Below are 54653 nucleotides of genomic sequence, written 5' to 3'. Positions count from 1 at the left end.
CGAACTGGTCGATGTCATCGATCCCGACTGGGCGACGGCGGTAGAAGCCGTGCTGGCGCCGTATCGCCACCTGGTGCTGCTGGAACACCCAAAGGATGCGCGCGAAGCCTGGCGTCTCGGCGAGCAACTGCAGTACCGCCACTTCGTCGTCGCCGATCGCGCGCCCGTGGAGAAGGCGACCCGAGGTTCGTTGCTGGAGGTCGTGCGGTTCTCCGACGATCCGCCGGCGTGGCTGCCGCGCCACCTGGATCGCATCCAGCGCGTCGCCGATGTCGAAGCGGGCCATCGCCTGCCGAAGGGCCAGGACTGGATCACCGCCAAGGGTTACCTGCGCGAACAGCGTGGCGGTCGCCACATCGGTGGCGGCGCGCATCACTTCGGCGCGGGTGCGCGCCAGGCGCAACTGGTGTCGTTGCGTTCGGAGCACGCGATGCTGCAGGACCGCGCCCAGGAACGCGAAGATGCGCTGGCGAGCCTGCGCAAGCAGCTCGATGCGGCGCAGTCGCGCCTGCTGGGCCTGGATGCGGGCCAGGAACTGGTCACGCGCGCGGCCGAGTTCGCCGATGCCGCCGAGCGCCTGCCCGCATTGGCCGATGCCGCCGCGCAGGCCGCCACGGAGCTGGCGGAAGCGCGCCAACGGCTGGATGGACTGGAGGCACTCGACAAGGCCGAGGGCATCGCCACGGCGAGCCGGGCTGGCGAGATCAAGGCGCTCGCCGGCGAACTGCACGAACGCGGCCAGCAGATCGGCCAGGAGCACATGGCGCTGGCGCAGCGGATCCTCGACTTCCGCCGTCGCCGCGCGCAGATGCCGTTGGCGTGGCGTAGTGCATCCGTGCTGCGCGCCGCACGCGAGGAGTACGAAAGCGCGAGCGCGGTGCGCCGCGAGCTCGAGCGGATCGACGAACGCGTCGCCCGAGGTGGCTATGTCGAGGACGACGGCTGCGTTGCGCTGCGCGACAAGTTCGCGGCGGATCACGCGGGACTGGAAGCGGCTATCGGCAAGCGCGAGACGCACCTGCATCGTGCCCGTCGCCTGACCGAGGAAGCGCGCGGCGCCTACATCAACGTGCTGCGTGCCACCGTACGCCGCTACAAGCGCAACCTGGCCGCGCTCGGCGAGCTGGCCGGCATCGGCGTGGACGCCGAACTGCCCGAACTGGTGAACGAGGACACGGCGCTGGCGCAGGCCGGTCTGACCGTGCGCTTCGATTTCGACCGCAAGGGCTGGATCGGCCTGGACGACGGTGAAGCCTCCGGCGGCCAGCAGGTGATGAAGTCGCTGCTGCTGCTGGTCGCGCTGCTGCGCGACGAGGAGCAGCCGGGTGGTTTCGTCTTCATCGACGAACCGTTCGCGCACCTTGACGTGGCCAATATCGAGAAGGTCGGCCGCTTCCTGCGTTCGACCGATGCGCAGTACATCCTGACCACGCCGATCACGCACAACGTCAACGTGTTCGAGCCGTCCGACCTGGTGCTGGCGACGAGCAAGCGTCGCGCCGCCAGTACCTGGGCCGAACCGGTCGCGGTGCTGAAGCGCGACCGCTCTGGAGATGCAGCGGCGGCCTGATCGAAGTTGATGCTGTGGGAGCGACGTAAGTCGCGAAGGGCGCGAGGAGATCGACGCTCCTCCTCCCTTTCGATCGCGACTTACGTCGCTCCCACAGCCAAGACTCGATTACCAGCCGGCGAGCACCAGCTTGCCGATGGTCGTGCCCGACTCCAGCCGGCGATGCGCTTCACGCAGGCTCGCCGCATTGATCGGCGACAAGGTATCGGTGAGCGTGCCGCGCAGCTTGCCGGCATCGATCAGGTCGGCGACGCGGTCCAGCAGTGCCCCCTGTTCGCCCATGTCGGCGGTGCGGAAGCGCGGACGGGCGAACATCATTTCCCAGTGGATGCCGATGCTCTTGGCCTTGTACGGGTCGCCGATGCGCAGCTCGCCGCGCGGCTCGACGATCAGGCCGACATGGCCGAGCGGTGCGAGCAGTTCGCCCAGCTCGGTCCAGTAGCGGTCGGTATCCGCCAGGTTCAGCGCGGCGTCGATCGTGTCGAAGCCCAACGCCTTCAGCTGCGGGCCGAGCGGCTCGCGGTGGTTGATGACGTGGTCGGCGCCCATCGCCGTGCTCCATGCGATCGTGTCTTGGCGCGACGCGGTGGCGATGACGGTGAAGCCGGCATGCTTGGCCAGCTGGATCGCGATGGAGCCCACGCCGCCGGCGCCGGCGATCACCAGCAGCGACTTGCCGTTCCCGCCGCCGTCGAGCGCATACGGCATGCGGTCGAACAGCAGCTCCCATGCGGTGATCGTGGTCAGCGGCAGCGCGGCCGCCTGCGCGAAGTCGAGCGATGCGGGCTTCCGGCCCGCAATGCGCTCGTCGACCAGCTGGAACTGCGCGTTGCTGCCGGGGCGAGTGATGTCGCCCGCGTAGTAGACCGTGTCGCCGGGCTTGAAGCGCGTCACCGCCTCACCGACGGCCTCGACCACGCCGGCGGCGTCGTAACCCAACACCTTCGGCTGCGCTTCGACCTGCGGCTTGGGCGAACGCACCTTGGTGTCGACGGGATTCACCGATACGGCTTCCACGCGAACGAGGATGTCGTGGCCGGTGGCGGTAGGCGTGTCGAGTTCGACATCGACCAGCGATTGCGGATCGTCGATGGGCAGGTAACGGGTCAGGGCGACGGCTTTCATGGTGGATCCTCGTGGGGGAATCAGGACGCGTGCCGCGATGATGCGGCGCGCGGGGGAAAGAGGCGATGCGACGAAGGGCGGATCAGGCGCACTCCGCTTCCGCCACCAGCGGGAAACGCTGACGGCGTTCCAGCGCCAGCGCCCACAGGGCGACGGCGAACGCCGAGGCGGGCACCAACGCGGCGACCCACGGCAGGGCCGACAGGCCCAGACCCTGCGAGATCACCACGCCACCCAGCCACGCGCCCAGCGCATTGCCGAGGTTGAAGGCGCCGATGTTGAGGCTGGACGCGAGACTCTGTGCGTCGCTGGCCTTCTGCAGCACCCAGAGCTGCAGCGGCGACACCGTGGCGAACGCCGCGGCGCCGAGTAGGCCGGTGAACGCGATCATCGCCCACTGGCTGTGCAGCACGAAGGTCATCGCGCCCATCACCAGCGCCAGCAAGGCGAGCGTCCCCAGCAGCGCGGGTGCCAGGCGGCGGTCGGCGAAGCGGCCTCCGAGCAGGTTGCCGACGATCATGCCGACGCCGAACACCAGCAGGATCGGCGAGACCGCCGCATCGGCGAAGCCCGTCACCTGCGTCAGCAGCGGCTGGATATAGGTATACACGGTGAACATGCCGCCGAAGCCCAGCACGGTCATCAGCAGGCCGAGCAGCACCTGCGGGCGCGCGACCACGCGCAGCTCGTCGCGGAACGGCAGCGGCGACGGCGCACTGCGGTCGGCCGGCACTAGCGTCGCGATGATGAGTGTCGCCAGCACGCCGATCGCAGTGACCGCCCAGAACGTGGCGCGCCAGCCGAACTGCAGGCCCAGCCACGCGCCGGCCGGCACACCGAGCAGCGTGGCCACGGTCAGGCCGGTGAACATGATGGAGATGGCGGATGCCTTGCGGTCTTCGCTGACCATGCCGGTGGCGACCACGGCGCCCACGCCGAAGAAGGTGCCGTGCGCCAGCGAGGTGACCACGCGCGCGGCCATCAGCAGTTCGTAGTTCGGTGCCAGTGCACAGGCCAGGTTGCCCAGCGTGAACACGATCATCAGCGCGACCAGCACCGCCTTGCGCGGCATCCGGCTGGTGGCGGCCGTCAGCAGCGGTGCGCCGACGAAGACACCGAGCGCGTAGCCGGAGATCAGCAGGCCGGCCGCGGCGATGGAGACCTGCAGGTCGGCGGCAACCTGCATCAGCAGGCCCATGATGACGAACTCGGTGGTGCCGATGCCGAAGGCGCCGGCGGTCAGGGCGTACAGACCCAGCGGCATGCGCGGGGCGGGGGAGGCAGTGGGAGACATGGGGAGAAGGGCATTCGGGAAGGCGTGCAGGGTGCCGCTTCCTTCGTCGGCGAAAAACCGAGAAGATGGCGAATCACTTTCAATGGATTATTGAAAATGGATCGTGTCGGCGACCTCGCCCTATTCCTGCGCGTGCTCGACCTGGGCTCCATCACCGCGGCTGCCCATAGCCTGGACCTGTCGGTGGCCGTGGCCAGCCAGCGTCTGAAGCGACTGGAGAAGGAACTGGGCGTGCGCCTGCTGCATCGGACGACCCGCCGTCTGCACCCCACGCCCGAAGGCTTGGCCCTGGCGCAGCAGGGGCGGGTGCTGGTCGAGGAGCTGGAATCGCTCGGCAGTGGCCTTCGTGAGGCGGCCAGCGAGGTCGCAGGCACGCTGCGGGTGACGATGTCGGCCTCGTTCGGACGCCAGTATGTATCGCCGCTGCTGCCGTCCTTCCTCGCGCGCCATCCCAAGGTGCGGTTGAGCGTCCATCTCAGCGACAACGTGGTGGATCTGGTCAGCGAGGGCTTCGACCTGGCCATCCGCATCGGGGCGCTGGACGACTCGCGCCTGGTCGCCAGGCGTATCGCCCCCAACCGTCGCGTGCTGTGCGCCTCGCCGGATTACCTGCGCCGGCGCGGCGCCCCGCGGACGCCCGCTCAACTCGCCGACCACGATTGCCTGCTGCTGTTCGGCAGCGGCGGTCGCCAGGACGTCTGGCGGCTGGGTACGCCGGAGGGCGGCGAGGTGGCGGTGCGCGTGCACGGGCGCTTCGAGAGCAACTTCGGCGAGGTGCTGCGCGATGCTTCGCTGGCGGGGGAGGGCATCGTGGTGCACTCGCTGTGGCATGTCGCCGACGACCTGCGGGCGGGAAGGCTGCAGGTCGTGCTGCCGGACTTCCCGTTGGCGACGACCGCGATCAGTGCGGTCATGCCGCAGCGCCGGCTGGTGCCGCCGCGGGTGCGCGCGTTCGTGGATTTCCTGGCCGACCAGTTCGGCGACGATCCGTCGTGGGAGCGCGGACTGGCGGTGTAGTCAGGACGCGTCGAACGCGAAGGCGTCCAGTGCCAGTCCGCCCATTTCCACGTCGCGATGGAGCAGTCGTCCCTTCGCGCCTTCGCCGCCTGCACCGAGCGCCACGTAGAGCGGATAGAGGTGTTCGGTGGTGGGATGGTTCTGGGCTGCATGCGGCAGCGCGGTCCAGTCGAGCGCGGCGGCCGCGTTGCCGTCCAGCAGCGCAGCGCGCAACGGATCGGTGAACGCCGTCACCCACGGGTACGCGTTTGCCTGCGTGTGGTGCCAGTCCAGTGCGCGCAGATTGTGGGAAAAGCCGCCGGAGCCGACCACCAGGATGCCCTCGTCCCGCAACGGTGCAAGTGCCTGGCCCAGCCGGTAGTGCCACCCGGCGCTTTGGGAGGGGTTTACCGACAACGCCACCACCGGGATGTCCGACGCTGGATACATCCGCCTCAACGGTACCCAGACGCCATGATCCAGCCCATGGTGGTCGTCTTCGTGCGCTTCGAACCCGGCGGCGTTCAGGCGCCCTGCGATGTCGCGCGCGAGTGCGGGCGCGCCGGCGCTCGGATACTGGATTTGGTAAAGCGGTGCCGGGAACCCGCCGAAGTCGTGGATCGTCTCCGGCGCGGGCGCGGCAGTGAGCGTCGGATGCGCATGGGTGAAATGCGCGGAGGCCACCAGGATGGCGCGAGGTCGGGGTAACAGCCCGCCCAGGCGATCGAGGAACCGGCCGGTCGGCGAGTCCTCGATCGCCAGCATGGGGGAGCCATGCGACAGGAACAGGCTGGGGAGACGATGTACGGCAGGAGCGGGCAGGTTCATGATGAGAGCATCGGCCCTCGCGGGAGACTTACCAAGGGTCGTACGTGGACCGGTGTGTTGCCGGGGTCGGACTTGCCCGTGCGGCCCCAGATCTCTGGCGTGCACGGCGCCCGTGGCGGACTGGATCTGCACGTGTTCTCTTACAGAGTGTTAACCTTGGCCAACTTGTTATGGTACCGTTAACACAGTCTTCACATACCCCCGCATAATCTGTTCAGCAAGGCGACGGAAGCCTGTCGCCTCGAATAACAACTAGAAACGCCGTAAGCGAAGCACTTCGGTTTCTCTACTACTGAACTTTTACAAGGAAAGGAGCTGCAAATGAACAAGAAGATTCTCTGCGCCGCGCTGCTGGGCGGCCTGAGCCTCGCCAACCACGCGATGGCGCAGGAGTTTGATGATCGCTGGTACCTGACGGGCTCGGCTGGCTTCAACCTCCAGGACAAAGACCGCACCACGAACAACGCCCCGTTCCTGGCTCTTGGCCTTGGCAAGTTCATCAGCCCCAGCTGGTCGCTCGATGGTGAGCTGAACTATCAGAACCCGAACTTTGAAAGCAACCAGGATGCCCTGTGGAGCCAGTACGGCGTCTCGCTGGACCTGCGCCGCCACTTCATCCATGAAGGTCGTGGTTGGAATCCGTACATCGTCGCGGGCCTGGGCATGCAGCGTTCGGAAGAAGAGTCGCTGATCAATGCGTCGAACCAGCGCCGTGACAACAACCTCGCCGCCAAGCTGGGCGTCGGCCTGCAGACCACGTTCGACAAGCGCGTTGCCGTGCGTGCCGAGCTGGCCTACCGCGCTGACTTCGACGATCAGAGCGCTGCTGCTCCGAGTGAAGACTGGTTCGGCGACGTGCTGGCCTCGGTCGGCGTCGTGATCCCGCTGGGCCCGAAGGCTGAAGCCGCTGCCCCGCCGGCTCCGCCGGCTGCGCCGAGCTGCGCCGATCTCGACGACGACGGCGACGGCGTCAACAACTGCGACGACAAGTGCCCGGGTTCGCAGGCTGGCCAGACCATCGGTCCGGACGGCTGCCCGGTGCAGGTCTCGATCGACCTGAAGGGCGTGAACTTCGACTTCGACAAGTCGACCCTGCGCCCGGACGCGATCTCGATCCTGAGCGAAGCCGCCGAGATCCTGAAGCGTTACCCTGACCTGCGCGTCGAAGTTGCCGGCCACACCGATCTGTGCGGTGCCGACGCCTACAACCAGTCGCTGTCGCAGCGTCGTTCGCAGACCGTGTACGACTACCTGACGAACAACGGCGTCAGCGCGTCGCGTCTGGTGGGTCCGATCGGTTACGGCGAAAGCCGTCCGCTGGAGCCGACCGCGCAGACGCTGCCGGGTTGCAAGAGCGAGCGCAACCGCCGTACGGAACTGAACGTCCAGAACTGATCGGACGCTCTTCCTGCACCACCCGAAGCCCGGCCTTGTGCCGGGCTTCTTTTTTTCCGCCGCGGTGCGCGGGATTTGCGTGACCGCGCTTCCGTCTTCGTGCATCGATGCACCACGGGGCGGGCAATTTCTTGCCATGCCATGAGGCGCTGCCTACACTCCGGGCACGTCCAGCAAGAAACATCCAGGAGTTGTGCCGATGCGCCGTCATGTCCTCGCCAGTGTGCTTTGCATCGTCGCGATTCCCGCCGCCCACGCTGCGCCGGACTGCACGGGTAGTCTCGTGTCGCCGCCGCTCAAGGCGCCGGCAACCGTGATCGCGCCGGTGGCACCGGAATTCACGGCCGCCGCCACGCAGCTGGGCGCACCCTCGGGAGTGCTGGCGTCGCACGCTTTCGACGAGTCGCAATCGGTGGACCGCGTGCTCATGCGCTTACGCATTGAAGGCTGTCGCAATGTAGCCAGGGCCATGCCTGCTGCGACGGCGCCCACGGCCGCTGCTGCCGCCACGAGTTCGGCGGCATACCAGCCGAAGACCGCGCACGACAATTCGCCGTGGCGCTTCGACATGAGTCAGAACGGCAAGCGCATGACCGCCGACGAGTTCGATGCGTGGATGAAGTCGCGTGGCGTGCGTGTGGTGAAGGCGCCGGGTGCTCCGGCGGCGGCCCCCGCACCGGTACCTGCCGAACCCGCCAAGAAGAACTGATCCACGAACGGCCGGTCTCCCGGCCGTTTTCCTGCCGGTCCCCGATGAGTACGCGCCGACCTCCTTTTCGCGAAACCTCGCGTGCCGCGCCCTCCCGTGCGCCGCTCAGGCAGGGAGTCCGTCATGGGCTGGCCCGCGTGCTGTCCAAGCAAGGTGTGTGTTCGCGCAGCGAAGCCGCGCGCTGGATCGTCGAGGGGCGGGTGTCCGTCGATGGCCGCGTCGTGCGAGATCCCGAGTTTCCGGTGGTCGCCGGACGGGCCGTGATCCATGTGGATGGCCTGGCGAGCGCTGCGCCGGAGCGCTGCTACCTGATGCTCAACAAACCGCGAGGGCTGGTGACCACGGCACGCGACGAACAGGGACGCGACACGGTGTACCGGTGCCTGGATGGCGGGGAACTGCCGTGGGTCGCGCCGGTGGGCAGGCTCGACAAGGCCAGCGAAGGCTTGCTGTTGTTTACCAACGATCCGGAGTGGGCGGCCCGCATCACCGATCCCTCGACGGGTCCGGACAAGACTTACCACGTACAGGTCGATAGCTTGCCGGATGACGCCTTGCTCCGGGGATTGAAGGCGGGCGTCGACGTCGACGGCGAACGCTTGTCCGCGCGTGACGCTCGCGTCCTTCGGTGCGGGGAGCGCAATGCGTGGCTTGAGATCGTACTGGAGGAAGGACGCAACCGGCAGATCCGCCGGCTTCTGGCTGCGTTCGACATCGGCGTGCTGCGGCTGGTGCGCGTCGCTATCGGACCACTGGCGCTGGGAGATCTGGGCAAGGGCGCATGGCGCATGCTCGAACCGCATGAGCGCGGTGCACTCGCGGCGACGCCCGGCGTCTGATTGCGCGACGGCGGTCCGGGTTCGTGGCGAGGGGGCTGCCTACACTCGTCCGCGCTTACCTTGGGGACATCACCATGCACCGTTCGATCCCGCGCCTGCCGCTGTGCTGCGCCGTGCTGCTCGCCGTTGGCCTGTCGACAGGCTGCGCTACGAAATCCCCATCCGCTGCGGCGAAGCAGGCCGCGCCGGAGGAGATCGTCACCGTGAAGGTGGGTCCGCACGGACACCGTTTCGACATGCAGCAGAACGGTCGCAGCATGACGGCCGAGGAATTCGATGCGTGGATGAAGGCCCGTGGCATCCGCGTGGCCAAGGGCGCGCCGGCGAAGCCGAAGACCGCCAGTAGCGCCAAGCGCGCCCGCTGACGCGCGGGCACGCCGGGGTATCGATCAGGCCTTTATCACGCCCAGTTCGCGACCGATGCGGATGAAGGCGTCGATGGCGCGGCCCAGGTGTTCGCGCGTGTGCGCGGCGCTGATCTGCGTGCGGATGCGCGCCTGTTCCTTGGGCACCACCGGGAAGAAGAAGCCGATCGCGTAGATGCCTTCCTCCAGCAGGCGCTCGGCGAAGCGCTGCGCCAGCGGTGCGTCGTACAGCATCACCGGGCTGATGGGGTGCACGCCCGGTTTGATGTCGAAACCGGCGGCGGTCATCTTCTCGCGGAAGTAGCGCGTGTTCTCCTGCAACTGCTCGCGCAGGTCGCCGGCGGACGACAACATCTCGAACGCCTTGATGCCGGCGGCCACCACGTGCGGCGGCAGCGAGTTGGAGAACAGGTAAGGGCGCGAGCGCTGGCGGAGCAGTTCGATCACTTCCCTGCGTGCGGTGGTAAAGCCGCCCAGCGCACCGCCCATTGCCTTGCCCAGCGTGCCGGTGATGATATCGATGCGGTCCAGCACGCCCTTCACTTCGGCCGAGCCGCGGCCAGTGGCGCCGAGGAAGCCGGTGGCGTGGCATTCGTCGATGTGCACCAGTGCGTTGTACTTCTTCGCCAGTGCGGTGATCTCGTCCAGTGGCGCGATGAAGCCATCCATCGAGAACACGCCGTCGGTGGTGATCAGCTTGGTCTTGCAGCCAGCGGCATCGGCCGCCTGCAGCTGCTTTTCCAGATCGGCCATGTCGCAGTTGGCGTAGCGGAAGCGCTTGGCCTTGCACAGGCGCACGCCGTCGATGATCGAGGCGTGGTTGAGGGCGTCGGAGATGATGGCGTCGTCTTCGCCCAGCAAGGGCTCGAACAGGCCGCCGTTGGCGTCGAAGCAGGCGGCGTAGAGGATGGTGTCCTCGGTGCCGAAGAAATCGGCGATCGTCTGCTCCAGCTGCTTGTGCAGGTCCTGCGTACCGCAGATGAAGCGCACAGAAGCCATGCCGAAGCCGTGCGTATCCAGCGCGTCCTTCGCTGCCTGGATGACATCCGGGTGGTCGGCCAGGCCCAGGTAGTTGTTGGCGCAGAAGTTCAGCACTGTGCGGCCGTCGGCCAGGGTGATCTCCGCCGACTGCGGGCTGGTGATGATCCGTTCGGACTTGAACAGGCCCTGGGCACGGATCTCGTCGAGGGTGGCGGCGTAGTGGGCAGTCAGCGGGTTGGCCATGGCACGGGCATGAGCGGGAAAGTCGCCATTCTACCCGTCGCCTGAGAAGCGCCCCGCCACGTCATGCGCATACGGCATAAGCGACCCCCGTTTCGTCATTTCCCTGCCCGGATGTGCGCACGCAGCATCGCGTCTCCGGCCCGTCACGGGTCTCCATGCGGGGAAAAGCGGTCATGCGGACACACTCGGGACCACGCAGGCGGAAAGGCAGCGGCGTCGCCATCCTGGGCGCGCTGGCCTGTTCGCTCGCGCTCCCTGTGTCCGCACAGAGCCGACCGACCGTGCAGGACCTGCTGCAGCGACTGGAAGCCCTGGAGCGCCGGGTAGGGGACGCGCCGGTGGCGGCGACCGCCGAGGGTGAATCCGCGCCGGCCTCGCTGGGCGATCTGGACCAGCGCCTGCGCATCCTGGAGCGTCGTCTCGAACTGCAGCAGGAGGAAACCGCGGCCAAGGCGAAGGATGCTCCGGTGGTTGCGGTCAACGACAAGGGCGCATCGCTCAAGTCGGCCAATGGCGAGTTCGAATTCAAGCTGCGCGGGCTGGTGCAGGGCGACGCGCGCTTCTTCCTCGATGACGATGCCCTGCCGCAGAACGACACCTTCCTGTTCCGGCGCATCCGTCCGACCATCGAGGGCTCGCTGGGCAAACTGGTGTCGTTCCGCCTGACGCCGGAGTTCGCCGGCGACAGTGCGACGATCGTGGACGCCTATGTGGACGTGAAGCTCGATCCTGCCTTCACGCTTCGCGCGGGCAAGGTCAAGGGGCCGATCGGTCTGGAGCGATTGCAGTCCGGCAGCGCGATCGGGCTGATCGAGCGCAGTTTTCCCACCGAACTGGCGCCCAATCGCGACCTGGGTATCCAGGCGCAGGGCGAGTTCGCGGAGGGGCGCGTCAGCTACGTGGCGGGCGTGTACAACGGCGCGCCGGACGGCCGCGATGCCGCGACCACCAATCCGGACAACGAGTTCGAGTACGCCGGCCGCATCTTCTTCGAGCCGTTCAAGAACACCAGCAGTTCGTGGTCCGGCCTCGGCTTCGGTATCGCCGGCAGCATCGGCGACAAGCAGGGCGCGGGCAACAACTTCCTGCCGCGCTACCGCACGCAGGGGCAGGCGCAGTTCTTCAACTACCGCAGTGCGATCGCGGCGGATGGCGAGCACAGCCGCTTCTCGCCGCAGGGCTACCTCTATCGCGGCCGCTTCGGCCTGCTTGCCGAGTACATCGCCTCCAAGCAGGCACTGCTGGTCACCAGCGGCGCAACGGCAGGCACGCGCGCTGACCTGGAGAACACTGCCTGGCAGGCCACGGCCAGTTGGGTGCTCACCGGCGAAGACGCCGGCTATCGCGGCGTGGTCAAGCCGTCCAGCCCGTTCAGCCCCGGCGGAGGTTGGGGTGCATGGGAACTGGTCGGCCGTTACGGCGAACTCGAGATCGACGATGGCGCCTTCCCGCTGTTCGCCGATCCCGCGGTCTCCGCCCGCCGGGCGAAGGCGTGGACGCTCGGCATCAACTGGTACCTCACCAGCAACCTGAAGCTGGTCGTCAATTACCTCGACACCCAGTTCGAAGGTGGTGCGGCTGCCGGTGCGGACCGTGAAGGCGAAAAGGCCGTGTTCTCGCGACTGCAGGTCGCGTTCTGATCCCCCGGAGAAAATCCATGAAGATTTCTTTTCGACGCCATGCGCGCAATGCCCTGCTTGCCTTCGGTCTGACCCTGGCCGCCGCCGCGGGCGCCAAGGACATCAAGCTGCTCAACGTGTCGTACGACCCCACGCGCGAGTTCTACCGCGAGTTCAATGCCGCCTTCGCCGCCGACTGGCAGAAGACGAAAGGGCAGAAGGTCAGTATCGAGACGTCGCACGGCGGCTCGGGCAAGCAGGCGCGTTCGGTCATCGATGGCTTGGAGGCCGATGTCGTGACGCTCGCGCTGGCCTACGACGTCGACTCCATCGCGCAGCGCGCCAAGCTGTTCCCGGCGAACTGGCAATCGCGGCTGCCGGACAACAGCGCGCCGTACACCTCGACGATCGTCTTCCTGGTGCGCAAGGGCAACCCGAAGAAGATCCGCGACTGGCACGACCTGGTGAAGCCCGGCATCTCGGTGATCACGCCGAATCCCAAGACCTCGGGCGGTGCGCGCTGGAACTACCTGGCGGCCTGGGCTTACGGCCTGAAGATCTTCAAGGGCGACGAGGCGAAGACGCGCAACTTCGTGCGCGGGCTGTTCCGCAACGTGCCGGTGCTGGACACCGGTGCGCGCGGCTCGACCACCACGTTCGTGCAGCGCGGCATCGGCGACGTGCTGCTGGCGTGGGAGAACGAAGCCTTCCTGTCGATCGAGGAACTGGGTCCGGACAAGTTCGATATCGTGGTGCCGTCGCTGTCGATCCTCGCCGAGCCGCCGGTGGCACTGGTGGACCGCAACGTGGACAAGCACGGCACGCGTGAGGCCGCGCAGGCCTACCTGAAGTATCTGTACTCGCCGACCGGCCAGCGCCTGGCGGCCAAGCACTACTACCGTCCGCGCCATCCGCAGTACGCCGCGCCCGAAGACATCGCGCGCTTCCCCAAGCTTGAACTGGTGACGATCGACGGCATCTTCGGCTCGTGGGCGAAGGCGCAGGCCACGCACTTTGCCGACGGTGGCGTGTTCGACCAGATCCAGGCGAAGTAACGTGGCGGCAGTGCAGCCCTGGCCGGGGAAGGCGCGCACCAGACGCGTCATTCCCGGTTTCGGCCTCAGCCTGGGCTATACGCTGGCCTGGCTGGGGCTGATCGTATTGATTCCGCTGGTGGGCGTCTTCGCTAAGGCCAGCGGACTGGGACCGGCCGGCATCTGGGCGATCTGGACCGAACCGCGCGTGCTCGCGGCGCTGCGCATCAGCTTCGGCACGGCGCTGGCGGCGGCTGCGTTCAATGCAGTGATGGGCACGCTGGTCGCGTGGGTGTTCGTGCGTTATCGCTTCCCGGGCAAGCGCGTGTTCGACGCGATGATCGACCTGCCGTTCGCGCTGCCCACCGCGGTCGCCGGCATCGCGCTGACCGCGCTGTACGGACCGACCGGCTGGATCGGGCAATGGCTGGAAGCGGCCGGTATCAAGGTCGCGTACACGCCGCTCGGCATCACCGTGGCCCTGGTGTTCATCGGCCTGCCGTTCGTGGTGCGTGTGGTGCAGCCGGTGTTGGCGGAGATCGAAACCGAACTTGAAGAAGCCGCCGCCACGCTGGGAGCCAGCCGCTGGCAGGCGGTACGCCATGTGGTGCTGCCGACCTTGTGGCCCGCCGTGCTGGCGGGCTTCGCGCTGGCGTTCGCGCGTGGCGTGGGTGAGTACGGGTCGGTGATCTTCATCGCCGGCAACCTGCCCGGCGTGTCGGAAATCGCACCGCTGCTGATCACGATCAAGCTGGAGGAATTCGACTACGAAGGCGCCACCGCGATCGCCGCGGCGATGCTGTTGCTGTCGTTTGCGCTGCTGCTGTTGATCAATACGCTACAGGCGCGCCTGCAGCGCACCGGCAAGCGGGCAGGGGGCTAACATGGGCGACGCCATCTCCGCCGTCATCGCCATTCCCCCGGAGTCGTCCGTCGTGGAAGCACCCGCACGTTCCGTCCGTCGCCATGCCGCCACTACCGAACCTGTCTGGGTGCAGGTGCTGCTGGTGCTGGGCGCGTTGGGATTCCTGCTGTCGTTCCTGCTGCTGCCGCTGGCGTTGGTGTTCGTGGAAGCGCTGCGGGGCGGCTGGACCGCCTTCGTCGCCGCCATTCTCGAAGCGGATGCGCTGGCGGCGGTGCAGCTGACGCTGCTGGTGACCGCGATCGTCGTGCCGCTCAATCTCGCGTTCGGTGTCGCTGCCGCATGGGCGGTCAGCAAACATGAATTCCGCGGCAAGCGTTGGCTGGTCACGTTGATCGACCTGCCGTTTGCGGTGTCGCCGGTGGTCGCCGGCCTGATCTACGTGCTGATCTTCGGCGCACAGGGCTGGGCGTATTCGCTGATCGACGAGGGCTGGCGGTTCACGCTGCCGCTGCTGGGCGATCTGCACGTGCAGCTGCCGAAGATCATCTTCGCGCTGCCGGGTATCGTGCTGGCGACGATTTTCGTGACCTTCCCGTTCATCGCGCGCGAACTCATGCCGCTGATGGAGCAGCAGGGCACCGATGAGGAACTGGCGGCACTCAGCCTGGGCGCCAGCGGCTGGCAGACGTTCTGGCGCGTCACGCTGCCGAACATCCGCTGGGCGCTGCTGTACGGCGTGCTGCTGTGCAGTGCGCGCGCGCTGGGCGAATTCGGTGCGGTGTCGGTGGTCTCCGGCCATATCCGCGGCCGCACCAATACACTGCCGCTGCATGTCGAGATCCTCTACAACGAATACGCGTACAGCGCCGCGTTCGCGGCCGCCTCGCTGCTGGCGCTGACGGCGCTGGTGACCCTCGGACTGAAGGCCTGGCTGGAATGGCGCCACGGCGAAGCGCTTGCAGCCAACCACCGGCATTGAGAAGACGACCATCATGGGCATCAAGATCGAACACCTGGGCAAGCGGTTCGGCAACTTCACCGCGTTGGACGACGTGTCGCTGGACATCCGCCAGGGTGAACTGCTGGCGCTGCTGGGCCCGTCGGGTTCAGGCAAGACCACGCTGCTGCGCGTGATCGCCGGCCTTGAGCAGGCGGACAGCGGACGCGTGCTGTTTGATGGCGAGGATGCGACACGCCTCAGTGTGCAGGCGCGTCGCGCAGGCTTCGTGTTCCAGCATTACGCGCTGTTCCGGCACCTGACGGTGGAAGAGAACATCGCCTTCGGCCTGCGTGTCCGCAAGGGGCGCGACCGCGTGCCCGACGCGATCATCCGTGCGCGCGTCGCCGAGCTGCTTGCCCTGGTGCAACTGGACGGCTTCGGCACGCGCTATCCGTCGCAGCTGTCCGGCGGCCAGCGCCAGCGCGTCGCCCTGGCGCGTGCGCTGGCGATCGAGCCGCGCGTGCTGCTGCTGGACGAACCGTTCGGCGCACTCGACGCGCAGGTGCGCCGCGACCTGCGCCGCTGGCTCCGCGAACTGCACGACCGCACGGGACTGACCACGATCTTTGTGACCCACGATCAGGAGGAAGCGCTCGAACTCGCGGATCGCGTGGCCATCCTCAACCGCGGCCGCATCGAACAGGTGGGCAGTCCCGCCGACGCCTACGATGTGCCGGCATCGCCGTTCGTGTACTCGTTCGTCGGTGCGGTGAACCGTGTTCCCGCCCATTGGGCATCCGGCGCGCTGCAGGTCGCGGGCCTCCCGCTGCGACCGCATGGCCAGCCCGGGCAGGGCGAGGCAGAGATTTATGTGCGCCCTGAGGATCTCCATCTGGTGGATGCCCCCGGTCCGGCGGCATGGCCCGCGACGATCATCGGCGCGCAGCGGACCGGGCCGCGACTGCGCTTGCGCGCGCGCCTGGCGGATAGCGATCTCGAGCTTGATGTGGAGCTGCCAGCCGAGCGCGAAGGTGCATCCACGGCGCCCGGCCAGGCGGTGTACTTGGCACCAAAACGGTTCGGATGGTTTCCCCGCAACGGTGCAACGGCACCAGTGTGATGCGGCGTAACTGCATGAATTAATTGAAAAAGAAACCAAATATACGAAGGTTCGTCCAGCACTTGACGTGGGCGATTGGTGCGGCGCACTATCGGGGCGCAGTTAAAAAACCGTGAAGTCGTGATGGCAGTTTGAAGACGCCCCGACGCACCCGGTCACCCATGCCACCGCCCCAGGAGACCCCGGATGAAGCCCGTCAAACTCTGCACCGCCCTTGCCACTGCCCTGCTGCTGGCGCTCCCGATGTCCGCCTTCGCGCAGGAGGCTGAAGAGGAAGATTCTTCGCCGTTCAGTGCCACCTTCGCGGTCACTACCGATTACGTGTTTCGTGGTGTGTCCCAGACCGACAACAAACCTGCCTTCCAGGCAGGCGCGTCGTATACCGCGCCCTTTGGTCTCTACGTGGGCATGTGGGGGTCCAACGTCGACTTCGGTGCAGGTGGTCCGGACTTCGAGGTCGACTACTTCATAGGCTGGAACAAGGATCTCAACGACCGCTGGAATCTGGATCTCGGCGTGAATCGATATACGTACGAAGACGCTTCCGACGGCTACGGCAACATCGATTACAACGAGTACCTGGCCAAGGTGACCTGGAGTGGGCCAGTGACCGTGGGCGGCATCCTTGCGTATGCCGACGACTACGGCAATACGGGTGCCGAGGAGATCTACGCCGGCCTGTCTGCCAGCTACGACCTGGGAGAATCCGGTTTCTCGCTGGGAGCCAGCACCGGTTACACGGCGATCGACGCCGGTGGCGACGGCCACTCGGATTACTACGATGGCTCCATCACGGTGTCGAAGGGCTTCGGTCCTGCAACGGCGACGCTTGGCTACTACGACACCTTCGGCTCCGACGCGCCGCAGCTCCGCAGGGGATCGGATGTCTACAAGCCGGGTGTGGTCTTCACCATTGCGGTCGCCGTTCCCTGAGCGGGCTGCATGAAGCACGACGAAGGGCGCCGAAAGGCGCCCTTTTTTACGTGATCGAACGGATCAGTTCCAGCTCAATACCACTTTGCCGGCCTTGCCCTGTTCCATCAGGTCGAAGCCCTTCTGGAAGTCGTCGATCGGCAACTGATGCGTCAGCACCTTGCCGAGCGGGAAACCGCTCAATACCAGCTGCGTCATCTTGTACCAGGTCTCGTACATCTTGCGGCCGTAGATGCCCTGCACGGTGAGGCCCTTGAAGATGATCTTGTCCCAGTCGCAGCCGGCGCCCTTGGGCATGATGCCGAGCATCGCGATCTTGCCGCCGTGGTACATGCAGTCGAGCATGTCGTTGAACGCGCGCGGGTTGCCGCTCATTTCCAGGCCCACGTCGAAGCCTTCCATGTGCAGGTCGGCCATCACGTCCTTCAGCGAGGTATTGGCGACGTTGACCACGCGCGTGGCGCCCATGTCGGCGGCCAGCTTCAAACGGAAGTCGTTGACGTCGGTCACCACCACGTTGCGCGCGCCGATGTGCTTGCAGATGCCGGCGGCGATGATGCCGATCGGACCGGCGCCGGTGATCAGGACGTCCTCGCCGACCACGTCGAACTCCAGCGCGCAATGCGCGGCATTGCCGTAGGGATCGAAGAACGCCGCCAGTTCGGACGGGATCTGGTCCGGGATCGGCCACAGGTTGCTGGCCGGCATCACCATGTACTCGGCGAACGCGCCGTTGCGGTTCACGCCGATGCCGACGGTGTTCGGGCACAGGTGCTGGCGGCCGCCGCGGCAGTTGCGGCAATGGCCGCAGACGATGTGGCCCTCGGCCGACACGCGCTGGCCGACCTCGTAGCCGGTCACCGCCGAGCCCAGCTGGGCGATGCGGCCGACGAACTCGTGGCCGATGGTCAGGCCGGGCTTGATGGTGCGCTGGCTCCACTCGTCCCACAGGTAGATGTGCAGGTCGGTGCCGCAGATGGCGGTCTTTTCCAGCTTGATCAGCACCTCGTTGGGGCCGGGCTGGGGAACGGGCAGTTCCTCCATCCAGATGCCTTTGCCGGCCTCGCGCTTCACCAGCGCCTTCATCGTCTGTGCCATCGGGCGTCGATCCAGGGAATGAGGGCGCGGATTATACGCCCCGGTCCCACACGCCCCTGTTGCAGCGGCCCTTGACAGCCCACGCATCCGCGACGCCCCGCCGGCCTAGGACATTAGTCATGGTCGGCCGGGATGACGGGTTCATTACAATCGGGACTTTCCTGTCAGTCCCGGGGTTTCCATGCGTCCGAACCTGCTCGCCGCCGCCATCGCGGTTCCCTTGTCCCTGCTCGCCGCCCAGCTCGCCCATGCCGGCGAGGGCATGTGGGTGCCGCAGCAGCTGCCCGAAATCGCCGGGCCGCTGAAGAAGGCCGGCCTGAAGCTGTCGCCGCAGCAACTGGCCAACCTCACCGGCGATCCGATGGGTGCCGTGGTCGCGCTGGGTGGCTGCACCGCCAGCTTCGTGTCGCCCAACGGCCTGGTGGTGACCAACCACCACTGCGCCTACGGCGCGATCCAGCTGAACTCGACCGCCGAGAACAACCTCATCAAGAACGGCTTCAACGCGCCGGGCACGACGGACGAAGTCAGCGCCGGTCCGAACGCGCGCGTGTTCGTGCTGGACGAGATCACCGACGTGACCAGGGACGCGAAGGCCGTCATCGCATCGGCGGGCGGCGATGCACTGGCTCGCACCAAGGCACTGGAAGCGTTCGAGAAAAAACTGATCGCCGACTGCGAGGCCGATGGCGGATTCCGCTGCCGCCTGTACAGCTTTTCCGGCGGCAACACGTATCGTCTTTTCAAGAACCTCGAAATCAAGGATGTGCGCCTGGCGTACGCGCCTCCGGGCAGCGTGGGCAAGTACGGTGGCGACATCGACAACTGGATGTGGCCGCGCCACACCGGCGACTTCGCGTTCTACCGCGCCTATGTGGGCAAGGATGGCAAGCCGGCGGCGTTCTCGAAGGACAACGTGCCGTACCGGCCGAAGCACTGGCTGAAGTTCGCCGACAAGCCGCTGGGCGAGGGCGACTTCGTCATGGTCGCCGGCTATCCGGGTTCGACCAACCGCTACGCACTCGCGGCTGAATTCGACAACACCGCCGCGTGGACCTATCCCACCATCGGCCGCCATTACAAGAACCTGATCGCGCTGGTCGGCGATGCGGGCAAGAAGAATCCCGACATCCAGGTGAAGTACGCCAGCACGATGGCGAGCTGGAACAACACCAGCAAGAATTACGACGGTCAGCTGGAAGGCTTCAAGCGCATCGACGCCGCCGGCCAGAAGCAGGCGGAAGAAGCGGCGGTGCTGGCGTGGCTGAAGGGGCAGGGCGCGAAGGGTCAGCCGGCATTGGCTGCACATGCCACGCTGATCGCGTTGCTGGAGCGGGGCAAGGCGACGCGCGACCGCGACCTCGTGCTCGGCCAGTTCCACAACACGGCGACCGTGGGCACCGCCGCGCAGCTGTACCGCCTGTCGATCGAGCGCGAGAAGGCCAACGCCGAACGCGAGTCCGGCTATCAGGAGCGCGACCTGCCCGCCATCGAAGGTGCGCAGAAGCAGTTGGAGCGCCGCTACGTGCCGGCGATGGATCGTCAGTTGCAGGAATACTGGCTGGGCGAATACCTCAAGTTGCCGGCGGATCAGCGCGTCGCCGCCGTGGACGCATGGCTGGGCGGCAACAATGCGGCCGCGGTGAAGCGCGCGCTCGATCGTCTTGCCAGCACCAAGCTGGGCAGCACGGAAGAACGTCTCAAGTGGTTCGCTGCCGACCGCAAGGCCTTCGAGGCCAGCAAGGACCCGGCCATCCAGTACGCGGTGGCGGTGATGCCGACGCTGCTGACGCTTGAGCAGGAGCGCAAGACGCGCGCCGGCGAGAACCTGGCCGCGCGCCCCGTCTACCTGCAGGCGCTGGCCGACTACAAGAAGAGCCAGGGCGAGTTCGTCTATCCGGATGCCAACTTGTCGCTGCGCATCACCTTCGGCAACGTGATGGGGTATGCGCCGAAGGACGGCGTGGCGTACACCCCGTTCACGACGCTGGAAGGCGTGGTGGCGAAAGAAACCGGTGCGGATCCCTTTGACTCGCCGAAGGCGCTGCTCGATGCGGTGGCCGCGAAGCGTTATGGCGGACTGGAGGACAAGCGCCTCGGTTCGGTGCCGGTGAACTATCTGTCGAACCTGGACATTACCGGTGGCAACTCCGGTTCGCCGGTGCTCGACGCGCAGGGCAAGCTGATCGGCCTGGCCTTCGACGGCAACTGGGAGTCGGTCAGCTCGAACTGGGTGTTCGATCCGAAGATGACCCGCATGATCGCCGTGGACGGCCGCTACCTGCGCTGGATCATGCAGGAGGTCTATCCGGCGCCGCAGTTGCTGAAGGAAATGGGCGTAGGCAAGTAACACCTGCAACCTTGCCGTCAGGCACGGGACGGGAGCGGTTATCATCCGCTCCCGTCTTCGTTTCCGCCTCCCGGAAACGGGACCGCTTTACTCGAATGGACACACCGACGCATGCGCATCCTGCTTGCCCGCCACGGCGAAACGCCCTGGAACGCCGAAGGCCGCTACCAGGGCCAGATCGACATCCCGCTTTCGCCGGTCGGTGAAGGTCAGGCCATCGCGCTGGGCCAGCGGCTGAAGGACGTGCGCATCGACCGTGCGGTAGCGTCGCCGCTGGCACGTGCGCAACGCACGGCGCAGCTGGCGTTGGGCGAATCGCGCGCGCACATGCTGCTCACGGAACCCGACCTGCAGGAAATCGCCCACGGTGAGTGGGAAGGCCTGCTGGCCAGCGAGATCCAGGACAAGGACCCGGCCCGTCTGCTCGCATGGCGCGAGGAGCCGGACACTGTGTTGATGCCCGGCGGCGAATCGCTGCGGCAGGTGCTCGACCGTTCATGGCGCGGCCTTGCGCGCGCCGCCGAGGGGCTGGGCGATGACGATACGTTGCTGATCGTGGCGCACGATGCCGTCAACCGCGTCCTGCTGTGCCGCATCCTCGGCCTGCCGATCGCCAAGCTGTGGAGCTTCCGCCAGGCGCCGACCACGCTCAACCTGCTGGAAGGCCAGTCGGTGGACCAGCTGGAAGTCGTGCGCCTCAACGACTGCGCGCATCACACGCCGTTCTTCGGCGAAGCAAAGCATCGGGCGCTGTAGCCGAATTCCGTGGCGTCCTTCGCGGATTAGGAGCCTGCATCGGCGGGCGGACCATCGGGTACGATGCGGTCCGCGACCGATCCCTGGGGAATCCGATGAAACGAGTCTGGCTGGCGGCCTTGCTGGGCATGATGTCGCCGTTGCACGTGCTTGCCGACACCGCGGTGCGACGAGCCGATGCCAAGGTTCTCGAGGCACCACCACCGCGGTATCCGCCGGAGGCCGCGCGCGCAGGGTTTGCGGGTACCAGCGTGCTGCTCATCAAGATATCGGAAACAGGCCAGGTCACGGACGTGCAGGTCGAGCAGTCGGCGGGCCATCCTGCGCTGGATGCGGCGGCAATCGACGCCGCGCGCGCCTGGAAGTTCGCGCCCGCCATCGAAAACGGGCGTACCGTCGTATCGCGCGTCAGGATGCCGGTCGACTTCGGGCTGGGTGACGTGAAGTTCTACGACTCGTTCCTGGCGCAGATGACCGCCGGCGATTGGGTGGCTACCGTACCCGTCGACGAGCACGGTCATCTGCCGGGCTACCTCCCCGATCCGCAGGCCATTCCCGGTGCCAACGTGGAAGAGGCGGTGTCTCTGCTGCTGGCGCGCGCCAATGCGCAACAGGTGCAGGGACCGCCGCCGGGCGTGGCGCTCTACGCCGTCGCCGATGGCAAGGAGTTCAGCCAGTGGTGGATCCATGGGCAGGGCGCTTCCCGTTCCATCGTCAGGCGTCGGCTGGCGACGGATGGCCGGCGCGGTTTCCTGGTGACGCGCGTGCGTTGCGGTGTCCCCGACAGCCATGCGTGCCTGGTGCTGCAGGCGGCGGAGTACGGGGCTCGCCCACAGATGGCCATCAAACTGCCTTCTTTGCAGGACGCTGCGCCGGCGAGTCGTTCGCCGTGAGCCGACCACGTGACCTGTCGGCTTGGCTCGCCTACATAGAGCAGCAGCATCCCACGTCCATCGACATGGGCCTGGACCGCGTGCGCGAAGTCGCCACGCGCTTGTCGCTCGGCAAGCCGGCGACGCGCGTCATTACCGTTGGTGGCACCAACGGCAAGGGCTCGACCGTGGCCTTCACCGAAGCCATCGCGCGCGCTGCCGGCTGGAAGGTCGGTGCCTACACCTCGCCGCACCTGCTGCGCTACAACGAGCGCGTGCGTATCGATGGCGAAGACGCGGACGACACGTCGCTGGTGGACGCGTTCGATGCGGTGGACGCCGCGCGCGGCGACACGTCGCTGACCTATTTCGAGTTCGGGACGCTGGCCGCGCTGTGGTTGTTCGAACGCAGCGGCCTGGACCTGGCGGTGCTCGAGATAGGACTCGGTGGACGGCTCGATGCGGTGAACATCGTCGACCCCGACGTCGCCGTCATCACCACTGTCGACATCGACCATACCGATTGGCTGGGCAGTGATCGCGAAGCCATCGGTACGGAGAAGGCCGGCATCGCCCGTGCGTGGAAGCCGCTGGTGCTGGGCGAGGTGGATTCGCCCTCCAGCGTACTGCGCCATGCCTATGCGATCGGTGCGAACGCACTGCGGTCGGGTAGCGACTTCTTCCACGAACCGATCGACAGCCAGCGCTGGCGCTGGCGTGAAGTCGGTGCCGAACTTGAGCTGCCGTCACCGGCATTGTCCGCGCCGTCGCAACGCGCGAATGCGGCCACCGCGATCGCCGCGCTGCGCGCCTTGCCGGGCGAGGCGATTCCCGATGACGCGTTCGCGAAAGGCGTCGCCGCGGCGGCGTTGCCCGGGCGGCTGCAGCGGTTCGAGCGGGAGGGCGTGGAGGTGGTGCTGGATGTCGGCCACAACCCGCAGGCGGCACGGGAACTGGCGGCCTGGTTGCAGGCGCATCCGATCGCGGGCACGACCCGTGCGGTGTTCGGGGCGCTCGCTGACAAGGATGCGAGTGGCGTGGCCGACGCGTTCGCGGACGTATCGCTGCGCTGGTTGCTGGCGGGACTGTCGTCCGGTCAACGATCGCAGACCGCCGAACAACTGGCGGCCCGCCTGCCGGATGCGGTCGCTGGGATGGCCAGCGCGCACGCGACTGTCGAAGATGCACTGCGCACCGCGCTTGCAGCGTCCGTGCCTGGCGACCGGGTATTGGTGTTCGGCTCGTTTCATACGGTCGCCGACGCGCTGCACGTCCTGCATTCAGGTCGATGACGGAAAGCGCGCGCAAGCGCGCCGTATAATCGCCGCGGCATTCCCGCCGCAGCTGCCGTGGACCTGGATGGATACTGCCCTGAAACAGCGCCTGATCGGCGCGGTCGTGCTCGTGGCGCTGGCCGTCATCTTCCTGCCCATGCTGGTCAAGGGCCCCGCGCCCGACAGTGGTGTGTCCGACGTTCCGCTGGACGTTCCGCCGGCCGCTGATGGCGAGTACGAGACGCGGGAACTTCCGCTGGTGACACCGGGCAATGCACCCGCCACCGGTGCGGTGGGCCTGCAGGGCCAGGTCGCTGCGCCTGCGGCGGAACCGGCACCTGCCGATGGCGTGCTGCAACCGGCCGCGACCGCAGGGGGCAACTTCGCCGTCAGCTTCGGCGCCTACGCCACGCAGTCCGACGCCGATGCCGTGCTGGCCCGCGTGAAGCAGGCGAAGCTCCCGGGCTTCGTCGAGCCGGCGACCATCAATGGCAAGCCGGCGTTCCGCGTGCGTGTCGGCCCGTACGCCGACCGGTCGCAGGCTGAAGCCGCGCGGCTGGATGCGATCAAGATCCGCGGTGACGTGAACGCGCAGGTGGTGACGCTGGATGTTCCGGTCGCTACGCCAGCGGCAACGCCGTCCGCGCCTCCGACGTCAGTCGCGACGGCCGCGCCCGCTGCACCGGCGGTCACCACCCAGGCACTACCACCCGAACCCGCCAAGCCCACGCCTAAACCCGCTGTCACCGAATCCAGGCCCGTTGCCACCACGCCGGTCGATACCAAACCGGCGCCTGCACCCGCTGCCAAGCCTGTTGCGCCGGCACCGAAGCCCGCCGAGGCGCCCAAGCCCGCCGCCTCCGGAACGGGCTTCGCCGTGCAGCTGGGTGCGTTCTCGAACGTCGCCGATGCCAACGGCTTGCGCGATCGTGCGCGCGGCGCCGGCTTCAGCGCCTTCGTCGAACAGGTCCGCACCGACAAGGGCACGCTCAGCCGCGTGCGCGTGGGTCCGGTCGCCAACCGGGCCGATGCCGACCGCCTGAAGGCGCAGGTCGCGTCGAAGATCGGGGTCGACGGCATGGTGCGTCCGCACCCTTGATGGCGCCGCCAGAACGCATGGCTGATCATCACGGGCGCGCCGGGTGAGCGCGCTCGACCTGACGCTGCTGGCCATCGTCGGCGTGTCGACCCTGTTTGGCCTGATGCGGGGCTTCATCAGCGCACTCGCTTCGATGGTTGCCTGGCTCCTGTCCGGCTGGGTGGCTTTCCATTACGGCGGCGATGTCGCGCACCTGCTGGCCAACGATGGCCAGCCATCGGCGAGCGAGCTGCTGGGCGGTTACGTGCTGAGCTTCGTCGGCGTGATGATCTTCGTCGGACTGACCGGATGGGCGATCCGTCACCTCGTCAAATCGGTCGGCCTGTCGGGCCTGGATCGCGTGCTGGGGTTGGCGCTGGGGCTGTTGCGCGGTGCGTTCGTCGCCTGCATCGTGTTGTTGCTGGCGGCGTTCACCGACCTGCCACGCGAACCTGAATGGAAGAAGTCGCCGGTCGTGCCGCTGCTGCTGCCGGGTGCCCAGTGGCTGTCGCAGTGGCTGCCGGAATGGACTGTGCAGGAACTGGACTTTGGCAACGGCCGGCCGGCGGGCGATAATGCGCGCCTGCAAAACCTCCTGCCCCTGCCGCTGGAAGAATCCGGCGTACCGCAAGAGCACGCCCCATCGTCCGCCTCACCCGCGTCGAAACCGGAGTAGATCCCCCATGTGCGGCATCGTCGGAATCGTCGGCAACCAGAACGTTGCCGGCCAGCTTTATGACGGGCTGACCGTCCTCCAGCACCGCGGACAGGACGCCGCCGGCATCGCCACCGCCGACGGCACGCGCCTGCGGGTGCACAAGGACAACGGGCTGGTGCGGGACGTGTTCAACGCCAAGGCGATGAGCGTGCTGGAAGGCCGCGTGGGCATCGCCCACTGCCGCTATCCGACCGCCGGCTCGGAAGGCATGGACGAGGCGCAGCCGTTCTACGTCAATTCGCCCTACGGCATCGCGCTGGCGCACAACGGCAACCTGATCAACACCGAGTCGCTGCGCCAGGACGTGTTCGCGCAGGACCGCCGCAATATCAACACCGACTCGGACAGCGAAGTGCTGCTGAACGTGTTCGCGCACGAACTGGACCTGCAGCGCACGCTGACCCCGGAAGCGGCCATCCGCGCCGTCGCCGGTGTGCATCGTCGCGTGAAGGGCGGCTACGCCGTCGTCAGCGTGGTGCTGGGCCTGGGCCTGGTGGCATTCCGCGATCCGCACGGCATCCGTCCGCTGGTACTGGGCAAGCGCGAGCACGGCGAGGGCACCGAGTACATCGTCGCGTCGGAATCGGCCGCGCTCGACATCCTCGGCTTCGCGCGCATCCGCGACGTGCAGCCGGGCGAGGCGATCGTGATCACCGCGCGCGGCGAACTATTCAGCGAGATCGTCGCCGACGCGCCCGAACATGCGCCGTGCATCTTCGAGTACGTGTACTTCGCGCGCCCGGACTCGATGATCGACAACGTGTCGGTGCACAAGGCACGCATGCGCATGGGCGTGAAGCTGGGCGAGAAGATCCTGCGCCTGCGTCCCGACCACGACATCGACACCATCATCCCGATCCCGGATACCTCGCGCGACGCCGCACTGGAAATCTCCAACGTGCTGGGCGTGAAGTACCGCGAGGGCTTCATCAAGAACCGTTACGTCGGCCGCACGTTCATCATGCCGGGGCAGGGCGAGCGGGTGAAATCGGTACGCCGCAAGCTCAACCCGATCAACCTGGAATTCCGCAACCGCGTGGTGCTGCTGGTCGACGACTCCATCGTGCGCGGCACTACTTCCAAGCAGATCGTGCAGATGGCGCGCGATGCGGGCGCACGCAAGGTCTACCTGGCCAGCGCCGCACCGCCAGTGCGTCATCCCAACATCTACGGCATCGACATGCCGGCCGCGGACGAACTGGTGGCGCACAACCGCACCGTCGAGGATATCGAACGCGAGCTGGGCTGCGACTGGTTGATCTACCAGGACCTCGAGGATCTCGAAGCCGCCGTGCGCGAGGGCAATCCGAACCTGGCCGATTTCGATTCGTCCTGCTTCGACGGCAAGTACGTCACCGGCATCGAACCGGGCTATTTCGAGCGCATCGAACAGGCACGCTCGGACGAAGCCAAGCGCAAGCGCCGCGTCGGCTGACGCGGTAGCGCGCGGTATGGCCACGTTGTTCGAGGCCGCGCGCATCTGCCTGGATGCGATGGACGTCGATGCGAAGGTCGCGCTGACGCAGCAGTACGCCGAGGCGTTCGCACGCGGCGACCTCGACATTCCGCGCGATGCGCCGCCTCCCGAGCCCATCGGCATGCCGGGGCGACCGCAGACGCCGGTGCTGGTGCATCCGCGCGATCTGCCGCGACGGGGCTTGGGCAGCGTGGCGGGTAGGGCGGCCTTCATCCATGCCATCGCGCACATCGAACTCAATGCGATCGATCTGGCGTGGGATGCGGTCTATCGCTTTCGCGATCTGCCGCAGGCGTTCTATGTCGATTGGGTCGGCGTAGCCCACGACGAATCACGCCATTTCGTACTGTTGCGCGATCGCCTGCGCCAGCTCGGCCACGACTACGGCGACTTCGATGCCCACAACGGCCTGTGGGAAATGACCGAGAAGACCGCGCACGACGGCCTGGCACGGATGGCGCTGGTGCCGCGGGTGCTGGAGGCGCGCGGCCTGGACGTGACGCCGGGGATGATCGTCAAGCTGCGGGACCTGGGCGACGAGGCGACCGTGGCGATCCTGGACCTGATCCTGCGCGAGGAAGTCGCGCACGTTGCCGCTGGTTCGCGCTGGTACCGCTGGTATTGCGCACAGCGCAGCATCGAGCCGCGTGTGCGCTTCCGCGAACTGCTGAAGGAATACGCGGGTGGCTACCTGCATGGACCCTTCAATATCGAAGCGCGCCTGCTGGCCGGCTTCGATGAGGATGAGCTGGCGGCGCTGGAGGCCCCGTAGGGTGGGCCTTGGCCCATCGTCATCGTCATCGTCAAGATGATGGCGAGTGCACTGTGGGAGCGACGTACGTCGCGATGACGTCGCCGCGGCAGTTCATCGCGGCTTACGTCGCTCCCACAACTGCAATCAAACGCTCACTTCACTTAGAGCGAATCCAGCGTCATCCCGTCGGGCTCTACCCGCAACACCGAACCCTGCTCGTACCAGTCCCCCAGCACAATGCGCTGGCACGTGCGGTTCTCTACAGTGAGGTCGTGGATGGCCGGCCGATGCGTATGGCCATGGATCAGCGTGTCAATGCGGAACTGCGTGAACGTGGTGTCCACGGTCGCCGGTGCCACGTCGGTCAGCGTCTCGAACGTCGCCTTGTCGCTCTGCTTCATGCCGCCCTGGTGCGCGGCACTGGCGGCACGCGCCTGCGCTGCGAACGCGAGCCGGGCGGCCAGCGGCTGCGCGAGGAACTGGGCCTGCCATGCGGGGTTCCGCGTCTGCGCGCGGAAGGCCTGGTAGGCCGTGTCGCCCGTGCACAGCAGGTCGCCGTGCATCAGGATCGCCGGTTTGCCATACAGCATCACGACGGCGGGGTCGGGCAGGATCCGCATTCTGGCGCGACGGGCGAACGCATCGCCCACGAGGAAATCCCGGTTGCCGCGGATGAAGAAGACCGGCACTCCCGCATCGGCGACCTCGCGGATGCGCGCGGCCACGTAGGCGCCGGTGTCAGACGGATCGTCATCGCCCACCCAGGCCTCGAACAGGTCGCCGAGGATGTACAGCGCGTCGGCCCGGATAGCCTCCTTCTGCATGAACGCGCCGAACAGCTCGGTGACGGCGGGACGCTCGGCGTCCAGATGCAGGTCGGAGATGAAGAGCGTGGTCATGGGGGAATTCTAAGCCTTCCCCTTGAATGGGAAGGGGAAAGCGCGGCGGGCGCGGTAAAATGCCCCGCATCCCGTTCATCGAGTTCCCCATGGCCTGCCGTACCCGCTTCGCCCCCAGTCCCACCGGCTACCTGCACATCGGCGGCGCCCGCACGGCGCTGTACTGCTGGCTGGAGGCGCGTCATCGCGGCGGCGATTTCATCCTGCGGATAGAAGACACCGACCGCGAGCGCAGCACGCAGGCCGCCATCGACGCGATCCTCGATGCGATGGACTGGCTGGGCCTCGGTTATGAAGAGGGCCCGATCTACCAGACCCAGCGTATCGACCGCTACCGCGAGGTGGCCGAGCAACTGGTCGCGTCGGGGAAGGCCTACTACGCCTACGAAACGCGCGAGGAGCTGGATGCCATGCGCGAGGCCGCGATGGCGAAGCAGGAGAAGCCGCGCTACAACGGCGCCGCGCGCGAACAGAAGCTGCCGCATCGCGACGACCCGAACCGGGTGATCCGCTTCAAGAATCCGCTCGATGGCGTCGTCGCCTTCGACGACCTCATCAAGGGCCGCATCGAGATCGCCAACAGCGAGCTCGACGACATGGTGATCTTCCGTCCGGACGGCTACCCGACCTACAACTTCGCCGTTGTCGTCGACGACTGGGACATGGGCATCACCGAAGTGATCCGTGGCGACGACCATATCAACAATACGCCGCGCCAGATCAACATCTACGAAGCGCTGGGCGCGCCGGTGCCGAAGTTCGCGCACATGCCGATGATCCTGGACGAGGAGGGCGCCAAGCTTTCCAAGCGCACCGGCGCGGCTGACGTGATGCAGTACAAGGACGCCGGCTACCTGCCGCACGCGCTGATCAACTACCTGGCGCGCCTGGGTTGGTCGCATGGCGACCAGGAGCTGTTCTCGCGGCAGGAGCTGATCGACCTGTTCGACGTGAAGGACGTGAACTCCAAGGCCGCGCGCCTGGACATGGCCAAGCTGGGCTGGGTGAACCAGCACTACCTGAAGACCGATGCGCCCGCGGACATCGCGCCGCACCTCGTCTACCAGTTGGAGAAGCTCGACCTTGACCTCGCTGCAGGCCCGACACCGGCCGACGTGGTGGTCGCCCTGCGCGACCGTGTGCAGACGTTGAAGGACATGGCCGAGAAGGCCGTGGTCTGGTACCAGCCGTTGACGGTGTATGACGAGGCAGCCGTGGCCAAGCACTTGGGCACAGCCGCCCAGGCTCCGCTGGCCAAGGCCCGCGAGTGTCTGGCGGCGCTGGCCGAGTGGAGTGCGGAAAGCGTATCGGCGGCGCTGCATGAAGCCGCGGCGGCGCTCGAGCTTGGCATGGGCAAGGTGGCGCAGCCATTGCGCGTGGCGATCACCGGCACCCAGGTCAGCCCCGACATTTCGCAGACCGTCTACCTGGCCGGTCGCGACGAGGCCTTGAAACGCATCGACGCCGCACTCATCAAAGCAGGCACGTCCGCCTGACTCCGGATCGCCCATGCCGAACGCCCATAGCTGCACCGACCCGAACCACCATGTCCACGACGCACAGGCGTTCGTAGCGGCGGTGGAGCACGCGTGCCAGGAACGCGGCCTGCGGCTGACACCGATCCGTGCACGCGTGCTGCAGCTGATCGCCGAAGCGGGCAAGCCGGTGAAGGCGTACGAGCTGCTGGAATGGGTGCGTGCCACCAAGGGCGTTGGCGCCGACGCACCGCCGACCGTGTACCGCGCGCTGGATTTCCTGATGGCCAACGGCTTCGTGCACAAGCTGGAATCGGTGAACGCCTTCGTCGCTTGCCATCATCCCAACAGCGCCCAGCACTCGGTGCCGTTCCTCATCTGCGACCGCTGCCACAGCGCGGTTGAACTGGAGGACCGCGAAGTGGTCGCCGCCCTCGATGCACGTGCCAAGGCGCTGGGCTTCCAGCCGCAGGCGCAGACGCTGGAAGTGCATGGGCTGTGTGCGCGCTGCGCTGCGGCGTGAAGTGACGCGTTTGCTGCCGTGCGCGATCAGGCGGTCGCCGGCACCGTCTTCGGCATGGACTCCCTGATCGGCAGGTTGGCCACGGCCGCGATCAATGCCAGCCCCATGTCGAGATACCACATCCACGTGTAGTCGCCTGAGCGCTCCAGCGCCAGCCCACCCAGCCACGCGCCGAAGAAGCCGCCGATCTGGTGCGACAGCAGCGTCAGGCCGAACAGCGTGCCTAGGTAGCGCGGACCGAACAGCTTGCCGACCAGTCCCGCCGTTGGCGGCACCGTCGCCAGCCAGGTGAAACCCAGTGCGGCGGCGAAGACGTAGAACGTCAGCGGTGTCGGCGGCGCCATCAGGTAGAGCGCGATCATCACCGCGCGGCTCGCATACATTACCGCGAGGATCCACTTCATCCGCACGCGCTGACCGAGCGCGCCGGCGACCAGGCTGCCGGCCACGTTGAACAGGCCGATCAGCGCGATCGACATGGCCGACACGCTGGGCGACAAACCGCAGAGCGCGATTTCTCCAGGCAGATGCGTCACCAGGAAGGCGATGTGCACGCCGCAGGTGAAGAAGCCGAGGTGCAGCATCCAGTAGCTGCGGTCGCGCAGGGCGATGGCGACCTGCTGCTTCAGGGTGATCTCGCCCACGGCGCTCGCGGTAGGCGCTGTCTCGACTGGCGCGGCCTTGCGGCGCAAAGGAAAAGCGAGCGGAATGGCGAGCAGGGAAGTGACGGCGAGCATGTACATCGCGCTTGCCCAGCCCGCAACCGCGATCACTGCCTGCACGAGCGGCGCAAAAATGAACTGCCCCAGCGATCCGCCGGCATTGATGAAGCCTGCCGCGAACGACCGCTTTTCCGGCGCCAACTGCTGCGCGGTGGCACCGATCAGGATGGAGAAGCTGCCCGCACCCGCACCTGCGGCGGTCAGCAGTCCAAGGGTGAACGTCAGACCCCACGGAGAAGTCAGGTGCGGCGTCAGCCCCAGGCCCAGCGACAGCAACACCGCGCCCAGCACGAGCACACCGGTGGAGCCGCGTTTGTCGGCGATCGCGCCGAAGATCGGTTGCACCGCACCCCAGGTGAACTGGCCGATCGCCAGTGCGAAGCTGATCGCGGCGATGCCGATGCCGGTGTCCTGATGGAGCGGCGACACGAACAGGCCCGTGGTCTGGCGTGCGCCCATCGTGATCATCAGCGTCGCCGAGGCGGCAAGCAGCAGGCCCCAGTGCATGCGGGGTGCAGAGGTCGCAGCACCGGTGTTCATGCCGCCTCTCCCAGGTGCTGCCGCAGAAGACCGTCTAGGCGGTCCAACTCGCCATGGAGTTGCTGGATGCCGGTTTCACCCAGCATTGTGTCGATGACGGCCTGCGCGCGCTGCCAACACGGCTTCGCGGCGGCCAGGCGGGCACGGCCTTCATCCGTCAGCGCGATCACCCGCTGGCGGGCATCTTGGCCACGGACCGTTTCGAGCAAACCTGCGTCCATCAACGGCGACAGGTTTCGGGTGAGCGTGGTGCGGTCCATCCCGAGTTCTTCCGCGAGTCCGCCCGACACGCGGGGCTCGCGTTCGGTCCGGCGCAGGATCGAGTACTGATTGAGGCTCAGCCCGACGGCAGCAAGTTCGTGGTCGTACACCTGGGTCACCCGGCGACTGGCGCGGCGCAGGCGGAAACAGGTGCACAGGCTGGGCGTGACGGAGGCGACAGGCGGCGTCATGGGGAGCGCAGGAGGGTGTTCGGTCAATTATGTGTATATACACATAATTGCTGTCAAGAAGGGCGGCTGCCATGCCGGCCAGCCGCCCCGGGGGAGGAGCTCAGCGATGGATCAGAAGTACGCGCGGATGCCGAACGCCACGCCGCGACCCGGCAAAGGCGCGTAGTTGCGAAGCAGCGAGGTGTGTGGACGGGCTTCCTCGTCAGTCAGGTTGCTGCCATCCAGGAACACCTCCCAGCTCGATGCAGAGCGATCCCAACGATAGGCCAGGTGCGCGTCGACCAGCGTGTAGCCGTCGCTCGGTGCCTCGTTCTGCGCCAGATCGTCCTGCTTGCCGTAGCGCACCGCCCCCAGCGCTGCGCGCCAACCGCGCAGCGACCAACCGATATCGGCACCTGCGCGCATCGGCGCGGTGCGGGGCAGATAGCCGCCCTGTGCGATGTCGATCTCGTACCCGTGCGTGTGATCGCCATGCGGTACGTCGAAGGCCGCCTTGCGCGGGCCGCTGCCGTCGAGTTTCGCCCGCACGTAATCGCCATACACCCGCAGGTCCCACGCGCCGACTGCGGTATCAGCGAGCTGGATCTTGGCTTCGGCCTCGGCGCCGGTGAAGGTCGCATCGTCCTGTGTCCACAGGCGCACCGGGTAACTTTCCTCTTCCACGCCGGTGTCGGCGAGGTAGATGAAGTCCTTGAACTTGGTCTGATACACGGCCAGCTTCAGTTCCACGCGATCGGTGTGCCAGTGCACGCCGACCTCCGCCCGCGCGCCCTTCTCGGTATCGAGCGCGCCGTCGCCGATTTCGACCGACTGCGTGGCCACGTGCGTGCCGCCCGCGAACAGTTCCTCGTTGGTTGGTGCGCGCTCCGACCGGTCCAGGCCGAAGCGAAGATCGAAGCCGTCGCTGAGGCGCCAGATGGCCGCGGCAGACAGGTTGATGGCGTCGAAGTCCGTTGAGGCACGGTTTTCCGGCTTCAGCTTGACCTGATCATGGCGGCCACCCAACTCCAGCTTCCACGGGCCGAAATCCTTTTCCTGCACGACGAACAGGCCCAGCGTGTCGGTGACGGTAGCGGGAACGAAGGCCTCGGCACCGATCGCGTTGAAATCGGTGTTGCCGAACTGCAGGCCGAACGCACCACGCCAACCGTTCCAGGTCTGCTGCACCGCTTCCAGCCGCGCGTCGTAGCCCTCGTTGGTGAAGCGCGTGCCGATCTCGCCGCCTTCCAGTTCGAGGTGCTCGTAGTCGTTCCACGCGGCGCGCAGGTTGATGCTTTCCAGGAGCGGCATCGGGTTGTGGATGCCGGCCTTCAGGTCGAGGCGGTTCTGCACCATGTCCATGCGCACGGTACCTTCCTCGTACTCCCCGTGATCGGGATCCTCCTCGCCGTGAACGTGTGCGCCGGCGGGAATGCCGTAGTTGTTGCGATAGGTGCTCGCCGACAGTCCGAAGTAGCCGCGGTCGCCGAGATAGGTGGCGCCGACCGCGCCCGCCTTCGTCCTCACCGAACTGTTGGGCAGCGTACCGGTGGACTTCGGCGCTTCCTCGTGTCCTTCGCCCTCTTCGTGGTCGTGCAGGATCGCGGTGCCGGGAATGTCGTGGTCGCCGGTGTCGCGAACCAGGCCGTCGACATGCAACACCCAGTTCCCGTTCACGCCGTCGAGGCGGAACATGCCGGTGCGCTCGTCGTTGACTGTGTTGCCACGGACCTCGGCGCGGCCGCTCAGGGGTTGGTCGGGAATCGACTCGGCGAGCCGTCCATCCACCACATTGACCGCGCCGCCGATGGCGCCACTGCCGAACAGCAGCGTCGCCGGGCCTTTCAGGACTTCAATCTGGTCAGCGAGGAAGGGTTCGATGCCGACTGCATGGTCGGCGCTGACCGTGGACGCATCCATCGAGCCGATGCCGCCGGACAGCACCTGCACGCGCGGGCCTTCCAGGCCTCGGATGATCGGGCGGCCGACGCCGGTGCCGAAGTAGGTGGTCTGCACACCTGGCAACTTGGCGACGGTTTCGCCCAGGGTGCCTGCCTTGGCTTTGTCCAAGTCCTCGCCGTACAGCACGTCGACCGGGGTCGCCAGGGATTCGGCGTTGCCCTTCAGTGGCGAGGCGGTCACCACGACGGTGTCCAGGTCCTGGGGTGTTGCTCCGGGGGCATCGTCAGCCGACGCCGGCGGAGCGAACAGCGCGAGGGTGAGTGCGACGGCAAGGGTTGGGGGGACAGGACACAAGTGGCACGCGTTGGACATGGAGGTGATACGTTCGTGAGAAGAAACAATGATGTTATATTATACCAATAGTGACAATATAACCCTTCCAGACGTCATACTTGCCCTCCATGAAGTCCCCCTTCCGCTCCCTGGTTGACCGTTTCGCCGCTGCCGGCTCGCTGGTTTGCGCGTTGCACTGCGCCATCACGCCGCTGTTGCTGGCGGTCATCCCGCCATTGGGCCTTTCGATCTGGCTGGGCGACGGTTTCGAGCGTGCGTTCGTGGTGTTCGTCACCGTGCTGGGCCTCTTCAGCCTGGTCTGGGGCTATCGGCGCCATCGCGCCTTCCGTGCCCTGGGCATGTTGCTGCTCGGCTTGGCCGCACTATGGGCCGGCGTGCTGTATGCGCCGCTGCACGAGTCGGTCGTGCCCCACGCGATCGTGATGACGATCGGCGGCATGCTGGTGGGCCTTGCCCATCTGCTGAACCTGCGCCTGAACCACTGGCACGTCCACGACGCCAGCTGCGAGCACTGCTGACCCGCGGATGGGGCGACAGGCGCCGGCAAGACACCGCTGTGATAGGCTTTGCGGCCTCGCGAGCAGCCCTCCGGTCCGGTTGGTCACCGCGCAACCGCCCCTAGCCGGGTGGACTTTTCATTGAATCAGGAGAACAACGATGGGCAAGGGTGATCGTAAGACGGCCAAGGGCAAGCGCTATTCGTCCAGCTATGGCAATGCGCGCAAGAGCACCGTCGCCAAGGCCGCTGTGGCGGCTACCGCCACCGCCAAGAAAGCCGTGGTGAAGGCGCCGGTCAAGAAGGCCGTGGCCAAGAAGGCCGTCGCCAAGGCGTAAATCATCCGCGCCGGTGCTACCGGCAGCGAACGGAAAACCCCGGCCATGGCCGGGGTTTTCGTTTTTCTAGGCGGGCATTACCGCTTTACCGCCCACATGGACGGCCGACACCAGGTCGCCGCCGAGCCAGTACGCCAGTTGCGCAGGCTGGCCGATGCGCCAGCGCACGAAGTCCGCGCGCTGTCCGGCGACCAGGCGTCCGCGGTCCGGCATTCCCAACGCCTGCGCCGCATGCACGGTCGCGCCGCGCAGCGCTTCCTCGGGCGTCAGACGGAAATGCGTGCATGCCAGCGACATCGCCAGCCGCAGCGACTGCAGCGGCGACGTGCCGGGATTGCAGTCGGTGGCCACCGCCATCGGCACGCCGTGCGTGCGGAAGGCGTCCAGCGGTGGCAGCGTCGTTTCGCGCAGTACATGGAACGCGCCGGGCAGCAGCACCGCCACGCTGCCGGCCTGCTTCATCGCGGCCACGCCGGCCTCCGAGGTGTATTCGACATGGTCGGCGGACAGGCCATCGAAGCCGGCCACCAGCGCGGCGCCACCGCCGTCGCTGAGCTGGTCCGCATGCAGCTTCACCGGCAGTGCGAGCGCGCGCGCCACTTCGAACACGCGCCGCGTCTGCGCCGCGGTGAAGCCGATGCGCTCGCAGAACGCATCCACGGCATCCACCAGTCCTTCCGCATGCAAAATCGGTAGCCACGCGCAGACCGCGGTGATGTAGTCGTCCGCACGCCCCGCGTACTCCGGTGGCAGCGCGTGCGCGCCAAGGAACGTCGTGCGCACCGAGATGCCGAGCGTCTCGCCAATCCTGCGCGCCACGCGCAGCATCTTGCGCTCGTTCTCCAGGTCCAGCCCGTAGCCGGACTTTATTTCCAGCGTGGTCACGCCGTCGTCGCGCAACGCGCGTGCGCGCGGTAGCGACTGCGCGAACAGGTCGCCCTCGCTGGCGGTGCGGGTGGCGCGCACGGTCGACACGATACCGCCGCCGGCACGCGCGATTTCCTCGTAGCTCGCCCCTTGCAAGCGCTGCTCGAACTCACCCGCGCGGTCGCCGCCGAACACGACGTGCGTATGGCAGTCGACCAGGCCGGGCGTTACCCAGTCGCCCTGCGCATCGATCACCTCGTCCGCCAGTGCAGCGGGTGCTGCCGGCAAGGTAGCGCGCGGACCGGCGAAGACCAGCATGCCGTCGTGCCAGCCCAGGGCGCCATCCTCCAGCACGCCATACCCCTCATCACCGGCGAGGGTGACGAGGTGGGCGTTCACCAGTACGCCGTCCCAACGTACATCCATGATTTCAGTCGCCACCGCCGCCTCCATCGCAGCCACCGCCGCTGTCCGCACCGCAGCCGGCGTCGTTGTGCTGGCCCGTACTGCCTTCGCTACCGCCGGTGCCCCCGTCTGTCGCCCGCGCGTTCTTCTTCTGCGCGCGCACGGCGATGGCTACCACCATCAACGAAACCGCAACAGTGGACAGCGCAAGGGCGATCGCGATGAACGGTGTGGACGACGGATCCATGCAGGTGCCTTGGCGGTGGCGACGCGGTAGCCTAACGCACCCCTGTCGCTGGCCGTAAGCACCGCCATGTCCACCCCCGATTCCACCGCAGGCCTGGCTACCGCTGTCGAAGGCGGCTGGCGCGTCCCGGGCATCGCCAACCTGCATTCGCATGCCTTCCAGCGCGCCATGGCCGGTCTGGCGGAGCGGCAGACGCATCCCGAAGACAGCTTCTGGACGTGGCGCGAGATCATGTACCGCTTCGCTGCGCGGATGGATCCGGACAGCACGTATGCGGTGGCCACGCAGCTCTATGCCGAAATGCTGGAGGCCGGTTACACCACCGTCTGCGAGTTCCACTACGTCCATCACCAGCCGGACGGCGGACCATACGACGACCGTGCTGCCATGGCGAAGGCCTTGATCGCCGCCGCGCGCGACACCGGCATCCGCATGACGTTGCTGCCGGTGCTGTACATGAGGGGCGGATTCGACGGCCGCGAACTTTCGGTCCGCCAACAGCGTTTCGGCCACGACGTCGACGGTTTCCTCCGCCTGCTTGATGTCCTGTATCCGCTGCAGGACGGAGCGCTGCGCATCGGCTGCGCCTTCCACAGCCTGCGCGCCGTGGCGGAAACCGCGATGCGCGAGGTGCTCGCGGCGCTGCCGGCCGATGCGCCGATCCACCTCCACATCGCCGAGCAGGTGGGCGAAGTCCAGGACAGTCTGGCCGTGCGCAACGCAAGGCCGGTCGAGTGGCTGCTGCGGGAGTTTCCCGTCGACCGTCGCTGGACGCTGGTGCACGCCACCCACCTGACGCAGGAAGAGATGCGCGGCATCGCATCCAGCGGCGCGACGGTGGCGATCTGCCCGACGACGGAGGCCAATCTTGGCGATGGGCTGTTTCCGCTGCGGGATTACCTGCAGGCCGGTGGCCGCTGGGGTATCGGCTCGGATTCGCACGTGTCGGTGTCGCCGGTGGAGGAGTTGCGCTGGCTGGAATACGGCCAGCGCCTGGTCACCCGCCATCGCAACATCGCGGTGACGGCGTCGTCTCCCAGCGTGGGCGAAACCCTGCTGCAGTGCGTGCTGGACAGTGCGCAGGACGCCACCGGGCGCGCTGTCGATCCTGCGGACGACGTCCTGCTCGATGCCGATGCACCTGCCTTGGCCGGCGCCACCTCGGAGGATCTGGTCGACCGCTGGCTGTTCGCCGGCAACCGGCCGCTGGTGAAGCAGGTCCGCGTGGCGGGACGCACCGTCGTCTCCGGGGGAAGGCATGTCGACGGCGATGCCATCGCGCGCCGCTACGGCGAAACGCTCCGGCGACTGCTGCGAGATTGAGGCCGGCCGGCGATGACCCGCCTGCGCCATCGGTCATCGGCCGGATCGGGGGTTTCATCGCCGGCAGACCAGGTCCCATCCGATACGCGCATGCCGGTCGAGCGCGCGCGGCAGCATGGCGTTCGTCCACACAGGAGCTCCGCCATGCCCTACGCGCACACCCTTGTCCTGACGCTGGCGGTCGCCAGTGGTTCCGCCCATGCCATGACCGACGCCACGCTGGCCGACACGGTCGCCAGGCGCCTGCAGGGCGACCGCACCGGCGCCTGCATGGCGGTGGCCGTCGTCGAGAACGGATCCGTGGCGCGCACGTTCCAGTGCGCGGATCCGAAGGATGCCGCCCGCATCGGGCCCGATACCGCGTTCGAGATCGGTTCGGTCAGCAAGACCATGACCGCCGCGCTGCTGGCCGACCTGATCGGGCAGGGCAAGGGCTCGCTGGACGATCCGCTGTCCGCCTGGCTACCCCCGGGCACGACGCTGCCGGACTACCAGGGCAAGCCCATCCTGTTGCGGCACATCGTCACCCATACCTCCGGCCTGCCCGCGTTGCCCTCGCGCATGGGCGCACCAGACATGACGGACCCGTACGCGAAGCTGGACGAAGCGGCGCTGCTCGCCTCGCTCGGCGACGTCACCCTGGCCGCCGCGCCGGGCACGAAGTTCGAATACTCCAACTTCGCCTCGATGGTGCTGTCGTATGCCGTGGCACGACGGGCGGGCACGGACATTGAAACGCTGATGAAGCAGCGCCTGTTCGCGCCGCTCGGCATGCGGCACGCCTACATCAACGCGGCACCCGCGGGCGTGCGGGCCGCCGTGGGGCATACGCCCAACGCGCGGTCGACGCCGGCCTGGCGTTTCCAGACCAATCTCGCCGGCGTCGGCGGCGTGCGCGCCACGCTGGACGACATGGTGCGCTACGTGCAGGGCGAGCTCGGCACGGAAACGACCTCGATCTCGCCTGCCTTGCAGCGGTCGCAGCAGAAAGTGTCCGATGCACCGCCGATGGCGATGAACTGGATGCTGATGCCGGTTGGCGGCCGCACGGTGCACGTGCACGAAGGCGGCACCGGCGGCTTCTCCTCGTTCGTGTCGTTCGATCGGGAGAAGCGGCGCGGCGTGGTGATCCTGTCCGACACCACCTGGAACTCCATCGGCAGCCTCGGCTCGCTGGGCCTGCACCTGGTCGATGCCAGTTTCCCGCTCGGCGAACCGCGTCGCGAGGTCGCGGCGGATGCCGCGTTGATCGACACCTTGGCCGGCGAGTACCAGCTCGCCAGCGGCATGAAGATGATCCTGCGCCGCAAGGGCGATGCGCTCGAAATCCAGCCGGCCGGGCAGGGCACATACCTGATGGGCCATGACAGCGCCGGCGATTTCTATCCGCGCGACTTCGATGCCGTGCTGCGGCCGCAACGCGGTGCGAACGGCCAGGCATTCACGTGGCTGCAGATGGGCGGCGCTATCCCGGCCGTACGCATCGACAAGGCGGCCGCGAAGCCGGCGTTCGCCGTCGACGCCGCCACGCTGCGCGACTACGAAGGCGAATATCCGCTCGTGCCGGGTTTCGGTTTGAGCGTGAAAACGCAGGGTGATGCGCTGACCATCCAGGGGACCGGCCAGCCTGCACTGCCGGTGCAGGCGGTGGAGCGCGATGTCTTCGTGATGGATGCGGTGGGCGCGGAAATCCGTTTCGAACGCGATGCCGCCGGCAACGTCGTCGCCTTGACGCTGAAGCAAGCCGGGCAGCGATTGCGGGGCGAGAAGCAGTGAGCATGATGAGTACCTATCCGCTGCAACAGAAGCTGCCTGCCGAAGTGCTGGTCGGCGGCAACGCGATCTGGAGCCGCTATCGCCAGTACCCGGTATTCGGCCTGCGCTGGTGGACCGGCCGCAGCCTGCTGTTCTGCAGCGTGATCGCGGTGGTGGTCGTGTTCATCGGCCTCGGTACCGGCGTCGCGGTGCGGGACCTCGGGATCGCGCTGGAGGTGGTCGTCATCGAGTTCGTCGCCTTCAGCCTGATGGCGACCCTGGGGCCCGCGCTGGCCACCGCCGTGCGACATCTTCGCTGGCCGGAATCGCGCGAGCGCAGGGCGGTGGTGGTGGCGGTGCTGGCCGGCATGGTGCTCAGCTTTTTCGTGGACCGGCTGGCGTCGTCGTACATCGAACAACTGATCCGTCCCGGCATGCTGGCCGCCGGCCTGCCGATGCCCGAGCAGGTGGTGCCGCCGCAGCCGTTGCTGAAGGCGATCGGCGTGGCGATCAATGTCGCCGCGCTGGTGCTCATCTACGGCTTGTTCGGTGGTGGGCTGGCGCTGCGTGCGTACTTCAGCGAACGCCGGCGCTGGGACGACCACCATCACGCGCGCGAACTGCATGCGCTGGAAGGACGCGTGCATGACGCCGATCTGCGCCTGGGCGTGCTGCAGGCGCAGGTGGAGCCGCACTTCCTGTTCAACACGCTGGCGTCGGTGCGCGCGCTGGTGCGACAGGATCCACCGCAGGCCGAGGCCACGCTGGATGCACTGGTCGATTTCCTGCGCGCCACCATCCCCAAGCTGCGCGATGACCGCGGCCTGCACGCGACGCTGGGGCAGCAGTTGGATATCTGCGCGAGCTACCTGGCGCTGATGCAGGTGCGCATGGGGGGGCGGCTGGCGTATGCCGTGACAGCCGATGACGCACTGCGTCCGCTCCCGTTTCCACCCTCGCTGCTGATCACGCTGGTCGAGAACGCCATCAAGCACGGCATCGAACCGCGTCCGGGGGCCGGGCGCGTCGACGTGATCGCCGAACTGGACGGCGACCGCCTGCGTGTCCGCGTGATCGACGACGGTGCGGGACTGCAGCCGGGGCTCAGCACCGGCATGGGCCTGGCGAACGTGCGCGAACAGTTGGCGGCGCGCCATGGCGGCCAGGCGTCGTTCGTGCTGTCGGCGCGAACGGAAGGACGCGGAATTTGCGCCGAGATCCTGGTGCCGATAGGGTCGCCGGCATGAGCCCGGTCACTGCCCTCATCGCCGAAGACGAAGCCCCGCAACGACGTGCGCTGCAACAGCAGCTGCGCGCGGCGTGGCCGGAGCTGGACGTGGTGGCGGTCTGCGAGGACGGCGTGTCCGCGCTGGAGGCGGTCGTGCAGCATCGGCCGCAGGTCGCCTTCCTCGACATCCGCATGCCCGGTGTCAGTGGACTGGATGTCGCACGCCAGGTTGTGGCGCAGGGCGGACTGGTCGTCTTCACCACGGCCTACGAGGATTACGCGATCCGCGCGTTCGAGGCCGGTGCCGCCGACTACCTGCTCAAGCCGGTGCAGGACGTGCGCCTCGAGCAGGCGGTGGCGCGCGTGCAGGAACGCCTTGCCGACACGCGTGCGCCGGACCTGCGCACGTTGATCGACGATCTGGAAGCGCGCCTGCGTCCACAGGGCGATCGGCTGATCCGCTGGATCACCGCCAGCGTCGGCGACAGCGTGCGCATGATCGCCATCGACGACGTGCTGTTCTTCCAGGCGCAGGACAAGTACGTGCGCGTCGTGACCGCCAGCGACGAGGCGATCATCCGGATGACGCTGAAGGAACTGCTCGGCGGGGTCGATCCCGACGTGTTCTGGCAGGTGCACCGTGGCGTGCTGGTGCGCGTGCAGGCGATCGACCGCGTGCGCAAGGACGAACTCGGCCGCCATCACCTCAGCGTCAAGGGGCGCACCGACGTGTTGCCGGTCAGCGCGGCGTTCCAGCAGCGCTTCCGCGGCATGTAGGTGCATCAGCCGAACAGGTCGTCGGCCTTCTTCAACGCGCCTTCGAGTTCCAGCAGGAACTGCTTGGTCGGCAGGCCGCCGCCGAAACCGGTCAACGAGCCGTCCGCGCCGAGCACGCGATGGCACGGCAGCACGATCGGCAGCGGATTGCGTCCGTTCGCCGCGCCGACCGCGCGCATCGCGGTGGGCTTGCCGACCCGTTGCGCGAGTTGTGCATAGCTGATCGTCTCGCCATAGCCGATACCGGCGAGCGTCATCCATACCGTGCGCTGGAACTCGGTGCCGCGCGGCGCCAGCGGCAGGTCGAAGACATGGCGTTTCGCCGCGAAGTACTCGTCCAGTTGCCGGGCCGCCAGGCCGATCGACGCGTGGTCGCCTTCGGTCCATCCGTGCCGGTCGGCAGGATGCCGATTGCGCGGGAATTCGATCGCATGCAGGCCGGCATCGGTCGCGGCGACGGTGAGCGTGCCGACGGGGCTGTCGAGGTGGCGGTAGAGGATCATGGTGCAGGCAGGATAGAGAGAGTCGATTGTAGGAGCGACGTGAGTCGCGACCGCAAGAATGAAATGCTGTTGCTGTCTGAAGGATGCCGGTCGCGACTTACGTCGCTCCTACAGAAGAGATGGCCTTCGTTGCGGCCATGCTCCCCTTCCACACATGGATCACCGCATACGCACGCCACGGCCGCCACGCGTCCGCACGCGCGGTCAATGCCTTGGCGGTCATGCGTACACCATCGGTGGGCACGGCCTTCTGCAGCACCAGGTCATCGGCGGGAAAGGCATCCGGATGGCCGAGCGCGCGCAGCGCCATGTAGTGCGCGGTCCACGGGCCTATGCCGGGCAGCGCAACCCAGCGCGAGGTGAAATCCTCCAGCGTCCGTTCGGGAAGGAAATCGACGCGGCCGTCGAGCAGCGCGCGCGACAGCCCGCGGATCGTGTCGGCACGCGCGCGGGTCAGGCCGATCTCGGTCAGGTCGACATCGACCAGCCGGTCCGGCGTCGGGAACAGGTGGGTCAGTCCCTCCGTTCCCATGTCCAGCGGCGTGCCATGCCGGTGCGCCAGACGCGCGGTCAGCGTGCGCGCCGCCGCCACGCTGACCTGCTGGCCGATCACCGCCCGTACCGCGATCTCGAAACCGTCCCAGCCGCTCGGCAGCCGAAGGCCGGGACGCGCGTCCAGCAGCGGACGCAGGCGCGGATCGCCGCCGAGCGCCTGCGCGATGACGTGCGGATCGGCGTCCAGGTCGAACATGCGGCGCAGCCGCTGCACGATGCCCAGCAACTGCGCCGGCGCGGCGCCATGCAGTTCCAGCCTGAGCGCATGCGCATCCGCACCCCACGCGCTGACGCGCAGCCATCCCGGCGCATCGGCCGTGCCGATCACGCGCAGGTAGCGGTGTTCGTCCACCACTTCCACGCCGGGCAACGCGCGTCCGCGCAGGAAATCCAGCATCGCGGCCAGGTCGTAGGGCGGGCGATAGCCCAGCCGCAGCGTCATCACATCGTGCGATGGCGGTGCGTCGCGCTTGCGCAATTCGCGCGGCGCCATGCGGTATTCCTCGCGGAACGTGGTGTTGAAGCGGGTGAGGCTGCCGAAGCCGGCGGCCAGCGCCACCTGGGTGATCGGCAACCTGGTCTCGGTGAGCAACTGCTTGGCGAACAGCAGCCGGCGCGTGCCGTGCACTTCGCTCGGTGTCGCGCCCAGTCGCTCGCTGAAGAGACGGCGCAACTGCCGTTCGCCCAGCCCGACCTTGTCCGCCAGGTCCGCGAGCGGCGCATCGACCAGCGCGCCCTGGTCGATCATCTTCAACGCACGCGCGACGACATCGTCGCCACGCCGCCAGGCGCCGTCACCGGGCGCGAGTTCCGGCCGGCAGCGCAGGCAGGGACGGAAACCCGCCGCTTCGGCGGCGGCTGCATGGCGGTAGTAGACGATGTTGGACGGCTTCGGCGCCGGTGCCGGGCAGACCGGCCGGCAGTAGATCCGCGTGCTGGTGACGGCGGTGAAGAACAGGCCGTCGAAGCGCGCGTCGCGGCTCAGGCGCGCCTGCTCGCAGACGCGCGGGTCGGGCAGGGCGTTGGCATCGGTGACCATGCGCGCAGGCTAGCACCGGCCCCGCGCACGGACTCACCGGTTCCGGACATCAATGGGCGGCGTCTGTCCGCGGCGTCAGCGCGGGCGCGAACACGTCCGTCGAACCGTCGTTGTGTGCCGGCGTGATGCCCAGGAGTTCGGCCAGCAGCGGATAGACATCGACGTTGTCGAAGGCTGGGAGCGTAGCGCCGTGGCGGAAGCTCGGGCCGGCGGCGACGAACACCGCACGCATGGAGGGCAGCGCGTTGTCGTAGCCATGCGAACCGCGGTTCAGCCGGTCGGTCGGCACCCGCGCCAGTTGCTCGGCGGGCAACGCATTCCAGCCTTCGTCGAACTGGCAGACGATCGCGGGCACGCGCGGATGCTTGCCGTAATGCCAGCGCGCCGGCAGGTCCTGCTTGCGCCAGCATTCGTAATGGTCGTGGCGGCCGAGCAGGCGCTTCGCCGTGGACGCCTCATGACCCGCACGCGGATTGAAACCGATCACCTGGCCGGTGCTCACGGCTTCGGCCTGTTCGATCGTCGCCATGTCTTCGATCGCGATGTAACGGTCCGGCGTCACCGGTGCCATGCCGTGGTCCGAGACCACCACGATGTCGGTCGATGCACGCAGGTTCTGCGCGTCCAGCGTGCGCACGATGCGGCCGATGGCGGCGTCCACTTCGCGGATCGCGGCCAGCGTTTCCGGTGCCTCGGGTCCTTTGTCGTGGCCGACGTTGTCGACCCGCTCGATGTACAGCGCGGCGAAGCGCGGCCGCGTCGACACCGGTTCGGTCAGCCAGCCGGCGACCTGGTCCGCGCGGTCGGCACTGCTGATCTCCGGGGAGTAGGGCACGGAGCGGGTGGGGCGCAGGCCATTGATCGGTGCGGCATTGCCCGGCCACGCCCAGATCGCGGTGCGCAGACCCGCCTTCTCGGCGGTGTTCCAGATCGGTTCGCCCTGCCACCAGCGCGCATCGGCACCGGCGGCCTTGTCGGCCACCCGGAAGCCGCCGACGGCGTCGTCGCGCATGCTGTTGTGGATGATGCCGTGGCGGTCCGGCCGCAGCCCGGTCACCAGGGTGAAATGGTTGGGGAACGTCAGCACCGGGTAGGACGGATTCATCCACTCGGCGCGCACGCCCTCGGTGGCCAGCCGGTCGAGGTTCGGCGTGTTGCCGCGCGCCAGCGCGCTGGCGGGCAGGCCGTCGATGGAGACCAGCAGGACACTGTGCGGTTCGGGGGATGTCGGGGCGGGGGAGGTGGCGCAGCCGGCGACCCAGAACAGGGCCGCCAGCACCGTCACCCTGACCAATGGCAGGCGCATGCGGTACGGACTGAAGCTGAAATCGCGTACAGCTTGGCAGACTCGGGAAGCCTCCGCATGACACAGGCCCCGCGACGTTCGTTCGTGCTGTTGCTGGCGTGGGCCGTCGCGCCCGCCCATGCAGCCGCTCCCGGGACCATGCGGCAGGCCGAATGCGCGGTCTGGCAACGGGAAACGAGCTTCGCCCGCTCGGTCGCCGACCACGACGCGGCCGCCTTCGCCGAGCACCTGCACCCGGACGCCGCCTTCGGCGTCAGCGGCACGCCCACGCGCGGTCGCGAGGCGATCACCCGCGAATGGGCCGGCCTGATCGAGGGCACCGCGCTGCTCCTGCGCTGGTATCCGGCCGTGGTGACCCTCGGTGGCGATGGCCGTACCGCGTATTCCAGCGGTCCGGCGCTTTATGAGGATCCCAAGACTGGTGCCACGCGGCTGGGCCGGTTCGGCTCGGTCTGGCAGCGTGGGGATGACGGCGTCTGGCGTGTGCTGTTCGATGACGGCATCCCGCCGCAACCCGCTGATGCCGCGGCCGTGCAGCGCTTCCGCGACGGCGAGGGCGCCGCGTGTCCGACAGACTGAGTTCGCCGTAAACGCGGGGCGGGCTGGGCATTCCGGGAGCGGGTCAGGGGGCGTATCGTCAGATCACACTCATGCCCGGGAGCCGCTCATGAAACACCTTCCCTTGATGTTGCTGCTCGCCACCGGTCTGGCCTCGGTAACGGCGCAGGCACAGACCACGGCCGATCCCGCACCCGCCACCCCGCCGTCGACCGCCGAGCGCGCCGCGAAGGCCGCGCCCGAGGTGCCCGCGGCCGACAGCGACACAAAGCGGCTCTCCGACAGCACCTGCCTGCGCCAGACCGGCAGCCGCATCACCCAGCGCAATGGCAAACCGCGCTGCACCGGTCAGCCGGGCCGCGCGTACACGAAGGACGAAATCGATCGTACCGGCTACACCAATCTGGGCGAGGCGCTGCGCGCCCTGGACCCGGCGGTCCGCTGACGGCGCGACGGCGGAACACGGCTCCCTGCATCGCAGGCGGGGAGCCGTGGAACGTCAGTGGTCCCCGTTTCGCCCCGCCGCGTAGTGCGATGATCTTCGGGTCTTGGTAGCGCTTCGCCTCGTGATCCAGGCCGATGCGCCAGCAGCGGCGGCCGTCGAACGCATCGCGCCACGCAGTCGGGTGGCCGTTGACGTGCGCACCGGCCAGGCGCCCTTATCGCGGCCAGCCGCTTCGGTATCGGCCGCAGCGTGCACGCCACTGAAGCTGCCGCCGTCGCGCACTGCAGCATCGCCATGGCTCGCGCCCGGCCGCCGCCCACCGCGATAATGACGGCCAATCTGCATCTGGAACCCGCCATGTCCGATCCCCGCCACGACCCGTCCCGTGTCATCCGCGCTCCGCGCGGCGCCACGCTCGCCTGCAAGTCCTGGCTCAGCGAGGCGCCGTACCGGATGCTGCAGAACAATCTCGACGCGGAAGTGGCGGAAGATCCCACGTCGCTGGTCGTCTACGGCGGCATCGGCCGTGCCGCGCGCGACTGGGCCTGCTACGACGCCATCCTGGAATCGCTGCGCGACCTGGACGACAACGAGACGCTGCTGGTGCAGTCCGGCAAGCCGGTCGGCGTGTTTCCCACGCATGCCGATGCGCCGCGCGTACTGATCGCCAACTCCAACCTGGTGCCGCACTGGGCCACGTGGGAACACTTCAACGAACTCGACAAGAAGGGCCTGGCGATGTACGGCCAGATGACGGCCGGTTCGTGGATCTACATCGGCAGCCAGGGCATCGTGCAGGGCACCTACGAAACCTTCGTCGAGATGGGGCGCCAGCATTACGGCGGCAACCTCACCGGCAAGTGGATCCTTACCGCCGGCCTCGGCGGCATGGGCGGCGCGCAGCCGCTGGCGGCGGCGCTGGCTGGCGCCAGCTCGCTCAACATCGAATGCCGCCAGTCCAGCATCGACATGCGCCTGCGCACGCGTTACGTGGACGAGCAGGCCACCGACCTTGACGACGCCCTCGCCCGCATCGCCAAGTACACCGCGGCCGGCGAAGCCAAATCCATCGCGCTGCTCGGCAATGCGGCCGAGATCCTGCCGGAACTGGTGAAGCGCGGCGTGCGCCCGGATGCCGTCACCGACCAGACCAGCGCGCACGATCCGGTGCACGGCTACCTGCCGATCGGCTGGACAGTCGAGCAATGGCTGGCGGCGCAGAAGTCCGAACCGGAACGCGTGCGTGACGCCGCCAAGCAGGCGATGCGCGTGCACGTAGAGGCGATGCTCGCCTTCCAGAAGATGGGTGTGCCGACGTTCGACTACGGCAACAACATCCGCCAGATGGCGTTCGACGAAGGGCTGGAGAACGCGTTCGATTTCCCCGGTTTCGTGCCGGCTTACGTGCGGCCGCTGTTCTGCCGCGGCGTCGGGCCGTTCCGCTGGGTCGCGTTGAGCGGCGATCCGGAGGACATCTACAAGACCGATGCGAAAGTGAAAGAGCTGATCCCCGACGATGCGCACCTGCACCGCTGGCTGGACATGGCGCGCGAGCGCATCAGCTTCCAGGGCCTGCCGGCGCGCATCTGCTGGGTCGGCCTGGGCCTGCGCCACAAGCTCGGCCTGGCGTTCAACGAGATGGTGCGCAATGGTGAGCTGAAGGCGCCGGTGGTGATCGGCCGCGATCATCTGGACAGCGGCAGCGTCGCCTCGCCCAACCGCGAGACCGAAGCGATGAAGGACGGCAGTGATGCCGTGTCCGACTGGCCGCTGTTGAATGCGATGTTGAACGTCGCCGGTGGCGCCACCTGGGTGTCGTTGCACCACGGCGGCGGTGTCGGCATGGGCTACTCGCAGCACTCTGGCGTGGTCATCGTCTGCGACGGCAGCGAGGAAGCCGACAGGCGCATCGCGCGCGTGCTGTGGAACGACCCCGGCACCGGCGTCATGCGCCACGCCGATGCCGGCTACGACATCGCCGTGCAGTGCGCGAAGGAACAGGGGTTGAAGCTGCCGATGGTGTGAGTGCTGGGCAGCGATATCCATCTTTTGGCTGATGGCGTAAGGAGATGCTATGCGGTGTGTCGAGAAGCTGATTCTTCTATTTCTTCTGATTGCGCCTCTTGTCGCTAGCGCGGAGGAGATCACGCAGTCGTCCGTGGTGAAAGTGAGGGTTTTTCGGCCTGAAAAACTTGAGCTGCTTACCCCTGGCGTGATCATGAGTAATGTCATAGATGGTATTAACAGGCCGCAAGGTCCAGTGCCAAGAGAAACGGTCGTGTCACTGCTGTTCGCCGATGCGCTGAAATCGGCGGTAGCGAAAAAAATGGAAGTTTCGGACATTCCAGAAGACGTGGAAGAGCAGAAGCGAAAACGTCCCCTGTCACCAAGTGAACCGAACACGCTTGAGATTTTTGCGGACTACCAATCCATTCAGTACCTTCCTCTCAAATGGAGTACTTACCAGTACGGCCTGAAAGTAAGGGCGCGCATGATAGGGGCTGATGGGCGTGTTTCCTGGGAGCAAAAGTGCTACATCAAGCCATTCAATGAAGATCTCCGTTTTCAACTGACCAAGGATCAGTTTGACGGTGATGGGGTTGCGATCGGGAAGGTCATTCGTTCGGCAGCAGAGTTCTGCGCCGACGAAGTATCAAAGAAAATCCAGCATTGAGCGGAGGTCGGCGCCTCTGGCTGCAGTGGCGCCATCGAACTGCCCCACCCATCCTACAAAGGTATGGTGAGGCGGAAGCGGGACCGGGACCGGCATGGAGGAAGAGCGCGTTGCCTGGTGTCCACGTCGGCCACAACGCGCAAGGCGGATCAAACCACCCTGCACTGACCGTCCACAATCCGGATCACCACGCCTGGCAATTCCATCGCAACCGCGTTCCCCGCCACGGTCATGCCAGGCCAAGCGCCGCCCTGCGGTGTCCGGACGAGCAAGTGACTTGTGGCAGGCTCGATGGGACCGCCGCGTCGGTAGGCTGCACGGCAGGGCCTCCGCCCGAGGGAACTGACCGGATGACGCGTGTACGCCTGCTCGACATGCCACCGCAGAGCGCGGCCCGGCTCGCCGGATTTCTGTATTTGCTGGTCATCGCGGGAGGGCTGTTCGCATAGGTGTTTGTGCGTGATCGACTGATCGTGGCCGGTGACGCCGCAGCCACCGCCGACAACCTGCTTCGGCATGCGGACCTTTACCGAGCAGGCTTCGGGGTGCACCTGGCCTACCTGCTGTGCGCCATCGTGCTGGCGATCATCCTGTACGACCTGCTGCGGCGGATATCGGCCAGCCTCGCCCTGCTGGCGCTGGCGCTCGACCTGGTGGCGGTGGCCGTGGAGGGCGTCCACCTGCTGCACCATCTCGCACCGCTGCTGTTGCTGAGCGACAGCGGGCTGGCCGCCATGGAGCCGGATCAGCTGCATGCCGTGGCCTACGCGCAGGTACGCCTGTTCGGTCACGGTTTCGGGATCAGCCTGGTGTTCTTTGGCGCGTTCTGCGTCGTGGCTGGCGTGCTGATCTTCCGGTCACATTTCCTGCCGCGCACGCTGGGCGTGATGATGGTGATCGCGGGCCTGTGCTACCTGACCAACAGCTTCACCCTGTTCCTGGCGCCCTCACTGGCGTCGCGGCTGTTCCCTTACATCCTCATGCCGTGTCTGCTGGCGGAACTGTCGCTGTCGCTGTGGTTGCTGGTCAAAGGGATCAGGGTGGAGCGACTGGAAGCGGCGGAGACGGAGCGGGTTGACGTGCGCACCACGGGGTGAGTCCGCACTCCCCCCTTGCTGCCGAGGGCTGGTGATCGTGTTGCCGGTCTGCCGATGGGCCGCTACTTCCACGACGAGATGGTGCTGTCGGACTACGGGATCTGATGTTGGCGCAATGCCGCCGTGGCACAGACAGGGATGCGCCTGGCGAATCCCGGCACGCGGGGCAGGTGATGCGTCATGGAGCAACGCGCTACTCACACCAACACGCAGCGTTGGATGTTTTACCTCCGTTCTTCTCACACCAAGACCGAACGTTGACGGTTTTACCTCCAACGCTGGATGTTTTCGGTGCCTTTTCTCACACCAGCGTCCAACGTCGGGTCTTCTGGCTCCAGCCTCAGGGCGTCCGCGAGGGCAGGTAGTACGCCGCAATGGCGGGAATGAAATCCTGCGGGTTCGCGCCCACCAGGTTGGTCAGCACGACGATGGCCAGGCCCTCATCCGGGTAGACGATGAAGGCGGCGCGGGCGCCCCCCATGCCGGCGATCTGCCGGTGGGGAGTGGTTGCCAGCACCGGCCAGCCCGCGCCCCAGCGGCCGTCGGTACCACGGTTCAATCGTTCCGGCGTCCACATCTCCCGGACATTGGCCTTGCTGATCAGCCGGCCCGCGGACAACGCGATCAGCCAGTGTGCGACGTCATCGGCCGTGGTCTGGATGCCGCCGCCCGCCCACAATCCGTAGGGCATGTCGTGGAACCAGTGCGACAGCCGTTCGGGAGTGTCTTGCGCATCGGTCTTCCGGGGGAAGTAGCTGTACAGCGTGGCCGCACCCGGTATCAGGTCGTAACTGTCGCCGAAGGTCGAGGACGGCATGCCCGCCACTGAAAACTGGTGGCGGGCAACATGGGCTTCGTACGGCAGCCCGGACTGCCCGGCGATGATCTGCGCCAGCAGCGCATAGTTGGTCTGGTTGTAGACGAACCGTTCGCCCGCCGGCGCATCCACGGGCCGCTGCCTGATGGCCTGCCACGCGTCGTGTTCCGAGCCGCCGCCCACCAGACCGTGTTCGTCCACGAGGTCCGGCAAGCCCGAGGTGTGTGCGAGCAACTGGCGCACGCGGATGTCCTGCCAGTCCTGCGGCACTCCCGCCACGTAGCGCGAGAGTGGCGCCGCCAGGTCGACACGCCCGGCCTCGACCAGTTGCATGATGGCGACGCCGGTGAACGCCTTGGTGGCCGAGTTGATGGGGAACCGGGTGTCGCGCGTGACCGGCACGTGGTTTTCGACGTTGGCGAACCCATGGCTTTCGGACAGCACCACCTGGCCATCCTGGATGACGGCGATCTGCAGGCCGGGGATGCGCTGCGCTCGCATCGTGGCCTGGACGAACGCGCTCGCCTGCCGATTGGCCTCGCCCAGCGTGGCAGCCCTCGCCGGCGCAGCGGCATGCAACAGCAGCATGAAGACGATGATTGCGATGGCCCGGCCTGTTCGCGCTGGCATGAAGCTTCCTCGGGCGGAGCGCCCTTGACGGGGTGGGGATACCCGAAGACGGGCCACATGGCTCGCCGCCACGCGTGTGCAGCGGCAGGCGTTGGCGTGGGTTACCGCGCCTTGGGCTTGGCCCGGCCGCTCCACGACTTGCTGACGATCATCCACTGCCCGTCGATCTTCGACAGCGCCAGATAATCGACGCCGATCCAGCCGGGATAATCCAGCATCACTTTCACGGCGGCCGCGTCGCCCGTCACATCGAGGATCTCGTAGCGGCGGTGGCGTTGGTCTTCGTCGTCGGCGGGCTTGCCGGTGAAACCCTGCGCCCATGCTTCCGTGGTCTCGGTGACCACGCTGCCCCTGCCAGGGGAATAGCCCAGCACCGTGCCGTCTTTTCGGAGCACTTCAAACATCAGATCGCGGTCCTCGGTTTCGAAGGCTCGCATCATCTTCTGCATGGCACGATCCACCGCCGCATGCTCGTTGCTTTGCGCCATGGCAGACAGTGGGAGAAACAGGAGGGCTCCTGCGAGAGCAATCGAACGAATCGAAATTCTCATGGGTGTCTCTAGTGGTTTTGAAAAAGTGGGGGTGGACCGATCTCGCCTTGAGTCCGGTGCGCAGGGTTTGATTCGAATTTCGCTACGCGTCACGGCGTATTCGATGTCAGCACGCCGGTCCATGTCTTGCTGATCATCTGCCACTGCCCGTCGGTCTTCAGCAGCACGATGTAGTCCACGCCACGCCAGCCCGGGTAGTCCAGGTTGACCCTGACGGCCGCGAGGTTTTCCGCGATGTCGACGATCTCGTAGGTGCGCTTGCGTTTGTCTTCGTTGGCGGCCGGCGTGCCGTTGAAGCCTTCGGCCAGTTCCTGGCCGGTGCGCTGCAGCAGCGCGCTGCCCCTGGCGGGCGAGTAACCGATCATCACGCCGTCCTTGTGGAAGACCTGGGACACGGCCGCGCCGTCGGCGGTGGGATAGGCAGCGAGGAAGGTCTGCATGATGCGATCCACGGCATCGCGATCGCTGGTCTGGGCCATGGCGGCGGGAACGGCAAGCAGGGCGGCGGCGAAGGCCAGGGAGCGGAGTGCGGTTCTCATGGAGTGTCCTTTGGGCTGTTGAGTGATGAGCGCGGCGGCAGTGACCGCAGCGAAGGCGATGGCGAGCGGGTTCAGCGCGTCGTGGCGCCGCGGGTGGCCGGTGGATCGGCCAGCGTGCGCAGCACCTCGACCACGGCTTCCGCCACCGGGGTCGCCGAGGCGTAGTTCTGTCCGGTCACCACGCGGCCATCGACTTCGATGTACGGGTCATAGCTCTTGATGGCGTGGAACAACCCGCCGCGGGCTTCGACCGTCTTGCGGATCAGGAAGGGAAATTCCTTCAGGTAGGGCGCGTCCTGGTCTTCGTGCTCTTCGGGATAGCCGCTGATGCGCTTGCCCGAGATGAGGTGCTGGCCGTTGGCGAGCTTCAGGTTCACCATGCCGGCGGTGCCGTGGCAGACGGCGGAGACCACACCGCCATTGCGCTCGTAGACATGCATGGCGATGCGCTGCAGGGTCGGGTTCTCGGCCACGCCATACATCGCGTTGCTGCCGCCCACGTAGTACACGGCACGGTATTGGCTGGGGTCGATCTGCGCGGGCGTGAGGGAGTTGCGCAGGCCGCCCATGATGCGGTCGTCCTTGAGCCGCGCCTCCACCTCGTCACCGACGTACGCATCGAGGATGGGCAGGTCGCCGCCGTCGGGCGAAACGAAGTCCACCCCGTAGCCTGCGGCCTGGAAGATGTCCCAGGCATGCACGACCTCGCCGAAGCTGATGCTGGCCGGGATCGTCGAAGTCCCATGGACCTTGCTGCTGGCCAGGATGAACAGGATGCGCTGCTGGCCTTCGCGGGCTGGGGTCTCGGCGGTGGGGCGTCCGCCGGCCTGGGCCGCGGGGGTGCTGACCAGCCAGACCAGCAGCAGGATCAGCAGGGACGGAATGACGCGGGAGAGGCGCATGAAGTCGGGCTCGCAGGAAGGAGCCAGCAACCTAGCCGATCCCCTTCGGAATCAATGCATTGCAATCTTTTTCAGGACTGCTGGAATCGATTCTGGGAGTCGGCACTGGCCGTGCGGAACGCCGCAGGCGTGATCCCTTCGTGCTTCTTGAACGCGCTGTGGAAGGTCGACATCGACTGGAAGCCGGCTTCCTCGGCCACCACTTCCAGCGGCTTCGGCGGGGTCTGTTGCAACAGCGCCCTGGCTTCGATCACGCGCAGCTGTGCCAGGTACTGCTTGAACGAGGTCTGGTTGTTGTCGTTCAACAGCTGCGACAACCGGGTCTGCGGGATCCCCAGCCGGCGGGCGACGCGGGGCAGGGTCAGGGCCGGGTCCAGGTGCAGGCGCTCGCGCGCCATCAGCTCCGCCAGCGCCTGCAACTGCGTGGCGGCCTCCGGCGCCGGGATGCGGCGATCCTGGTAGGGCTCGATCGGTGCCTGGCCCGCGCGCAGACGCAGGTAGGCGAGCACGCTCAGCGCCAGCACGAAGGTGAAGGACAGCGCGCCGACGATGTAGGAGGTGTAGCCCGCGGTGTAGTACGCGGTCCAGATGATCCAGACGCCGGCCAGCGCCCCCAGCAGCAGCGTGCCGGACGGCGTGCCCCGCAACCGCTCGCGGTACAGCACCATCTGCGCGGTGGCCAGCAGCAGGTACACCAGCCAGGCGTAGTTGATGCCCGGGGTGATGACGTTCCGCCACAGGTCGACGTTGTGGTCGTAAGGCAGCAGCACGTTCACCGCGGTGGCGACCGCCAGCAGCGCCGCGATATGCCACCGGTCGATCCTGCCGGGGCCGGACGCGTCGCCCTGGCTGGAGCGCACCAGGAAGAACAGGCACGGCCCGATCATGAAGCACGCGGTCAGGCCCAGCTGCAGGACGATCAGCGGAATGTCCGGCCAGAAATAGAAGGCCACGGATTTCCCCGTGCGCACGCCCACCATCAGGATCAGCAGCGACAGCCAGCGCAGCGTCGGCTTGCCCTCGGCCCGCCACCACAGGAACGTGGCCGCGCCGATGCCGTTGAAGGCGCCGAGCATGGCGAAGAAGAACAGGAAGTGCTGGCTCAGCATGATCAAGGCATCGGAGATATCGGCGTTCGGTCAAAGGGCGACTGCCCGGCGGGATGGCCGCATGCAGGTGCGGTCGAGAACCACGACGACCTTCCCGCATCACCTGGAACCACACGTGGCCCTGCACCCCGCCGAGGACGCGCCATGCTACCCGATCGGGTTTCGTCCTCCCGCGGGCGTTCCCGCCAGACGCACGGGCCGCCGCCCCATGCCCGCCGCCTGCGCCGATATGGCATGCTCGCGCCGGTCGCAACGAGCATGGGAGTACAGGTGATGGCGAAGGGTCTGGACAAGAAGAAAGAAACGAAGAAGAAGCCGGCGAAGACGCTGAAGGAAAAGCGCTCGGACAAGAACGAGAAGAAGGCCACGCGCGGCTTCTCGCCGGGCTGATCGTTCTTCTGGCGGGTGGCATC

The 54653-nt window shown here is 67.1% G+C and carries 52 protein-coding genes; 33 read left to right on the top strand and 19 right to left on the bottom strand.

Annotation, left to right across the window (positions count from 1 at the left end; translation table 11 throughout):
• A partial coding sequence (locus AX730_RS08595; RefSeq protein WP_157074167.1) for an AAA family ATPase occupies positions 1-1570 on the top strand: 1570 nt, incomplete at its 5' end.
• Positions 1571-1678: 108 nt separating this feature from the next.
• On the opposite strand, the gene AX730_RS08590 is transcribed toward AX730_RS08595, so the two are convergent.
• Both AX730_RS08590 and AX730_RS08585 read right to left on the bottom strand, forming a co-directional pair.
• On the bottom strand, positions 1679-2695 hold the full coding sequence (locus tag AX730_RS08590) for a zinc-binding alcohol dehydrogenase family protein (protein WP_062354836.1): 1017 nt from the start codon (positions 2693-2695) through the stop codon (positions 1679-1681).
• 82 nt (positions 2696-2777) lie between these two features.
• Positions 2778-3989: an MFS transporter gene (locus AX730_RS08585; RefSeq protein ID WP_198147095.1), complete on the bottom strand. Its 1212-nt coding sequence runs from the start codon at positions 3987-3989 to the stop codon at positions 2778-2780.
• A 96-nt stretch (positions 3990-4085) separates the two neighbouring features.
• Here AX730_RS08585 and AX730_RS08580 point away from each other — a divergent pair, with 96 nt between their 5' ends.
• The gene (locus AX730_RS08580) at positions 4086-5006 is read left to right on the top strand and encodes a LysR family transcriptional regulator (RefSeq protein WP_062354823.1); all 921 of its coding nucleotides are present in this window, start codon (positions 4086-4088) and stop codon (positions 5004-5006) included.
• On the opposite strand, the gene AX730_RS08575 is transcribed toward AX730_RS08580, so the two are convergent.
• Entirely contained in the window at positions 5007-5813 is an 807-nt protein-coding gene (locus AX730_RS08575) for a dioxygenase family protein (RefSeq protein ID WP_062354821.1), read from the bottom strand.
• Between the two features lie 321 nt (positions 5814-6134).
• Between AX730_RS08575 and AX730_RS08570 the strand changes: the two genes are divergently transcribed.
• The 4 genes from AX730_RS08570 (at position 6135) to AX730_RS08555 (ending at position 9121) form a co-directional block, all read left to right on the top strand.
• Positions 6135-7208 carry an OmpA family protein gene (locus tag AX730_RS08570; RefSeq protein ID WP_062354818.1) on the top strand — a complete coding sequence of 358 codons (1074 nt, stop codon included), beginning with the start codon at positions 6135-6137 and terminating at the stop codon, positions 7206-7208.
• 199 nt (positions 7209-7407) lie between these two features.
• A complete protein-coding gene (locus tag AX730_RS08565) occupies positions 7408-7917 on the top strand; it encodes a hypothetical protein (RefSeq protein ID WP_062354815.1) in 510 nt (169 codons plus the stop codon).
• A gap of 44 nt (positions 7918-7961) precedes the next feature.
• Positions 7962-8756 (top strand): pseudouridine synthase, encoded by a 795-nt coding sequence (locus tag AX730_RS08560; RefSeq protein WP_083537813.1) that lies wholly within the window; start codon positions 7962-7964, stop codon positions 8754-8756.
• Positions 8757-8830: 74 nt separating this feature from the next.
• The gene (locus AX730_RS08555) at positions 8831-9121 is read left to right on the top strand and encodes a hypothetical protein (RefSeq protein WP_062354809.1); all 291 of its coding nucleotides are present in this window, start codon (positions 8831-8833) and stop codon (positions 9119-9121) included.
• A gap of 24 nt (positions 9122-9145) precedes the next feature.
• On the opposite strand, the gene kbl is transcribed toward AX730_RS08555, so the two are convergent.
• Positions 9146-10345 (bottom strand): glycine C-acetyltransferase, encoded by a 1200-nt coding sequence (gene kbl / locus AX730_RS08550; protein ID WP_062354807.1) that lies wholly within the window; start codon positions 10343-10345, stop codon positions 9146-9148.
• A 173-nt stretch (positions 10346-10518) separates the two neighbouring features.
• On the opposite strand from kbl, the gene AX730_RS08545 reads away from it, so the two are divergent.
• The 6 genes from AX730_RS08545 to AX730_RS08520 all read left to right on the top strand — a co-directional run bounded on the left by AX730_RS08545 (position 10519) and on the right by AX730_RS08520 (position 16856).
• On the top strand, positions 10519-11985 hold the full coding sequence (locus AX730_RS08545; protein ID WP_062354804.1) for an OprO/OprP family phosphate-selective porin: 1467 nt from the start codon (positions 10519-10521) through the stop codon (positions 11983-11985).
• A 17-nt stretch (positions 11986-12002) separates the two neighbouring features.
• Positions 12003-13019: a sulfate ABC transporter substrate-binding protein gene (locus AX730_RS08540; protein WP_062354802.1), complete on the top strand. Its 1017-nt coding sequence runs from the start codon at positions 12003-12005 to the stop codon at positions 13017-13019.
• Position 13020: 1 nt separating this feature from the next.
• Positions 13021-13881: a sulfate ABC transporter permease subunit CysT gene (gene cysT / locus AX730_RS08535; protein WP_062354799.1), complete on the top strand. Its 861-nt coding sequence runs from the start codon at positions 13021-13023 to the stop codon at positions 13879-13881.
• A gap of 1 nt (position 13882) precedes the next feature.
• Positions 13883-14842, top strand: coding sequence for a sulfate ABC transporter permease subunit CysW (cysW, locus tag AX730_RS08530; protein ID WP_062354797.1), 960 nt, complete (start codon positions 13883-13885; stop codon positions 14840-14842).
• Positions 14843-14855: 13 nt separating this feature from the next.
• Complete coding sequence (locus tag AX730_RS08525) at positions 14856-15923, top strand: sulfate/molybdate ABC transporter ATP-binding protein (protein WP_062354795.1); 1068 nt, start codon at positions 14856-14858, stop codon at positions 15921-15923.
• Positions 15924-16109: 186 nt separating this feature from the next.
• Positions 16110-16856: a TorF family putative porin gene (locus AX730_RS08520; protein ID WP_062354791.1), complete on the top strand. Its 747-nt coding sequence runs from the start codon at positions 16110-16112 to the stop codon at positions 16854-16856.
• A 63-nt stretch (positions 16857-16919) separates the two neighbouring features.
• Here AX730_RS08520 and tdh read toward each other — a convergent pair whose 3' ends face one another.
• A complete protein-coding gene (gene tdh / locus AX730_RS08515) occupies positions 16920-17954 on the bottom strand; it encodes an L-threonine 3-dehydrogenase (RefSeq protein WP_062354788.1) in 1035 nt (344 codons plus the stop codon).
• Between the two features lie 181 nt (positions 17955-18135).
• Here tdh and AX730_RS08510 point away from each other — a divergent pair, with 181 nt between their 5' ends.
• The 8 genes from AX730_RS08510 (at position 18136) to AX730_RS08475 (ending at position 27251) form a co-directional block, all read left to right on the top strand.
• On the top strand, positions 18136-20304 hold the full coding sequence (locus AX730_RS08510) for a S46 family peptidase (RefSeq protein WP_062354785.1): 2169 nt from the start codon (positions 18136-18138) through the stop codon (positions 20302-20304).
• Between the two features lie 111 nt (positions 20305-20415).
• Positions 20416-21060, top strand: coding sequence for a histidine phosphatase family protein (locus tag AX730_RS08505; protein WP_062354782.1), 645 nt, complete (start codon positions 20416-20418; stop codon positions 21058-21060).
• A 95-nt stretch (positions 21061-21155) separates the two neighbouring features.
• Positions 21156-21953 carry an energy transducer TonB gene (locus AX730_RS08500; RefSeq protein WP_062354779.1) on the top strand — a complete coding sequence of 266 codons (798 nt, stop codon included), beginning with the start codon at positions 21156-21158 and terminating at the stop codon, positions 21951-21953.
• Positions 21950-23224, top strand: a complete 1275-nt coding sequence (folC, locus tag AX730_RS08495) for a bifunctional tetrahydrofolate synthase/dihydrofolate synthase (RefSeq protein ID WP_062354776.1) — start codon at positions 21950-21952, stop codon at positions 23222-23224. Before AX730_RS08500 ends, folC begins: the two co-directional genes overlap by 4 nt.
• A gap of 67 nt (positions 23225-23291) precedes the next feature.
• Positions 23292-24305, top strand: a complete 1014-nt coding sequence (locus tag AX730_RS08490) for an SPOR domain-containing protein (RefSeq protein WP_062354773.1) — start codon at positions 23292-23294, stop codon at positions 24303-24305.
• A 43-nt stretch (positions 24306-24348) separates the two neighbouring features.
• The gene (locus AX730_RS08485; protein WP_062354771.1) at positions 24349-24960 is read left to right on the top strand and encodes a CvpA family protein; all 612 of its coding nucleotides are present in this window, start codon (positions 24349-24351) and stop codon (positions 24958-24960) included.
• 7 nt (positions 24961-24967) lie between these two features.
• Complete coding sequence (gene purF, locus AX730_RS08480) at positions 24968-26437, top strand: amidophosphoribosyltransferase (protein WP_062354768.1); 1470 nt, start codon at positions 24968-24970, stop codon at positions 26435-26437.
• A 16-nt stretch (positions 26438-26453) separates the two neighbouring features.
• The gene (locus AX730_RS08475; RefSeq protein ID WP_062354765.1) at positions 26454-27251 is read left to right on the top strand and encodes a ferritin-like domain-containing protein; all 798 of its coding nucleotides are present in this window, start codon (positions 26454-26456) and stop codon (positions 27249-27251) included.
• Between the two features lie 143 nt (positions 27252-27394).
• On the opposite strand, the gene lpxH is transcribed toward AX730_RS08475, so the two are convergent.
• Positions 27395-28132, bottom strand: a complete 738-nt coding sequence (lpxH, locus tag AX730_RS08470) for a UDP-2,3-diacylglucosamine diphosphatase (RefSeq protein WP_062354763.1) — start codon at positions 28130-28132, stop codon at positions 27395-27397.
• A gap of 89 nt (positions 28133-28221) precedes the next feature.
• On the opposite strand from lpxH, the gene gltX reads away from it, so the two are divergent.
• A complete protein-coding gene (gene gltX, locus AX730_RS08465) occupies positions 28222-29628 on the top strand; it encodes a glutamate--tRNA ligase (protein ID WP_062354845.1) in 1407 nt (468 codons plus the stop codon).
• Positions 29629-29641: 13 nt separating this feature from the next.
• On the top strand, positions 29642-30130 hold the full coding sequence (locus AX730_RS08460) for a Fur family transcriptional regulator (RefSeq protein WP_062354761.1): 489 nt from the start codon (positions 29642-29644) through the stop codon (positions 30128-30130).
• 26 nt (positions 30131-30156) lie between these two features.
• On the opposite strand, the gene AX730_RS08455 is transcribed toward AX730_RS08460, so the two are convergent.
• The 3 genes from AX730_RS08455 to AX730_RS08445 all read right to left on the bottom strand — a co-directional run bounded on the left by AX730_RS08455 (position 30157) and on the right by AX730_RS08445 (position 34097).
• The gene (locus AX730_RS08455) at positions 30157-31392 is read right to left on the bottom strand and encodes an MFS transporter (protein ID WP_062354758.1); all 1236 of its coding nucleotides are present in this window, start codon (positions 31390-31392) and stop codon (positions 30157-30159) included.
• Positions 31389-31844, bottom strand: coding sequence for a MarR family winged helix-turn-helix transcriptional regulator (locus AX730_RS08450; protein WP_062354755.1), 456 nt, complete (start codon positions 31842-31844; stop codon positions 31389-31391). Before AX730_RS08450 ends, AX730_RS08455 begins: the two co-directional genes overlap by 4 nt.
• Positions 31845-31955: 111 nt before the next feature.
• Entirely contained in the window at positions 31956-34097 is a 2142-nt protein-coding gene (locus tag AX730_RS08445; RefSeq protein ID WP_062354752.1) for a TonB-dependent receptor, read from the bottom strand.
• 89 nt (positions 34098-34186) lie between these two features.
• Here AX730_RS08445 and AX730_RS08440 point away from each other — a divergent pair, with 89 nt between their 5' ends.
• On the top strand, positions 34187-34597 hold the full coding sequence (locus AX730_RS08440; protein ID WP_062354750.1) for a MerC domain-containing protein: 411 nt from the start codon (positions 34187-34189) through the stop codon (positions 34595-34597).
• A 139-nt stretch (positions 34598-34736) separates the two neighbouring features.
• On the top strand, positions 34737-34913 hold the full coding sequence (locus AX730_RS08435) for a 30S ribosomal protein THX (RefSeq protein ID WP_055941418.1): 177 nt from the start codon (positions 34737-34739) through the stop codon (positions 34911-34913).
• A gap of 66 nt (positions 34914-34979) precedes the next feature.
• Here AX730_RS08435 and hutI read toward each other — a convergent pair whose 3' ends face one another.
• Together hutI and AX730_RS08425 are read right to left on the bottom strand one after the other, a co-directional pair.
• On the bottom strand, positions 34980-36206 hold the full coding sequence (gene hutI, locus AX730_RS08430) for an imidazolonepropionase (RefSeq protein WP_062354747.1): 1227 nt from the start codon (positions 36204-36206) through the stop codon (positions 34980-34982).
• A 4-nt stretch (positions 36207-36210) separates the two neighbouring features.
• The gene (locus AX730_RS08425) at positions 36211-36432 is read right to left on the bottom strand and encodes a hypothetical protein (protein WP_062354745.1); all 222 of its coding nucleotides are present in this window, start codon (positions 36430-36432) and stop codon (positions 36211-36213) included.
• Between the two features lie 66 nt (positions 36433-36498).
• Here AX730_RS08425 and AX730_RS08420 point away from each other — a divergent pair, with 66 nt between their 5' ends.
• The 4 genes from AX730_RS08420 (at position 36499) to AX730_RS08405 (ending at position 41515) form a co-directional block, all read left to right on the top strand.
• Positions 36499-37755, top strand: coding sequence for a formimidoylglutamate deiminase (locus AX730_RS08420; protein ID WP_062354742.1), 1257 nt, complete (start codon positions 36499-36501; stop codon positions 37753-37755).
• Positions 37756-37899: 144 nt separating this feature from the next.
• A complete protein-coding gene (locus AX730_RS08415) occupies positions 37900-39531 on the top strand; it encodes a serine hydrolase (RefSeq protein WP_062354739.1) in 1632 nt (543 codons plus the stop codon).
• A gap of 2 nt (positions 39532-39533) precedes the next feature.
• The gene (locus tag AX730_RS08410) at positions 39534-40757 is read left to right on the top strand and encodes a sensor histidine kinase (RefSeq protein WP_062354736.1); all 1224 of its coding nucleotides are present in this window, start codon (positions 39534-39536) and stop codon (positions 40755-40757) included.
• Entirely contained in the window at positions 40754-41515 is a 762-nt protein-coding gene (locus tag AX730_RS08405) for a LytR/AlgR family response regulator transcription factor (RefSeq protein ID WP_062354733.1), read from the top strand. Before AX730_RS08410 ends, AX730_RS08405 begins: the two co-directional genes overlap by 4 nt.
• Before the next feature lie 5 nt (positions 41516-41520).
• Here the strand turns inward: AX730_RS08405 and AX730_RS08400 are convergent, their stop codons facing one another.
• The 3 genes from AX730_RS08400 to AX730_RS08390 form a co-directional block, all read right to left on the bottom strand.
• Entirely contained in the window at positions 41521-42018 is a 498-nt protein-coding gene (locus tag AX730_RS08400) for a methylated-DNA--[protein]-cysteine S-methyltransferase (protein ID WP_062354731.1), read from the bottom strand.
• A 97-nt stretch (positions 42019-42115) separates the two neighbouring features.
• Positions 42116-43612, bottom strand: coding sequence for a DNA-3-methyladenine glycosylase 2 (locus AX730_RS08395; RefSeq protein WP_062354729.1), 1497 nt, complete (start codon positions 43610-43612; stop codon positions 42116-42118).
• A 49-nt stretch (positions 43613-43661) separates the two neighbouring features.
• Positions 43662-44918: an alkaline phosphatase family protein gene (locus AX730_RS08390; protein ID WP_062354727.1), complete on the bottom strand. Its 1257-nt coding sequence runs from the start codon at positions 44916-44918 to the stop codon at positions 43662-43664.
• Between the two features lie 57 nt (positions 44919-44975).
• On the opposite strand from AX730_RS08390, the gene AX730_RS08385 reads away from it, so the two are divergent.
• From AX730_RS08385 to AX730_RS08365, 5 genes are all read left to right on the top strand, one after another.
• Positions 44976-45497 carry a YybH family protein gene (locus AX730_RS08385; RefSeq protein ID WP_083537811.1) on the top strand — a complete coding sequence of 174 codons (522 nt, stop codon included), beginning with the start codon at positions 44976-44978 and terminating at the stop codon, positions 45495-45497.
• Positions 45498-45585: 88 nt separating this feature from the next.
• Positions 45586-45921 (top strand): hypothetical protein, encoded by a 336-nt coding sequence (locus AX730_RS08380; RefSeq protein WP_157074165.1) that lies wholly within the window; start codon positions 45586-45588, stop codon positions 45919-45921.
• 357 nt (positions 45922-46278) lie between these two features.
• Complete coding sequence (gene hutU, locus AX730_RS08375; protein ID WP_062354839.1) at positions 46279-47946, top strand: urocanate hydratase; 1668 nt, start codon at positions 46279-46281, stop codon at positions 47944-47946.
• Positions 47947-47995: 49 nt separating this feature from the next.
• Positions 47996-48595, top strand: a complete 600-nt coding sequence (locus AX730_RS08370; RefSeq protein ID WP_062354725.1) for a hypothetical protein — start codon at positions 47996-47998, stop codon at positions 48593-48595.
• A gap of 455 nt (positions 48596-49050) precedes the next feature.
• Positions 49051-49692, top strand: a complete 642-nt coding sequence (locus tag AX730_RS08365; protein ID WP_062354724.1) for a DUF4386 domain-containing protein — start codon at positions 49051-49053, stop codon at positions 49690-49692.
• 340 nt (positions 49693-50032) lie between these two features.
• Here AX730_RS08365 and AX730_RS08360 read toward each other — a convergent pair whose 3' ends face one another.
• The 5 genes from AX730_RS08360 to AX730_RS08340 all read right to left on the bottom strand — a co-directional run bounded on the left by AX730_RS08360 (position 50033) and on the right by AX730_RS08340 (position 54240).
• On the bottom strand, positions 50033-51097 hold the full coding sequence (locus AX730_RS08360; RefSeq protein WP_062354723.1) for a serine hydrolase domain-containing protein: 1065 nt from the start codon (positions 51095-51097) through the stop codon (positions 50033-50035).
• 143 nt (positions 51098-51240) lie between these two features.
• Entirely contained in the window at positions 51241-51627 is a 387-nt protein-coding gene (locus AX730_RS08355) for a nuclear transport factor 2 family protein (RefSeq protein ID WP_062354722.1), read from the bottom strand.
• 152 nt (positions 51628-51779) lie between these two features.
• Positions 51780-52229, bottom strand: a complete 450-nt coding sequence (locus AX730_RS08350; protein ID WP_062354719.1) for a nuclear transport factor 2 family protein — start codon at positions 52227-52229, stop codon at positions 51780-51782.
• A gap of 71 nt (positions 52230-52300) precedes the next feature.
• Positions 52301-53131, bottom strand: a complete 831-nt coding sequence (locus tag AX730_RS08345) for a type 1 glutamine amidotransferase domain-containing protein (protein ID WP_062354717.1) — start codon at positions 53129-53131, stop codon at positions 52301-52303.
• Positions 53132-53202: 71 nt separating this feature from the next.
• Positions 53203-54240, bottom strand: a complete 1038-nt coding sequence (locus AX730_RS08340) for an AraC family transcriptional regulator (RefSeq protein WP_157074164.1) — start codon at positions 54238-54240, stop codon at positions 53203-53205.
• Between the last annotated feature and the right edge of the window lie 413 nt (positions 54241-54653).

This window comes from Pseudoxanthomonas mexicana, from assembly GCF_001556105.1.
Classification (GTDB): Bacteria; Pseudomonadota; Gammaproteobacteria; order Xanthomonadales; family Xanthomonadaceae; genus Pseudoxanthomonas_A; species Pseudoxanthomonas_A mexicana_A.
Note: the sequence above shows the minus strand (reverse complement) of the source record. Positions and strands in the feature narration are given on the sequence as shown.

Coding starts and splice junctions, on each gene's coding strand:
- hutI (WP_062354747.1), bottom strand. CDS start 36,206: ATGGATGTACGTTGGGACGGCGTACTGGTGAACGCCCACCTCGTCACC.
- AX730_RS08505 (WP_062354782.1), top strand. CDS start 20,416: ATGCGCATCCTGCTTGCCCGCCACGGCGAAACGCCCTGGAACGCCGAA.
- AX730_RS08545 (WP_062354804.1), top strand. CDS start 10,519: ATGCGGACACACTCGGGACCACGCAGGCGGAAAGGCAGCGGCGTCGCC.
- AX730_RS08455 (WP_062354758.1), bottom strand. CDS start 31,392: ATGAACACCGGTGCTGCGACCTCTGCACCCCGCATGCACTGGGGCCTG.
- AX730_RS08400 (WP_062354731.1), bottom strand. CDS start 42,018: ATGATCCTCTACCGCCACCTCGACAGCCCCGTCGGCACGCTCACCGTC.
- AX730_RS08345 (WP_062354717.1), bottom strand. CDS start 53,131: ATGCGCCTCTCCCGCGTCATTCCGTCCCTGCTGATCCTGCTGCTGGTC.
- AX730_RS08340 (WP_157074164.1), bottom strand. CDS start 54,240: ATGCTGAGCCAGCACTTCCTGTTCTTCTTCGCCATGCTCGGCGCCTTC.
- kbl (WP_062354807.1), bottom strand. CDS start 10,345: ATGGCCAACCCGCTGACTGCCCACTACGCCGCCACCCTCGACGAGATC.
- AX730_RS08360 (WP_062354723.1), bottom strand. CDS start 51,097: ATGCTGCTGTTGCATGCCGCTGCGCCGGCGAGGGCTGCCACGCTGGGC.
- hutU (WP_062354839.1), top strand. CDS start 46,279: ATGTCCGATCCCCGCCACGACCCGTCCCGTGTCATCCGCGCTCCGCGC.
- AX730_RS08555 (WP_062354809.1), top strand. CDS start 8,831: ATGCACCGTTCGATCCCGCGCCTGCCGCTGTGCTGCGCCGTGCTGCTC.
- AX730_RS08390 (WP_062354727.1), bottom strand. CDS start 44,918: ATGCGCCTGCCATTGGTCAGGGTGACGGTGCTGGCGGCCCTGTTCTGG.
- AX730_RS08570 (WP_062354818.1), top strand. CDS start 6,135: ATGAACAAGAAGATTCTCTGCGCCGCGCTGCTGGGCGGCCTGAGCCTC.
- AX730_RS08575 (WP_062354821.1), bottom strand. CDS start 5,813: ATGAACCTGCCCGCTCCTGCCGTACATCGTCTCCCCAGCCTGTTCCTG.
- AX730_RS08540 (WP_062354802.1), top strand. CDS start 12,003: ATGAAGATTTCTTTTCGACGCCATGCGCGCAATGCCCTGCTTGCCTTC.
- purF (WP_062354768.1), top strand. CDS start 24,968: ATGTGCGGCATCGTCGGAATCGTCGGCAACCAGAACGTTGCCGGCCAG.
- AX730_RS08445 (WP_062354752.1), bottom strand. CDS start 34,097: ATGTCCAACGCGTGCCACTTGTGTCCTGTCCCCCCAACCCTTGCCGTC.
- cysW (WP_062354797.1), top strand. CDS start 13,883: ATGGGCGACGCCATCTCCGCCGTCATCGCCATTCCCCCGGAGTCGTCC.
- AX730_RS08420 (WP_062354742.1), top strand. CDS start 36,499: ATGTCCACCCCCGATTCCACCGCAGGCCTGGCTACCGCTGTCGAAGGC.
- AX730_RS08370 (WP_062354725.1), top strand. CDS start 47,996: ATGCGGTGTGTCGAGAAGCTGATTCTTCTATTTCTTCTGATTGCGCCT.
- AX730_RS08500 (WP_062354779.1), top strand. CDS start 21,156: ATGAAACGAGTCTGGCTGGCGGCCTTGCTGGGCATGATGTCGCCGTTG.
- AX730_RS08415 (WP_062354739.1), top strand. CDS start 37,900: ATGCCCTACGCGCACACCCTTGTCCTGACGCTGGCGGTCGCCAGTGGT.
- AX730_RS08380 (WP_157074165.1), top strand. CDS start 45,586: ATGAAACACCTTCCCTTGATGTTGCTGCTCGCCACCGGTCTGGCCTCG.
- AX730_RS08405 (WP_062354733.1), top strand. CDS start 40,754: ATGAGCCCGGTCACTGCCCTCATCGCCGAAGACGAAGCCCCGCAACGA.
- tdh (WP_062354788.1), bottom strand. CDS start 17,954: ATGGCACAGACGATGAAGGCGCTGGTGAAGCGCGAGGCCGGCAAAGGC.
- AX730_RS08580 (WP_062354823.1), top strand. CDS start 4,086: ATGGATCGTGTCGGCGACCTCGCCCTATTCCTGCGCGTGCTCGACCTG.
- AX730_RS08410 (WP_062354736.1), top strand. CDS start 39,534: ATGATGAGTACCTATCCGCTGCAACAGAAGCTGCCTGCCGAAGTGCTG.
- AX730_RS08460 (WP_062354761.1), top strand. CDS start 29,642: ATGCCGAACGCCCATAGCTGCACCGACCCGAACCACCATGTCCACGAC.
- AX730_RS08590 (WP_062354836.1), bottom strand. CDS start 2,695: ATGAAAGCCGTCGCCCTGACCCGTTACCTGCCCATCGACGATCCGCAA.
- AX730_RS08510 (WP_062354785.1), top strand. CDS start 18,136: ATGCGTCCGAACCTGCTCGCCGCCGCCATCGCGGTTCCCTTGTCCCTG.
- AX730_RS08450 (WP_062354755.1), bottom strand. CDS start 31,844: ATGACGCCGCCTGTCGCCTCCGTCACGCCCAGCCTGTGCACCTGTTTC.
- AX730_RS08560 (WP_083537813.1), top strand. CDS start 7,962: ATGAGTACGCGCCGACCTCCTTTTCGCGAAACCTCGCGTGCCGCGCCC.
- AX730_RS08490 (WP_062354773.1), top strand. CDS start 23,292: ATGGATACTGCCCTGAAACAGCGCCTGATCGGCGCGGTCGTGCTCGTG.
- AX730_RS08440 (WP_062354750.1), top strand. CDS start 34,187: ATGAAGTCCCCCTTCCGCTCCCTGGTTGACCGTTTCGCCGCTGCCGGC.
- AX730_RS08425 (WP_062354745.1), bottom strand. CDS start 36,432: ATGGATCCGTCGTCCACACCGTTCATCGCGATCGCCCTTGCGCTGTCC.
- AX730_RS08475 (WP_062354765.1), top strand. CDS start 26,454: ATGGCCACGTTGTTCGAGGCCGCGCGCATCTGCCTGGATGCGATGGAC.
- AX730_RS08350 (WP_062354719.1), bottom strand. CDS start 52,229: ATGAGAACCGCACTCCGCTCCCTGGCCTTCGCCGCCGCCCTGCTTGCC.
- AX730_RS08565 (WP_062354815.1), top strand. CDS start 7,408: ATGCGCCGTCATGTCCTCGCCAGTGTGCTTTGCATCGTCGCGATTCCC.
- AX730_RS08525 (WP_062354795.1), top strand. CDS start 14,856: ATGGGCATCAAGATCGAACACCTGGGCAAGCGGTTCGGCAACTTCACC.
- AX730_RS08395 (WP_062354729.1), bottom strand. CDS start 43,612: ATGGTCACCGATGCCAACGCCCTGCCCGACCCGCGCGTCTGCGAGCAG.
- gltX (WP_062354845.1), top strand. CDS start 28,222: ATGGCCTGCCGTACCCGCTTCGCCCCCAGTCCCACCGGCTACCTGCAC.
- AX730_RS08585 (WP_198147095.1), bottom strand. CDS start 3,989: ATGTCTCCCACTGCCTCCCCCGCCCCGCGCATGCCGCTGGGTCTGTAC.
- AX730_RS08520 (WP_062354791.1), top strand. CDS start 16,110: ATGAAGCCCGTCAAACTCTGCACCGCCCTTGCCACTGCCCTGCTGCTG.
- AX730_RS08435 (WP_055941418.1), top strand. CDS start 34,737: ATGGGCAAGGGTGATCGTAAGACGGCCAAGGGCAAGCGCTATTCGTCC.
- AX730_RS08385 (WP_083537811.1), top strand. CDS start 44,976: ATGACACAGGCCCCGCGACGTTCGTTCGTGCTGTTGCTGGCGTGGGCC.
- lpxH (WP_062354763.1), bottom strand. CDS start 28,132: ATGACCACGCTCTTCATCTCCGACCTGCATCTGGACGCCGAGCGTCCC.
- AX730_RS08355 (WP_062354722.1), bottom strand. CDS start 51,627: ATGGCGCAAAGCAACGAGCATGCGGCGGTGGATCGTGCCATGCAGAAG.